The organism is Angustibacter speluncae (assembly GCF_054777815.1).
On sequence record NZ_BAAHAF010000056.1, the window covers coordinates 1 to 49,756 of the forward strand.

Consider the following 49,756-nt stretch of genomic DNA (forward strand, 5'->3'; position numbering starts at 1 on the left):
CTCCGGGCGCGACCAGGTGGCCGGGACGCTGCCGGTGCTCGTCGTCCTGCTCGCGATCTGCACCTGCGTCCTCGGGGTCGTGGTGTCGGGCACCGCCCAGCGCGGGCTGCGCGACGCGTCCTGGGAGGAGGTCGGCGCGCAGGCGCGCATCACCTCGCTCGGCCTGACGCCGGAGGAGGTCGAGGCGGCCGGCCGGGTCGAAGGCGTCGAGGACGTCGCGGCGGTGTCGGTCTCGCGGGGCGACGCCGAGTCGGCCACCCGCGAGGGCGACGTCGACGTCGTGGCCGTCGACCCGGCGCGGCTCGCCGCGGTGCAGCGCGACGTCCCCGGGGCCCACGCCCCGCCCGACGACCTCGCCGCCCTCGACGGCGGTCGCGTCCCGCTCGTCGTCTCGCCGGCCGTCGGCGCGGTCGGCGAGGAGGTCACGGTGACCTTCGGCGGCTTCACCCTGGACGGCGTCGTCGTCGCCACCGCCGACCGCCTGGTCTCGCTGACCGCCGGCTCGGACTGGGTGCTCGCCGACCCGCGCGCGCTCGACGAGGTCGGCTACCCCTACCCGCTGCCGCGGATCGCCCTGGTCGACCTGGCACCCGCGCTCGCCGACGCCCGGGCCGCCGACGTCGAGCAGGTGCAGCGCGACCTGCGCGCCGCGCTCGGCACCGGTTCGCCCCTGCTGACCCGCGCCGAGGCCGAGCAGCGCATCGCCGACCGCCCGCTGGTGCGCGGGACGCTCGGGTCGTTCGGGTGGGCCGCCGCGCTGTCCGCGGTGCTCTGCGCCGCGGCGCTGCTGCTCACGCTCGTGGCCGCGGCCGCCGAGCGGGTGCGGCTGCTGTCGCGGCTGCGCACCCTCGGGCTGGACGGACGGCAGTCCGGCTCCCTGGTCGCGTGGGAGGCGGCCCCCGTCGTCGTCCCCGGCGTCCTGGTCGGCGTGCTCGTCGGGTTCGGCGTCACGCTGGCGATCTACCCCGCGCTCGACCTGCGCGCCTTCACCGGCGGCTCCGAGCGCCCCACCCTGGCCCTCGACCTCGGGCTGCTGGCGTGGAGCGTCGGCGGCGTCGTCGCGGCCAGCGCCCTGGCGGTCGTCCTGGCCGTCCTCACCGGTTCGCGCGCCCGCCTGGGCGCGGTGCTTCGAGTAGGAGACGAGACATGAGCGCAGCGACCCTGCAGCAGGTCGGGCCGGCGGACGCACCCGCCGTGCACTGCGAGAACCTCGTGCGCATCTTCAGCGTCGACGGCGGCAAGGGGGAGGGGCGCGTCGAGGTGGTGGCGCTGCAGGGCCTCGACCTGCACGTCGACCCGGGCGAGCTGGTCGCGATCGTCGGCGCGTCCGGGTCGGGCAAGTCGACGCTGCTCACCATCCTGTCCGGGCTCGACACCCCGAGCGCCGGGACGGCCCGCGTCGCCGGCCACGACCTGCTGTCGATGGGACACGGCGAGCGGGTGCGGTACCAGCGGCACACCGTCGGCTTCGTGTGGCAGCAGACCGCGCGGAACCTGCTGCCGTACCTGACCGCCGCGCAGAACGTCGCCGTGCCGATGGCGGTGACCCGGATGCGCCGGACCGAGCGGCGGGAGCGCGTGCACCACCTGCTCGAGCTGCTGGGCGTCGACGCGCAGGCCGACCGGCGCCCCTCGCAGCTGTCGGGCGGCCAGCAGCAGCGGGTCGCGATCGCGGTCGCCCTGGCGAACTCGCCGCAGGTGCTGCTGGCCGACGAGCCGACCGGCGAGCTCGACTCCGCCACGTCCGACGAGGTCTTCGCCGCCTTCCGCGCCGCGAACCGCGAGCTCGGCGTCACCGTGGTGGTGGTGACGCACGACCAGGCGGTGGCCACCCAGGTGCAGCGCACGATCGCGATCCGCGACGGCCGCACGTCGTCGGAGGTGCTGCGCCGCACCGTGGTCGGCGCGGGCGGGGAGGAGGAGCACGTCGCCGAGGAGTTCGCGGTGCTCGACGGCGCCGGGCGGCTGCAGCTGCCGCGCGAGTTCGTCACCGCGCTGCACCTGGAACGGCGGGTGCGGCTCGCGCTGGAGCCGGACCACATCCAGGTGCGGCCCGAGCACGAGCGACCGACCGAGCCGGAGGAGGGGGACGACCGTGGCTGAGAACGGCAGGCACCGGGCCGGGCGCGAGACCCGTGCTCCCGCAGGGGTGCTCGACGGCACCGCGATCGTCGAGGCGCGCGAGGTCGACAAGACGTTCGGCACCGGCGAGGCGGCGGTGCACGCGCTGCGCGGGGTGTCGCTCGCCGTGGCGCCCGGGCAGCTCGTGGTGGTGAAGGGACGCTCCGGCTCGGGCAAGACCACCCTGCTGAACTGCCTCGGCGGCCTGGAGACCCCCGACGCCGGCACGGTGCTCGTCGACGGCACCGACCTGGCGTCGGCGTCCGCGGCCGGGCTGGTCGAGCTGCGGCGGCACCGCATCGGCTACGTGTTCCAGTCCTTCGGGCTGCTGCCGATCCTGTCGGCGGCCGAGAACGTCGGCGTCCCGATGCGCCTGGCTGGACGCGACCCGCGCGAGCGCGACGCCCGGGTGCTCGAGCTGCTCGGCCTCGTCGGGCTCGACGGGCACGCCCACCAGCGCCCGTACGAGCTGTCGGGCGGCCAGCAGCAGCGCGTCGCGATCGCCCGGGCGCTCGCGAACGACCCCGCGCTGCTCATCGCCGACGAGCCGACCGGCCAGCTCGACACCGCCACCGGCCGCGCCGTCATGGACCTGCTCAAGGACCTCGTCCGCACCCGCGGGCTCAGCGCCGTCGTCGCGACGCACGACCCCGTGATGGTCGGCCTCGCCGACCGCGTCGTCGAGCTCGCCGACGGCCGCGTGGTCTCCGACTCCGGCTCCTGACCCCTGCTCGTTCACCACGTTCAGTTGGCCATCGGCTACCGAACGTGGCGTGCGAGCCCAGTGAAGTGGTCGCTCACCTCGCCAGGACGCCGTGGGACCCGTCCGCCCAGGAAGCCCGCGCGCACGAAGCCTCCACAGGTCGGCACCGAACGTGCACCGAACCGCCCCGCTGAACGGCTGCGTCCCTGGGAGGAGGCTGAATACCGTTCTCCCATGACCGAACAGGGGAACCCGCCGAGCACGCCGCTGCACCCGCACCCGCCGATGGCGCCGGCGGTCGCCGGCCCGGGGGTCCCGACCGGGACGGTCGTCACCGGACCGCTGCCCGTGCCGCCGCCCCAGCCGTCGCGGCTCGAGCTGGCGCTCTCGGGGTTCTGGAAGGGCCGGACGGTCACCGCGTCCCCCGTCCTGCTCGGCGGCTGCCTCGCGGTCGGGATCGCGAGCGGCGTGCTCGTCGCCGGCAACCGGCCGGGCCTCGGCCTCGCCGTCGCGGCGCTCCTGGTCTGGTTGCCCGCCGTCCCCCTCATGGTCCGTCGCCGGTCGTTCGCCGACCTCGCGCTCGCCGCGCTGTCGGTCGCGCTGGTCGCCGTGGTGGCCGTCCGCGACGCCGAGTGGGTCGTCGGGCTGAGCGTCGTGGTGGCGCTGTGCGTGGGCGCGGTCGCCGCCACCGCGAGCCGCACCACCCCCGCCGTGCTGCTGAGCGGGCTGACCGTCGCGACCGCCGTGCTGCGCTCGCTGCCCTGGCTCACGTCGAGCACCGGCGCGGCCGTGGGCGGGCGCCGGGGCCAGCTCGTCGTCGTGCTGCGCACGGTCGCGGTGACGGTGGTGCTGCTGCTCGTCTTCGGCCTCCTGTTCGCCGGCGCCGACGGCGTGTTCGCCAGCCTGCTGCCGACCTTCGAGCTCGGCCGCCTCCCCGGCCAGGTCGTGCTCGCCGCCCTCGCCCTGGTCGGTGCCGCGACCCTGGCCCACCTCGCGCTCGCGCCGCCGTCGTGGACCGCCGCCTCGCTGAAGCCGGCCCGCCGGGCCCGCCGGGCCGAGTGGCTCGCCCCGCTGCTGGCGCTCGACGCGCTGTTCGTCGCGTTCCTCGTCGTCCAGCTGGTCGCGGTGGTCGGCGGCGCCGACTACGTCCGGCGCACCTCGGGGCTCACCTACGCCGAGTACGCGCGGCAGGGCTTCGGGCAGCTGCTGGTGGCGACCCTGCTCACGCTGCTCGTCGTGGCCGTCGCCGCCCGCAAGGCGCCGTGGGAGACGCCGCGCGACCGGCTCGTCGCCCGGGTCGTCCTCGGCCTGCTCTGCGTCGCGACCCTCGGCGTCGTCGTCGCGGCCCTGTCGCGGATGTCGCTCTACGTCGACGCGTTCGGGCTGACCCGGCTGCGGCTGCTCGCCACCGCCGGCGAGATCGCCCTCGGCGTGGTGGTGCTGCTCGTCGTCGTGGCCGGCGTGCGGTGGCGGGCCGCCTGGTTCCCGCGGGCGGTCACGGCCGTCGTCGGCCTCGCGATGCTGGGCCTGGCGGCGGTGAACCCGGACGCGCAGATCGTCCGCTACAACGTCGCGGCGGCCGAGCAGTCGCAGCAGGACCTCGACGTCTTCTACCTGACCGGCCTGTCGCAGGACGCGCTCGCGGTCGCCGACGAGCTCGAGCCGGACGTGCGCGAGTGCGTCGTCGGCTCGATCGGCTCCACGCCCGCCGCGAACCTCGCCGAGTGGAACCTGGGCCGCGAGCGCGCGACGCGGGTCACCGACGTGCGGCCGCAGGAGAGCCTGTTCGGCGAGCTGCCGGGCGCGTGCGCGGACGCCTACCGCACGTCCCCCTGACCTGAGGCGGGACGTGACGCAGACCACACCCTGAGACGAGACGTCCACCAGTTGGGCACCGCCGAGGCCGCGTGGAAGGATCCTGGCGCCAGACCCTGACGCCCGAGGAGCCCCCATGCCCATCGCCACCCCCGAGGTCTACGCCGAGATGCTGGACCGGGCGAAGGAGCGGTCCTTCGCCTACCCCGCGATCAACGTGACCAGCTCGCAGACCCTCAACGCCGCCATCCGCGGCTTCGCCGACGCCGGCAGCGACGGCATCGTGCAGGTCTCGACCGGCGGCGGCGAGTACCTGTCCGGCCCGACGATCAAGGACATGGTCACCGGCTCGGTCGCGCTCGCTGCGTACGCGCACGAGGTCGCCAAGAACTACGACGTCAACATCGCGCTGCACACCGACCACTGCCCGAAGGACAAGCTCGACGGCTTCGTCCGCCCGCTGCTCGACCTCTCGCTGGAGCGGGTCAAGGCGGGTGGCACCCCGTGGTTCCAGTCGCACATGTGGGACGGCTCGGCCGTGCCGCTCGACGAGAACCTGGTCATCGCCGCCGAGCTGCTCGAGAAGTGCGCGGCCGCGAACGTCGTGCTCGAGATCGAGGTCGGCGTCGTCGGCGGCGAGGAGGACGGCGTCGCCAACGAGATCAACGACCAGCTCTACACCACGCCCGAGGACGCCATCGCGACCGTCCGGGCACTCGGCGCCGGCGAGAAGGGCAAGTACCTGACGGCGCTGACGTTCGGCAACGTGCACGGCGTCTACAAGCCGGGCAACGTCAGGCTGCGGCCCGAGATCCTGCAGCAGGCCCAGGCCGCCGCGGCCGCCGAGCTCGGTCAGCCCGAGGGGTCCAAGCCGTTCTCGCTGGTCTTCCACGGCGGGTCGGGCTCGACCGCGGAGGAGATCGCCGCGGCGGTCGACTACGGCGTGGTGAAGATGAACATCGACACCGACACCCAGTACGCCTTCACGCGCCCGGTGGTCGAGCACATGTTCAAGAACTACGACGGCGTGCTCAAGGTCGAGGGCGAGGTCGGCAACAAGAAGGCGTACGACCCGCGCGCGTGGGGCAAGGCCGCCGAGGCGGGCCTGGCGGCCCGCGTCGTCGAGGCCTGCGAGCACCTGCGGTCGGCGGGGACGACCGTCTCGGCCTGATCGACCCGCTCGCGTCCCCTCGGCCCACCGGGTCGGGGGGACGCGGCGCGTCCGGGGTCTGCGCCGCGGGAGTCGGCGCCGCGGTGGGTCGGGCCGGCCGTCAGGCCGCGTCGTCGGGCGTGCCGCCGGTGGAGCCGTCGTCGCCGGGGCCGCGCAGGTCGAGCATCTTGCCGATCGCGGTGATCTCGAGCAGGAACTGCACGTGGTCGGGCGGGTCGAGCACGACCGGCGGCGTCTTCGAGCCGCCGGCGAGGCGGGCCAGGAAGGCCACGCCGCTGGAGTCCATGAAGGTGACGTTGCGGGTGTCGACCTGCACGGGGAGCTCGGCGGCGACGACCTCGGCGGCCGCCTCGAGCAGCTCGGGGGCCAGGGCGGCGTCGACGTCGCCGGCCAGGACGACGCGGACGTGGTCGTCGGTCGTCAGCACGTGCACGCCGCCGGGTTCGCGGCGCCGCGCGGACGCCGGGTCGACCGCGCGGTCGGTGCCGCCGGTCTGGCTGCCCGTGCGGGCATCGGTGCTGTTAGCGTCGCTCACGCGTGGTGCTCCGGGGGAGTCGGTACATGGGCGGTGGTCTCGGCCCGACCACTTTCTACCGCACGAGCGCCCTCGGGTGCGGCGATGGGGTCTCTACAGGAGGATGGGCGCGTGACGGAGCGTGAGCTGGAGCAGGCCGCGCCGGCGGTCGCGGCCGCCGCGGAGGCGCTCACCGGATCGGGCACGGACGCGATCCCGCAGGCGGCCGAGGCCGCGACGGAGGCCGCCGAGAGCGGTGGCGGCGGCCGGCTGCCGGTCGTGAGCGGCGAGGTCGTCGCCGCCGTCCTGCTCGTCGACCTCGACACGATGGAGGTCGTGCACGCGGGCGGCACCACCACGGTCGTCGCCGACGCCCGTCTGCCCATGCACCTGCGGGAGTGGAGCGACCGCGCGGGCCTCACCACCCTCGACGGCACCTCGCTGGGAGGCACCACCACCGACCTCGAGGCGGTCGCGCGCGGCGAGGCCAGGCGCGGTGTCATGGTGCAGCGGCGCGAGCCCGGCGCCGAGCCCCCGGGCGGGGGCGGCGAGACCGAGCCCACCGCCGCGGAGGTCGAGGCCGCGCGTCTGCAGGGCATCGCCGACCGCGCGTCCGACTCGATGCAGTCCGCGCAGGTGCTGTGGGTGACCGGCCTGCCGCTCGCTCCGGCCGAGCCCGGCGCCCCCGAGGAGGCCTCCACCCGTCCCGACCTGGCGAACCGCGCGCTGCTGGTGCTGCTCGAGGTGAGCGCCGCGTCCGCCGACGTGGGCGACACCGCCCGCATGCACAACCGCGCCGTCGTCGCCACCGACCTGTCGTTCACGATCAGCGACCCGCTCTCGCACGACGACCCGCTCGTCTGGGTGAACCCGGCCTTCGAGCGCACCACCGGCTACCGCTCCAGCGAGGTGCTCGGCCGCAACTGCCGGTTCCTGCAGGGCCCCGACACCGACCGCGCCGCCGTCAGCCGCATCCGCGAGGCGCTGCGGTCGGCTGAGCCCGTCCGCGAGACGCTGCTGAACTACCGCGCCGACGGGTCGCCGTTCTGGAACCAGGTGTCGATCTCGCCGGTGCTCGACGGCGAGGGCAACCTGGTGAACTTCGTCGGGGTGCAGTCCGACGTCACCGCCCGGGTCGACGCCGAGCACGCCCGCGAGCTGGCCCTCGCCAGCGAGCGCCGGGCCCGCGCGCGGCTGGCGCTGCTCGCCGACGTGGGCGACGCCGTCACCCAGATGGACCCCCAGCACGCGCTGCGGCGGCTCACCGAGGTGATGACGAAGGGCTCGGCCACGTGGTGCGTCGCGCTCGAGGTCGACGACGAGGTGCGGGTGGTCGCGGCGTCCGGCGTCGCGCCGTCCCGGCTGGGCCGGTTCCGCCTGCCCGCGCCGGGCAACGGCCCGGATCCTCTCGCCGAGCTCGCCACCGGAGGCAGCCGCGAGCGATACGAGCGCGACGCCGACGCGCCGCCGCCCGCCACGGGGACGCTGACCGCCTGGCTGCAGGCCCAGCTCGACGCGGACGAGGTCGCCGGCCCGTGGGTTGCGCTGGCGATGCCCGGACGGCGCGAGGTGCGTGGCCTGCTGGTCCTCGGCGTCCCCCACCTCCCGCTCGACCGGGAGGAGGCCGACCTGCTCTTCCAGATCGCGCGGCGCACCGGCCTCTCGCTCGACAACGCCTGGCTCTACGCCCGCGAGCACCTGGTGGCCGAGACCCTGCAGCGCAGCATGCTGCCCGAGGTCGTCGACGTGCCGGGTCTCGACGTGTGGTCGTTCTACGCGCCCGGCGTCGAGCACGCGCAGGTCGGCGGCGACTGGTATGACGTGCTCCGCGTCGACGAGGACACCGTCGGCCTGGTCATCGGCGACGTCGTGGGCCACGACATCGAGGCGGCGTCGGCGATGGGCCAGCTGCGCTCGGTCGTGCGCGCGTACTCGGCCGACGGCGACGACCCCGGCGCGGTGCTGATGCGCGTCGACCAGCTCGTCGGCGGCATGCGCATCACGCGCAACGCCAGCCTGGTCTACGCCACGCTGAGCCAGCTCGGCGGCTCGCAGTGGGAGATGTCGTGGTCGCGCGCGGGTCACCTGCCGCCGATCCTCGTCCGCGACGGCCGAGCCGAGGCGCTCATGGACGGCGGCGGCCCGATGATCGGCCTGAGCTCGGAGGCCCGCAGCCACGAGGAGCGCGACGTCGGCCCCGGCGACGTGCTGGTGCTCTACACCGACGGCCTGATCGAGCGCCGGTCGCGGCCGCTGCGGCAGGGCCTGCAGCGCCTGCTCGAGGTGTGCCAGGAGCTCGACGTCACCGACGCCGCGGGCATCGGCGAGCGGCTGCTGGCCGACCTCGGCGACCAGCCTGAGGACGACATCGCGATCGTGGTCCTCCGCGTCCCCGTCCCGGGCGAGCGCGTGCCGCGGTCGGGGCAGCGCTCACGCCGGTGGCAGCTGCCGGGCGAGACCTCCTCGATCCCGCGCGCCCGCGAGCTGGTGCGGCAGATGTGCGGCATGTGGGACCTGCCGCAGAGCCGGCAGGCCGAGCTCGTGGTGTCCGAGCTGGTCGCCAACGCCGTGCTGCACGGTCGCGGCACGGTCGGGCTGTACCTGCGCGAGGACGAGGAGCACACCCTGCGCATCGAGGTCTCCGACGCCAACCCCTCGCCTCCCCGGCAGGTCGACGGCCACCCGGACACCACCGGCGGCTTCGGGCTCACGGTCGTGTCGCGGGTCGCGCGGTGGGGCTGGCGGGCCGAGCACGGGGGCAAGGTCGTGTGGGCCGCGGTGCCGTCGGACATCGTCACCGACGAGCAGGGCTGACTCGGCCGCAGGGCCCGGACCGGTTGCCGGGGTCGGGCTCAGGCCGGCAGCGGCTCGTCCTGCTCGCAGGCGTGGTCGGCGTCGACCCGGAACAGCGGCAGCACGCCGCACACCTCGAGGACGAACTGCGCGTGCTCGTCGGCGCCGCGTAGCAGCGCCACCCCGCCGCCGCGCCGGGTCTGCTCGCCGCAGACGGCCACGAACGCGGCACCGGTGGAGTCCATGAACTCCATGCGGCACAGGTCGAGCACCAGCAGCTGCCGGCCGAGACCGCTGACGCGAGCGGTCATCTCGGGGAACTGGTCGCGGGCGGTGACGTCAAGGTCGCCGACGACGGTGATCGTCGTCGAACCGGACGACGTCGAGATCTCGAGCACGCGGTGTGCACCTCCCCATCCCCGCGAACCTAACGCCCGCGACCGCACGGCGCCCGTCGAGGGCGGTGCGCGCGGCCGTCGGTCGTGGACGAGGATGGGGGCATGAGCCACGACAACCTGCTCGGCGGGCCCGCGCCCACCCGACTCCCGGACGGCCCGGAGGCCGCCGTCACCGCGCAGCTGGCGGGGGGTGCCGACGCCGCGGAGGCGGCCGCCACCCACCCCGCGGCGAGCCTGGCCTGGGCCGAGCTCGCCGACGCCGCCTGGGACCGCGGCGACGTCGTCGAGTCGTACGCCTACGCCCGGGTGGGCTACCACCGGGGCCTCGACGCGCTGCGGCGCGCGGGCTGGCGCGGGCACGGCCCGGTGCCGTGGGAGCACGTCCCGAACCGCGGGTTCCTGCGCTCGCTGCACGCGCTCGGCCGCGCCGCCGCGCAGATCGCCGAGGTCGACGAGGCCGACCGCTGCCGGCAGTTCCTCGACGACTGCGACCCCGCGGCGCGGACGGCCATCGCGGGCTGACGGCGTGGGCCGGCGCCGCGACGACGCACCCGGCGAGCCCGCGGAGCGCACCTGCGCCTCGTGCGGGCGCCGGATCGAGTGGCGCGCGAAGTGGGCCCGTGACTGGGACTCGGTGCGCTGGTGCAGCGACGCCTGCCGCCGGCGCGGCGTGACGGCGGGGGCCGCCGAGCTCGAGCGGGTGCTGCTGGCGCTCGTCGACGGCCGGCTCGCCGGCGCCACGGCCTGCCCGTCGGAGGCCGCGCGGGCCGTCGGCACCGACGACGGCTGGCGCGAGCTGATGGAGCCGGCGCGGCGCGCGGCCCGGCGGCTCGTGGCCGCGGGCGAGGTCGAGATCACCCAGGGGGGACGGGTGGTCGACCCGTCGACCGCGAAGGGCCCGATCCGCGTCCGCCGGGTGCGCTGACCGGGTGCGCGGGCGCGGTCAGTCGGCCTCGGCGCCGGCGGCGTCGACGATCGTCGGCGGGACGACGAGCTGCCACGCGCGCTCGACCATGTGCCACTCGCGGCGCACCAGCGGCCCGCTGATCTCGCCGTCGGCGTTGGCGCGGAACGGCTCGCCGTCGGCCGACTCGACGAGCAGGGTCCGGCCGCGGGCGGTGAGGGTGTCGTCGCGGTCGAGGTGGGTGCCGGTGCTGACCGACGCGGCGTAGCCGAACCGGGTCAGCGGCCCTGCCGCGGTCGACACCGTGACGTCCATGACCCCGTCGAACGGGTTGGCCTGCGGCGACAGCGGGGTGCCGCCGCCGACGCTCGTGCCGATGCCGACCGCGACGAGCAGCGTGGGGCCCTCGTGCAGCAGCTCGCCGTCGACGGTGACCCGCAGCTCGTCCGGGTCGGCGGTGAGCCCGGCCGCGAGCGCGCCCGCGGGGTAGGCGACCTTGCCGAGCCGCACCTTGCGCAGGTGCACCTTCGCCTTGGCGGCGAGCGCGCCGGCCTCGGCGCCGATGCCGACGTGCACCGCGTTGACGACGACGCCGCCGGCGTCGTCGACGATCATCTCGACGTCGCGCGCCTCGCCGGCGAGCGCGAGCGCGACCGACCGCTCGACGTCGTCGAGCGGCAGGCCGAGGGTGCGGGCGAGGTCGTTGCCGGTGCCGGCCGGCACCAGGGCCACCGGCCCCACCTCGCGCAGCAGGTCGAGCCGGCGCAGCACGCGCGCGACCGCGTGCACCGTGCCGTCCCCGCCGACGACGACCACCCGGCGGCCGCCGGCGCGCACCAGGGCCGCGGCCAGGTCGTCGTCGCCGTCCGGGTGCACCTCCTCGACGTCGGCGTGCCGGCGCATCTCCTCCAGGGCGCGCTCGGCGGTGCCGGTGCCACCCGCGCGCGGGTTGGCGACGGCGAGGACACGGCGGCGCGGGGTCACGTCCCCAGTGTGGTGGTCGGTGGCACGATCGCGGGCATGGAGGTCGTCGCGGAGCGTGCGGACGTGCTCGTGGTGGGTGCCGGCGTGGTGGGCTCGTCGGTCGCGCTCGCGGCGGCTCGGCGCGGTCTGCGCGTCGTGGTCGTCGACAAGGCGGCAGGGCCGGGGCACGGGTCGACCAGCGCCTCGAGCGCGATCGTGCGGTTCAACTACTCGACCGTCGAGGGCGTGGCGCTGGCCTGGGCCTCGCGCGCCGCGTGGGACGACTGGGAGGGGTTCCTCGGCCACCGCGACCCGGACGGGCTCGCCTCGTTCACCCGCACCGGCCTGGCGATGCTCGACGTCGACGACCTGCCGTGGCGGCGCAGCGCCGACCTGTTCGACCGCGTGGGGGTGCCGTGGGAGCACTGGGACGCCGACGAGCTCGCGTCGCGCGTCCCCGGCCTCGACGCGGGCCGGTTCTTCCCGCCGGCGCCTGTCGACTCCGACGACTTCCTCGCCGACGCGCGCGGCCGGCTCGGCGCCGTCTGGACGCCCGACGCCGGCTACGTCGACGACCCGCGGCTCGCGGCGGCGAACCTGCTGTCGGCGGCGCGGGCGCACGGTGCGTCGGCCCGGTTCCGGGTCGCGGTCACCTCGCTCGGGCGTGAGAGCGGCTCGTGGCGAACGGATCTCGACGACGGGACGGTGGTCGAGTCGTCCGTCGTCGTCAACGCGGCCGGACCGTGGTCGTCCCGACTGAACGAGATCGCCGGTGCGGGAGGGGACTTCGCCGTGACGGTGCGTCCGCTGCGGCAGGAGGTGCACCAGGTGCCGCTGCCGCCGTCGCTGGCCGGACGCGCGCCCGTGCTGGCGGATCTCGACCTCGGCACCTACGCCCGGCCGGTGGGCGACCACGGGCTGCTGGTCGGCGGCACCGAGCCCGAGTGCGACCCGCTGGAGTGGGTCGACGACCCCGACGCGGTCGCGCCGACCGTGACCCGCGAGCGGTACGAGGCGCACACGCTGCGGGTCGCGCGACGGCTCACCGACCTGCGCGTGCCCGGGCGCCCGACCGGGGTGGTCGGGGTCTACGACGTCGCCTCCGACTGGACGCCGGTCTACGACCGCACCGACCTGCCCGGCTACTACGTGGCGATGGGCACCAGCGGCAACCAGTTCAAGAACGCGCCGCTGGTGGGCGAGGTGGTGCTGGCGGTCGTCGACGCCGTCGAGGGCGGCCACGACCACGACGCCGACCCGGTGCGGTTCACGCTGCCGTACACCGGCCACGAGCTCGACCTCGGCGCGTTCTCCCGCCTGCGCGAGCCGAACTCGGCGTCGTCCGGCACCGTGATGGGCTGAGGCATCTCCCGAGGCGGTGCGTCAGCAGCCGTCCGCGGTGAAGACGCAGAGCTCGGGCGCCAGCTGGTCGAGCGGCTCGCGGTACGCCGCGACGGCGGACGGGTCGGGGTCGGGGTAGCCCGGCGCCCACTCGCCGTAGCCCGCGCTGACCGCGATCGCCGTGCCCCGCTGCACGACCAGCGTGTACTCGCCGCCCGGGCCGTAGCCGCCCTCGCCGGGGTAGGACAGGACCACCATGAACGAGGCGTCCCAGTCGCCCTCGAGCGGGTGGAGCTGCACGGCGGCGTCGCCCGTGCCCGGGTCGCCCGGGCCCTGGCACGCCTCGGCGGCGGCGCGCAGCGTCCCGAGGTAGGCCGTGGCGGCGTCCGGGCTGGGGAACACCAGCAGCGCCTGCGACCGGGTGTCCTCGGGCTGCTCGGAGACGACCCGGCGGAAGTCGCTCGCCCCCGACGCCGAGACCGGCTGGCCGCAGGGCTGGTAGGCCCAGCCCTGCGGGAAGTAGCCGCCGGCGTCCTCGCCGGGCAGCCGCAGGTCGGCCGGGATCGCCGTGGCCGGGCCGGCCGGCGCCGCCGTGGTGGTCGGCGGGGCGCTCGTGGTGGCGGTCTCCGTCGGCGTCGTGGTGGCCGACGTGGTCGCCGGCTCGCTCGTCGTGGGCGACGACGTCGTCGGCGACGGGCTGGTCACGGTCGTGGGCTCCTCGTCGTCGCGGGCGGCCCACCACCAGCCGAGGCCGCCGAGCAGCAGGGCCGCGACCACGACGCCGACGACCACGAGGGTGCGGCGGTTCCCCGCACCCGGCTCGTCCGGGCCCTCGGGACCGCCAGGGCCACCTGGTCCCGGCGCGCCGTCGACCGGACCGGACGGTGGCCCCGGGTCGGCGGGGACGCGGGCGATCGGGACGGTCGGGTCCTGGTCGTCGGTGCTCACCCCGCCACCGTACGGCGGTGCGGGGCGGGCACCGACCGACCCCGACCACGGCGCGTCGCCCTCAGCAGCCGGCCTCGGTGTACCGGCACAGCTCGGCGGCGATCGGCTCCACCTGCTCGACCAGGGACGCCACCACGCCCGGGTCGGGCACCTGCGGGCTCGCGTACTCGGCGGCGGAGCCGACGACGGCGACACCCGTGCCGGTGCGCACGAGCAGCCAGTAGGTGGCGGCCGGGGGGGTCCCGGGCTCGTCCGGGGTCGCGACCACGACCACCACGCCTTCGCCCCACGGACCCTCGACCGGCTCCGCCGCGATCCTGGCGTCGCCGTCGACGCACGCGCCGAGGTCGCGGGCGTCCTGCAGCGTGGCGAGCGAGTCCTCGAGGTCGCCGAAGACGTAGAGCGCCTCGTGGCGGCTGTACTCCGGCCCCACCTGCTCGAGCACGCGGCGGTCGGTCGCCGCCGACAGGTCGACCTGGTCCGGTCCGCACGTGACGGTGAGGTCGTCGACGAGCTGCCACGGGTCGTCGGCGTCAGCACCCTCGCTCGGCAGCCGGTAGTCGGCCGGGACGGTCGTCGGCACCTGCCGGGCCGGGGCGGACGTGGGCGGCGCGACGGTGGTCGTGGTGCTCGGCGGCGACGTGGCGCTCCCGGTCGGCGCCAGGGTGGACGTCGAGGGCGCCGGCGCGGCCGTCGTGGTCGGCGCGGCCGGTGGAGCGGCGTCGGTGCCGCCCAGGGCGAGCACGGTGCCGCCCGTCACCACGACGGCGGCGACGGCAGCGACCGCGGCGAGCGCCCCGCGCCGTCGGGCGTGCGTGCGGCGGGCGGCGTCCGGTCCGGGCAGCCCGCCGCCCGGCTCGCCGGCCTGGAGGCGGTGCAGCCCGTCACGCAGGCGTCCCTCCCAGGCCTCGTCGGTCTGCGGTGCGCGGTCGTCAGCCACGGCGGGCTCCTTCGGCGTGAGAGGTGTCCGCGAGCAGGGCCGCGAGGGCCTTGCGTCCGCGGAACAGCCGGGTCTTGACGGTGGAGGCGGGAACGCCCGTCTCCGAGGTGATCTGGTCGACCGAGAGGTCGCACAGGTAGTGCAGGACGACGACCTGGCGCTGCGGGGCGCTCAGCTGCCTGAGCGCCGCGACCACGGCGTCGCGGTCGCGCCCCGGTTCGTCCGCGCCGGGCAGGTCCGCGGGGGCCCCGTGCCGGTGGTGCGCACGCAGCGCGGACGTCGCGCGCCGCCACCGGCTCACCGAGATGCGGTACGCCGTGGTGCGCACCCAGGCCTCCGGGTTCTGGTCCGGGTCGAGCCGCCGCCGGCGCGCCCACGCGCGCACGAAGGCCTCCTGCACGCAGTCCTGCGCCTCGGCGCGGTCCCCCGTCATCGCATGCAGCTGGCCCACCAGGCGTGCGGCCGTGCCCGCGTAGAACCGGTCGAACTCCTCGTCGTCCACCGGGTCCCCCTCTCTGTCGTCGACGGTACGCAGCCGGGGCTCTCCGAGGTTCCGCCCTTGACAAACAGCAAGCAGATGTCAAACATAAGGACGCCGGGGGTCGATGATGTCGACGGAGGTGCCGAGATGGCGACCGAGGTGGGGACGAGCAGCGAGGCGGGGCCGCAGGCGCCGCCGTGGCGCGACCCGAAGCGGCACCTGTGGGTGCTCGGCATGATCATCCCGCTGCTCGGCGTCGGGTCGTGGGGCCTCGTCGAGCTCACCGGCTGGCGCGGGTTCTGGTGGTTCGGGCCGATCTTCGTCTTCGGGATCATCCCCGTCATCGACCTGGTCGCCGGGCGCGACGCCGACAACCCGCCCGAGGACGCGCTCGCCTGGCTCGAGGAGGACCGCTACTACCGCTGGGTGACCTACCTGTTCCTGCCCGTGCAGTACGCGACCCTGCTGTGGGGGGCGTGGGCGCTGACCACGTTCGACCTCGCCGTCGTCGACCGGGTCGGACTGGCCGTCACCCTCGGCTGCGTCGGCGGCATCGCGATCAACACCGCCCACGAGCTCGGCCACAAGCGCGAGCAGCACGAGAAGTGGTTCGCGAAGGTCGCTCTGGCGCAGACCTTCTACGGCCACTTCTTCGTCGAGCACAACCGCGGCCACCACACGCGGGTCGCAACGCCGGAGGACCCGGCGAGCGCCCGGCTCGGCGAGGTCGTCTACGAGTTCTGGGTGCGCAGCGTCGTCGGCAGCCTGCGGAACGCGTGGCGGCTCGAGCGCGTCCGGCTCACCCGCCGCGGCGGCTCGGTCTGGACGCCGCGCAACGACGTCCTCAACGCCTGGGCGTTCTCGATCGTGCTGTGGGGCGGGCTGTGCGTCGCGTTCGGCCCCGGTCTGCTGCCGTACCTGGTGGTGCAGGCCGTCGTCGGCGTCCTGCTGCTCGAGACGGTGAACTACCTGGAGCACTACGGGATGCGGCGCGTGCGCACGCCGGCCGGCCGGTACGAGAAGGTCGACCCGTCGCACTCGTGGAACAGCAACAACATCGCGACCAACGTGCTGCTGTACCACCTGCAGCGGCACAGCGACCACCACGCGAACCCGGTGCGGCGCTACCAGGCGCTGCGCGACTTCCCGGAGTCGCCGGTGCTGCCGACGGGCTACGCGGGGATGATCGTGCTGGCCCTCGTGCCCTGGGCGTGGCGCCGCGTCATGGACCACCGCGTCGTCGCCCACTTCGACGGCGACGTCTCCCGGGCGAACCTGCACCCGCGCAACCGCGAGCGCGTCCTGGCGCGGTACGGGCGGCCCGCCGCGGCCGACGACCTGCGGGCGGCCGCGTGAGGTGGGCGTGCCCGGGCTGCGGGTACGTCTACGACGAGGCGCAGGGGAACCCGCGGGAGGGCTTCGCCCCCGGGACGCCGTGGGACGACGTCCCGGACGACTGGTGGTGCCCCGACTGCGCCGTGCGCGACAAGACCGACTTCGAGGTCGTGGCAGAGTCGGGGGCGTGAGCGCGGGCCGGTTCGTGCAGGAGACGCGCACCCGGCTGCGCGAGGGCGTGCTTGACGCCACCGAGCAGCTCGTCCTCGCCGGCGGGTGGTCGTCGGTCACGATGGCCGCGGTCGCCGCGCGCGTGGGCGTGAGCCGGCAGACGGTCTACAACGACGTCGGTGGCAAGGACGCGCTCGGGGAGGCGCTCGTGCTGCGCGAGCTGGAGGGCTTCCTCGAGGTCGTGGGCGGCGAGCTGTCGGGCGGCGACGACCTGGTCGAGGCGGTCAAGCGCACGGTCGAGGCGGTGCTGGCCAAGGCCCTCGACAACCCGCTGCTCAAGGACGTGCTGGTGAGCGCGCACGGCGGCGAGCCGTCGCTGCTGCCGTTCCTCACCACCGGCTCCGACCAGCTGCTCGCGCGCGCGACCGCGGTGCTCGTGCTCGTGATCGGCGACCGTCCCGACGCGCCGGACGTGCCCGACGCCGACCTCGAGCGGGTCTGCGAGACCGTCGTGCGCCTCGTCCTCAGCCACGTCGTGCACCCCGGCGCCGCCCCCGAGGCCGTCGCCGCCGACGTCGGCTGGCTCGTCCGCCACGTCCTGGCGTCCGCCACCCCCTGACCCCTGTCCGTTCACCACGTTCAGTTGGCGATCGCCCACCGAACGTGGCGTGCGGGCCTCGTGAAGAGGGTGCTCGCCTCGCGGAGTGGGCTAGGACCCTCGCCGTGGCCGGGACGGCGTCGATGGGAGGGTGATCCGGTGAGCACCGTCGTCGACCGGCTGCGCCAGGGGCGCGGCGACTTCCTGCTGTTCGGCATCACGCCGCCCAAGGCGTCGGCCGGGCCGGACGACCTCGCCCGCATCGCCGAGGCGACGCTCGGCCGGCTCGACGTCGTGCGTCCCGACGGGTTGGCGCTCTACGACATCGCCGACGAGCAGGACCGCAACCCGGACGAGCGGCCGTTCCCGTTCCAGGCCACCCACGACCCGGCGGCGTACCTGCGCGACCACCTGGGCGGCTGGGGTGAGGACGCGGTCGTGTACCGCGCGGTGGGCAAGTACACCGAGGACGAGCTGGCGGCGTGGGCGCGCGACCAGCCGGTCGACCGGGTCGCCGCCGTCCTCGTCGGGGCGTCCTCGAGCGGGCAGCCGGCCGCCACCAGCCTGGCGCGCGCGTACGAGCTGCGCAGCGACGTGCGGCCCGACCTGCTGACCGGTGCCGTCGTGATCCCGGAGCGGCACGTGCGCCGCGGTGACGAGCACCTGCGGATGCTGCGCAAGCAGGAGTCCGGCGTCTCGTTCTTCGTCAGCCAGATCCTGTTCGACACCAACGCCGCCAAGGACCTCGTCGCCGACTACCGCGACGAGTGCGACGCCCGCGGCGTCGAGCCGGTGCCGCTCGTCCTGACGCACTCGATCTGCGGGTCGGTGCGCACGCTGGAGTTCCTGCAGTGGCTCGGTGTGCAGGTGCCGCGCTGGGCGCAGCGCGACCTGCGCCGCGCCGAGGACACCCTCGAGGCGTCCGCCGAGCAGGCGCGGGCGTTCGCCGGCGACCTGGTGCGGTACTGCCGCAAGGTCGGCGTGCCGGTCGGTCTGAACGTCGAGAGCGTGTCGACCCGCAGGGTCGAGATCGAGGCGGCCGTCGAGCTCGCCCGCGACCTGCGCGCGGTGCTGGACGCCTGACCGCCCGGGACGCCGGAGCGGCGACCGGTAGTCTGCTGCCGCCGTCCGCCGTCGTCCCCTGGAAGCAGGTCCGCCGTGCCCTCGATCGTCGTCGTCGGGTCGCAGTGGGGTGACGAGGGGAAGGGCAAGGCCACCGACGCCCTCGGCGCCCGCGTCGACTACGTCGTCAAGTACAACGGCGGCAACAACGCCGGCCACACCGTCGTCGTCGACGACCAGAAGTACGCGCTGCACCTGCTGCCGTCCGGCATCCTGACGCCCGGCTGCACGCCGGTCATCGGCAACGGCGTCGTCATCGACCTCACCGTGCTGTTCCACGAGCTCGACGGCCTCACCGAGCGGGGCGTCGACGTCTCGCGGCTGCTGGTGTCGGGCAGCGCGCACGTCATCGCGCCGTACCACCGCACGATCGACAAGGTCACCGAGCGCTTCCTCGGCAAGCGCCGCATCGGCACCACAGGCCGCGGCATCGGCCCCACCTACGCCGACAAGATCAACCGCGTCGGCGTCCGCATCCAGGACCTGTTCGACGAGAGCATCCTGCGCGCCAAGGTCGAGGGGGCGCTCGACCAGAAGAACCACCTGCTGGTGAAGGTCTACAACCGGCGCGCGATCACGGTCGACGAGGTGGTCGAGGAGCTGCTGGCGCACCGCGAGCGGCTCGAGCCGATGGTCGCCGACACCGGGCTGGTGCTGAACCAGGCGCTCGACCGCGGCGAGACCGTGCTCTTCGAGGGCGGGCAGGCCACGCTGCTCGACGTCGACCACGGCACCTACCCGTTCGTCACCTCGTCCAACGCGACGGCGGCGGGCGCGTGCACCGGGTCCGGCGTCCCGCCGACCCGGATCGACCGCGTGGTCGGCATCCTCAAGGCGTACACGACCCGCGTCGGCGAGGGCCCGTTCCCGACCGAGCTGCACGACGACGCCGGCGAGCACCTGCGCAAGACCGGTCACGAGTACGGCACCACGACCGGACGTCCGCGCCGCTGCGGCTGGTTCGACGCCGTGATCGGCCGCTACTCGCAGCGCGTCAACGGACTCACCGACACCGTGCTCACCAAGCTCGACGTGCTGAGCGGGCTCGAGCAGGTGCCCGTCTGCGTCGCGTACGAGGTCGACGGCAAGCGCTTCGACGAAATGCCGTTGTCGCAGAGCGACTTCCACCACGCCAAGCCGGTGCTCGAGTACCTGCCCGGCTGGTGGGAGGACATCTCGTCGGCCCGGACGTTCGACGACCTGCCGAAGAACGCGCAGGACTACGTGACGACGCTCGAGCAGATGATCGGCGGCCGCATCTCGGCCGTCGGCGTCGGCCCCGACCGCGCCGACACGATCGTCCGGCACGACCTGCTCGGCTGAGCGCTCGCGGCCGGAACACCCGTCCGCCGGCGGTGGTTGCCCCAGGCATGAGCACCGACACCCTGCCGCTGGCCGTCCTCGACTTCGTCGGCATCGAGCACGGCGAGACCGCGTCGCAGTCGATCGCCGGCGCCGGCGAGGTCGCGAAGGCGGTCGAGGCGGTCGGCTACCGGCGGTACTGGGTGTCCGAGCACCACAACATGACGAGCCTGGCGTGCAGCGCCCCCGAGATCCTGATCGCGCACCTGCTCGGGACGACGAGCACGATCCGCGTCGGGGCGGCCGGGATCATGCTGCCGAACCACGCGCCGTTCAAGGTCGCCGAGACGTTCCGCACCCTGCTCGCGATCGGTCCCGGACGGGTCGACCTCGGCCTCGGCCGCGCCCCCGGCACCGATCCGCTCACCGCGCACGTGCTGCGCCGGGGCCAGCAGGTCGACGTCGCCGCCGAGTTCCCCGGCCAGGTCGCCGAGCTGCTCGCGTTCCTCGAGGCGGGCTTCCCGGAGGGCCACCCGTACGAGCGGCTCGTCGCCGCGCCCGTCGTCGACGACCAGCCCGACCTGTTCGTGCTCGGGTCGTCCGGCTACGGCGCGCAGTTCGCCGCGGTGAACGGCATGGGGACCGCGTTCGCCCACCACATGAGCCCCGAGCTCGCCGTCGACACGCTGCGGCAGTACCGCCGTGAGTTCCGTCCCGGAGTGGAGCAGGAGCCGTGGTCGGCGATCTCGGTGCTGGCGTTCGCCAGCGACGACCAGCGCCAGCGCAACCGGTTCGAGGCGGGCTGGCGGCTCACCATGGCGAACCTGCGGCGCGGCGTCCGCGAGCCCCTGCGGCCCGAGGAGGTCGACGCGCTCGCCGACTCCCCGCAGTTCCAGGACCTCCCGCGCGACGACGGCCGGATGCTCGTGGGCTCGGCCGACGACGTGGTGAAGGGCCTGCGGACGCTGCAGGAGCAGAGCCAGGCCGACGAGGTCGTGGTGGTCACGCCGTCGATCGACCGGGCCAGCCGGATCGCCAGCTTCGAGGCGATCGCCGGCGCCTGGCGCTAGTCGTCCGCCGCCGCCCGCTCCGCCGCACGCTTGCGGCGCTTGCCCTCGTGCATGGCGGCGACGCGCGACACCGGGATCTCGTGGCCCTCGGCGACCAGGTCGTCGGGCAGCCGCTGCGGCGCCGGCATCGCCTCGGCCCACGGGTCGGCGTCGCCGAGCCGCTCCAGGGCCGTGCGGATCGTGAAGTCGCCGGGCACGACCTCGAGCAGGTCGTCCCAGCCCAGCGGGTACGAGACCGGGACGCCCGGGCGCGCCCGCGGGCTGTAGGCGCAGATCACCGTGGCCCCGCCCGAGCGGGTCGAGTCGACGAACACCCGGCCGCCGCGGTCGGCCTTGATGTACGCGGTGGTCGCCAGGTCGGGGTCGAGCGCCGCCGCGCGGGCCGCCAGCGCGCGGGTCGCTCCGGCGACGTCCTCCCACCCCTGCGTCCCGTCGACGGGGACGAACACGTGCACGCCCTTGGCCCCGCTGGTCTTCACCGCCGCACCCAGGCCGCAGCCGTCGAGCGCCTCGCGCACGAGCAGGGCGATGCGCGCGGCCATCCGGTAGCCCTCGACCGGGTCGAGGTCGCCCGGCGGGTCCAGGTCGATGACGAGGTGGTCGGCGTGGTCGGCGCCGTCGCGCACCATCGCCGGGTGGTACTCGACCGCCCGCTGGTTGGCGAGCCACACCAGCGTCCGCCGGCTGTCGACGACGGGGTAGCGCACCTGCCGGTGCGAGGCCTGCGACCACGACTCGCTGGTGGTGATCCAGTCCGGCGCGTACGTCGGCAGGTTCTTCTGCATGAACGGCTCCGAGCCCGGCCGCACCCGCACCACCGACAGCGCCCGGTCGGCCAGCACCGGCAGCAGCCGGTCGCGCACGCCGTCGAGGTAGGTGACCAGCTCGCGCTTGGTCACGCCGGCGCCGTCGAACAGCTCGGCGTCCAGGCTCGACAGCGGGACCCCGGCGAGCTCCTCCTTGGCGGCGGCCATGCGGCCAGTCTGTCGGCTCCCGGCGTGAGCACAAGCGTCGGAGTCGAGGCCCGGATCGCCGTCCACGGGCACCGGGACGCCCCCGACCCCGACGCGTCGGTACCCAGGGACGGGCCGGGGTCGTCACCGATGGGACGAGAACCGCTGTCTCCCTAGCGTGGACGGCATGTCTCGGACCGCCCGCCGCGTGCTGCTCACCCTCGCCTGCCTCGCGCTCGTGCCCGTGCTCGCGCTCGGCGGCCTGCTGCTGTGGTCGTGGAACGCCTCGGCGTCGGACCTGCGCGGCACGGTCGACTTCCGGCACCCGCTGCCCGTCCCGCCGCTCGCGGTCTCACGGGTCGAGGACGGCGCCCGCGTGTTCGACCTGACGATGCAGCGCGGCCGGACCGACTTCGGCACCGGCACCGCGTACGAGACCCTCGGCGTCGACGGCGACTACCTCGGTCCGACCCTGCGCGCGCGGCGCGGGGAGCGGGTGCGCGTCGACGTCACGAACGAGATCGGCGAGCGCAGCACGCTGCACTGGCACGGCATGCACCTGCCGGCGGCGATGGACGGGGGACCGCACCAGATGGTCGACCCCGGCCAGACCTGGTCCCCCGCCTGGGAGGTCGACCAGCCGGCGGCGACCCTCTGGTACCACCCGCACCTGCACGGCGAGACCGCCGACCACGTCTACCGCGGCCTCGCGGGCCTGTTCCTGCTGGACGACGACGCGGCCGACCGGCTCGACCTGCCGCGCGAGTACGGCGTCGACGACGTGCCGCTCGTGGTGCAGGACAAGGTGCTCGACGACGGCCGCCTTGGGCAGGGCACCGGTCTGTTCAACCCGGTCGGGACGCTGGGCGACACCCTCGTGGTGAACGGCTCGGTCGCGCCCTACCTCGACGTCGCGACCGAGCGGGTGCGGCTGCGGCTGCTGAACGCGTCCAGCTCGCGGGTGTACGACTTCGCCCTCGACGACGGCAGGCGGTTCGACCTGGTCGCCACCGACGGCGGGCTGCTCGAGGCGCCCGAGCGGCTGACCCACGTGCAGCTGTCCCCGGGCGAGCGGGCCGAGGTCGTCGTGTCGCTGGAGCCGAGGGAGCAGGTGCGGCTGGTGTCGCTGCCGTCGACGATCGCCGGCGACTTCTTCCAGCAGCGCTACTCCGGCGGCGACGACGCCTTCGACGTCGTGCAGCTGCGCGCCGCCGACCGGCTGCGTCCCTCGCCCGAGGTGCCTGCCGTCCTCGCGCCGCTGCCCGACCTCGGCGACGACGTCGTGACCACCCGCGAGTTCCGGCTCAGCACACCGCGGATCAACGGCATGCCGATGGACATGGGGCGCATCGACGAGACCGTCGAGGTCGGCACGACCGAGCGCTGGGTGGTGCGCAACACCGACGGGACGCCGCACAGCTTCCACGTGCACGACGTGCAGTTCGAGGTCGTGCGCTACGACGGCGGGCCGCCCCCGCCGCACCTGCGGGGGCGCAAGGACACCGTGTTCCTGCCCGGCCCCGTCGAGGTCGAGCTGCTGCTGCGGTTCGAGGACCACACCGACCCGGACGTGCCGTACATGTTCCACTGCCACGTCCTGCAGCACGAGGACCAGGGGATGATGGGCCAGTTCGTCGTGGTCGCGCCGGGGGAGCGCGCGGGGACGCCCCCGCCGCTCGCTCCCGTCTCCACGCCGCGGGGCGAGGACCACGACCACTGACGTGTGCACAGCCGGGGGAGACCACGGCCCGACGACGCCGTCCGGAGGCCCGATCGGGCTGTTCTCCCCTCGCCGTGCCCGCGCGTAGGGTGCGGCCATGAGCCACCACCTCACCCCGCCGGCCGACGCGCCGACCCTCGAGGTCGACCTCGACGCCGCCCGCCGCGCCTACGACCTGGACCGCGCGCACGTCTTCCACTCGTGGTCGGCCCAGGGCTCGCTGTCGCCGATGGTGCTCGCCGGGGCGAAGGGCTCCTGGGTGTGGGACGGCGACGGCAACCGGCTGCTCGACTTCTCGTCCCAGCTGGTGTTCACCAACATCGGGCACGGGCACCCGGACGTCGTCCGCGCGATCGCCGAGCAGGCCGCGGCGCTCGTGACGAGCGCGCCGCAGCACGCGGTGGGCGTGCGGTCCGAGGCCGCGCGGCTCGTCACCGAGGCGCTGCCCGGCGAGCGGCTGACCAAGGTGTTCTTCACCAACGGCGGCACCGAGGCGATCGAGAACGCGGTGCGGATGGCCCGGCTGCACACCGGGAAGCACAAGGTGCTCAGCGCCTACCGCAGCTACCACGGCCACACCGCCACCTCGATGGCGCTGACGGGTGAGCCGCGCCGCTGGGCCACCGACCTGGGCACCGCCGGCGTCTCGCGCTTCTTCGGCCCCTACCTGTACCGGTCGCCGTTCAACGCCACGACGCAGGAGGAGGAGTGCGAGCGGGCGCTCGCCCACCTCGACCAGGTGATCCGGCTCGAGGGGCCGTCGACGCTGGCGGCCGTCGTCCTGGAGTCGGTCGTCGGGTCGGCCGGCGTGCTGCCCCCGCCGCCCGGCTACCTCGCGGGCGTGCGGCGGCTGTGCACCGAGCACGGGCTGCTGCTCGTCCTCGACGAGGTGATGGCCGGGTTCGGTCGCACGGGCCGCTGGTTCGGCTACGAGCACGACGGGCAGGACGGCCTCGCGGCCGACCCCGACCTGGTCACGTTCGCCAAGGGCGTGAACTCCGGTTACGTGCCGCTCGGCGGCGTCGCCATCTCGGACGAGGTGGCGGCCACGTTCGACGACCGCCCCTACCCGGGCGGGCTCACCTACTCCGGCCACCCGCTCGGCGCCGCGGCCGCGGTCGCCACGATCGAGCTGATGCGCCGCGACGGCGTCGTCGAGCACGCCGCGCGCATCGGGGACGACGTGCTCGGCCCCGCGCTGCACGCCCTCGCCGACGAGCACGAGGTGGTCGGCGAGGTGCGCGGCGTCGGCGTCTTCTGGGCGCTCGAGCTCGTCCGCGACCGCGCGACCCGCGAGCCCGTCGTGCCCTACGCGGCCGCCGGCGCGGCGAACAAGCCGATCACCGACCTGATGGGCGCCTGCAAGCGGCGCGGCCTGCTGCCCTTCGTCGCCGGCAACCGCGTGCACGTCGTCCCGCCCTGCACGGTGAGCGAGGACGAGGCCCGCCACGGCGTGGCCCTGCTCGGCGAGGCCCTGGGCGAGGTCTTCGGCTAGGGAGAACTCAGCGAGGCGAGCACACCCTTCGCGAGGCCCGCACGCCACGTTCAGGTGGCGATGACCTACCGAACGTGGCGTGCGCGCCTCGCGAAGTGGGTGTTGGCCTCGCCAAGACGGCCGACCTCTAGGCTGATCGCCCGTGAAGGTCCTGGTGATCGGCTCCGGCGCCCGTGAGCACGCCCTCGTCCGCGCGCTGTCGCTCGACCCGTCGGTCGACGCCGTCGTGTGCGCCCCCGGCAACCCGGGCACCGGCGCCTCGGCCCTGCGCGTGCCGGTCGAGGCCACCGACGGGGCTGCCGTCGCCGACCTGGCGCAGGAGGTGGGCGCCGACCTCGTCGTCGTGGGCCCCGAGGCACCCCTGGTCGCCGGCGTGGCCGACGCCGTGCGCGAGCGGGGCATCGCCTGCTTCGGGCCGTCGCAGGAGGCGGCGCACCTCGAGGGCAGCAAGGCCTTCGCCAAGGAGGTGATGGCCGCGGCCGAGGTGCCCACCGCGATGGCCCACGTCTGCACGACCCTCGACGAGGTCGCCGCCGCGCTCGACGCCTTCGGCGCCCCCCACGTGGTCAAGGACGACGGCCTGGCCGCGGGCAAGGGCGTCGTCGTCACCGACGACCGCGACGCCGCGCTCGCCCACGCGCAGGCGTGCCTGGCACGCGACGGCGGCACCGTCGTCGTCGAGGAGTTCCTCGACGGCCCCGAGGTGTCGCTGTTCTGCGTCACCGACGGCACCGAGGTCGTCCCGCTCGCCCCCGCGCAGGACTACAAGCGGCTCGCGGACGGCGACGAGGGCCCGAACACCGGTGGCATGGGCGCGTACTCGCCGCTGCCGTGGGCGCCGGACGGTCTGGTCACCGAGGTCGTCGAGCGCGTCGCCACGCCCGTGGTGCGCGAGATGGAGCGCCGCGGCACCCCGTTCGCCGGGCTGCTCTACTGCGGCCTCGCCCTGACCTCGCGCGGCCTGCGGGTCATCGAGTTCAACGCCCGCTTCGGCGACCCCGAGACCCAGGTGGTGCTGGCCCGGCTCGCCAGCCCGCTCGGCGTCCTGCTGCACGCCGCCGCCACCGGCACGCTGGCCGAGCTCGGGCCGCTGCGCTGGCACGACCACGCCGCGGTGACCGTGGTGGTCGCCGCGCATGGCTACCCGGGTGAGGTGCGCTCGGGCGACGCGATCACCGGCGTCGACGCCGCGGACGCCCTCGACGACGTGCACGTGCTGCACGCCGGCACCGCCGAGGACGCCGACGGGCTGCTCGTCTCGTCCGGCGGGCGCGTGCTCTCGGTGGTCGGGACGGGCGCCGACCTCGACGCCGCCCGCGCCGCCGCGTACCGCGGCGTCGAGCAGATCGCGCTGGACGGGGCGCAGCACCGCACCGACGTCGCCGCCGGCCTGCAGGACTGAACCTCGCACCACCCTCGTCCCGTCTCCGGGGTGACAGGGTGGACGGTGAGGGGAGGCGGACGTGCGACGCAGCGACGAGGAGGCGTTCGTCGAGTTCGCGACGGCCCACCACGACTGGCTGGTGCGCACGGGGTCCGCGCTCGCCGGCGACCCGCACGCCGGGCAGGACCTCGCCCAGGACTCGCTGGTCAAGGCGTACGCCCGGTGGCGGCGGGTGCGGTCGGCCGACAACCCCCGCGCGTACCTGCGGCAGATCCTGGTGCGCCGCGCGATCGACGCCTCCCGCCGTCCGAGCCGCCGCGAGCACGCCACGGACGACCCCGGGCCGCGGCACGCGTCCCCGCGCGACCTCGCGTCCGAGCACGCCGAGCGCGACCGCGTCGGCTCCGCGGTCGACGCACTCCCCGCCCGCCAACGGCAGGTGGTGGTGCTGCGCTTCGTCGAGGACCTCGACGTCGCCACCACCGCCGAGCTGCTGCGGGTGCGCGAGGGCACCGTGAAGAGCGCGACCCACGCGGCGCTGGCGGCGCTGCGCACGTCGCTGACCGAGCACCAGGAGGTGGACCGATGACGTACACCGACGAGCACGTGACGACCCTGGTGCGCGACCAGGTCGCCCACCGGCCGGGTGCCCCGGCCGATCTCGACCGGGTGCTCGGACGCGGACGGCGCCGCGTCGCGGTCCGCCGCAGCGCCACCGCGCTCGTGGCCGCCGCCGTGCTCGCCGGGGGGACGGCGCTCGCGCTCGGGCAGGGGCTGCCGCTGCTGTCGTCCGCCCCGCCTGCGGGTCCGTCGGTGACGCTGACGCCCGATCCGCGGCGCACCGAGGCGCTACGACCCGTGACCGACATGTACGAGATCGGTGACGCCGCAGCCCGCACGGCCGGGCTCCAGCCGGGAGGCGGGTGGGGCGTCGCGCGCGACGCCACCTACTTCGGTGCGCTGGTCTACGACGGAGCGGTCGAGGTCTCGACCACCGGTGTCGGTTACGGGCTCAGCACTGCCCACGTCCCGTCGCTCGACGACCCGGGCGCGACGTCGTGCGCGGACGCGAGCCCACCTCCCTCCGCCACGGCGCCGGGGTTCGAGTGCGTGCGGGAGCCCCAGCCCGACGGGTCGGTGCTGTTCACCCAGCTCGTCGGCGGCGAGCTGCTGCAGTACCAGCTGCTGCACACGACGGGCACCGTGACGACGATCCCGATGGTCGTGGGCGAGGGCGGGACGACGGTCGAACCCGCCGACGCCGAGCGGCTGCGCGCGCTCGTGCTCGACCCCACCCTGCGCTGGTGAGGAGTCAGAACCCCAGGCGCGCCAACGGTTCCACGAGCTCGCGCTCCTCGTACGACAGGTGCGACAGCAGGGTGTCGGTGAGCAGGTCGACCGCCTCGCGGACGGGGGTCAGGTCGCCGTCCTGCTGCACCATCGCCACCAGCGCCGCGTCGACCCGCTCGAGCACGTCGTGGATCACGTGGTGCTCGGCCTCCAGCCGGTCGAGCACCGGTGCCAGCCGCTCGTCGCGCGAGCGCAGGTTGGGGAAGACCGAGGCGTCCTCGAGCGAGTGGTGCCCGGCGACGACGCGGCAGTACGACTGGCAGTAGGTGCCGAGCGTCCACGAGTTCTGCCGCATCGTCATCGCGTTCACCTGCGAGCGGGCGGCGCCCGCGTCGAGCTGCCCCGCGGCGACCTGGTCGACCAGCCCGCGCACCTGCGCGAGCTCGCGCCGCAGCATGTCGTGCACGTCGACCAGGTGCTTGCCGGTCGCGCGCTCGTGGTCGGTGTAGGTGCGGTCCGGGTCGGGGGCCGGACCGGTCGGTCGCGCCGACTCGTCCCAGAGCCGCTCGCCGCTGAGCCGGGTGCCGTCGTCCGGTGTCGTCACCACGCCGAGGGCGGACACCGCGACGCGAGGCGTCGCGACCAACGGCTCGGTCGAGGTCGGCACCTCGACGTCGGACGGCACCGTGCCCGATGGCATCTCGCGCGACGCGGCCACCGTCTCGCGGACCTCCTCGGCGAGCTCGGCGAAGTCGCGGATGGTGGCCGGGTCGTCGGATGCCAGGACGAACCCGCTGATGCCCTCTTCGAGCGCGAGCGCCGCCACCTGGTCGGCGTCGAACGACGGGTCGATGTTGTAGAGCCGGCGGACGTCGGACGGGTCGCGGCCGGCGTCCCGTGCGGCCTCGTCGATGGTGAGGTTCATCGTCCCGAGCACGTCCGGCGCGGCGTACCCGGCGCTCGGCAACCAGCCGTCGGCGAGCCGGCCGACCAGGCGCAGCATCCGCGGCTTGTACGCGCCGACCCAGATGCCGATGTCGTGCGCCGGCGCCGGGCCGGCCTTGGCGCCGGTCAGCCGGTAGTGGTCACCGCCTACCCGCGCCCCGCCGGACGGCGCCCATAGCGCCCTGATCACACCGATCGCCTCCTCGAGCGCCTCGACGGCCTCGCCGGGGGAGCGGCGCGGTCCGCCGTTGGCCTCGATGGCGTCCCAGAACGCACCGGCGCCCAGCCCGAGCTCCACCCGCCCGCCCGAGAGCAGGTCGAGGCTCGCCGCGCTCCGCGCGAGCACCGCCGGCGGGCGCAGCGGCAGGTTCGCGACGTCCAGCGACAACGAGACCCGCTCGGTCGAGGCCGCGATCCAGGTGAGCAGCGTCCAGGCGTCGAGGAACCGCGGCTGGTACGGGTGGTCCTGCAGCGTCACCAGGTCGAGCCCGGCGGCCTCGCTCAGCCGGGCGAGCTCCACCACCCGGCGCGGCTGCTCCGCCGTGGGTGTGAGGAACGTTCCGAACAGCAGGTCGTGACCGTAGTCGGGCATGTCGCGCACAACGTCCCGTCCCTCGCCAGGCTTCCCGCCCGCGTGACCTGCGCCGTGCTCGCCCGTTGACCCTGCACCACCGGAACCGAGGGAGCACCGGATGAGCCGTCGCAGCGTCGCCACCGCCGCCCTGCTGGTCACCGCGGGCCTGCTGGTCCCGGCCGCCGCCCAGGGTGCGCCCGCCCGCCCGGCGCAGCCGCCGCCGCGCCCGACCGCGCTCGTGACGCTCGGTGACTCTTACATCTCGGGCGAGGCCGGGCGGTGGAACGGCAACAGCGCCGTGCCGCTCGGCAGCCGGGCGGGCACCGACCGCGCCTGGCGCAGCGACGGTCTCGGCTCGTACGACCCCGCGGCTGTGTACGGTCCGACGGCGAAGGGCTGCGACCGCTCGGACGTCGCCCCGGCCGTCAGCAACGACGTGCCGGTGCAGGTGCGGCTCAACCTCGCGTGCTCGGGTGCGCAGACCGGCAACGTCGTGCGGACCGCGAACGGCGGCACCGGACAGCACGGCGAGGCGCCGCAGACCGACCAGCTGGCGAGGGTGGCCGCCACCCACGACGTCGAGCTCGTGGTGCTGTCGATCGGCGGGAACGACCTCGGCTTCGCCGACATCATCACCGCGTGCGTGGTGGCGCACGCCACCCTCACGCGCTGCGCCGACACCCAGCAGGCCCTCGTGGACCAGCGCATGCCCACCGCGATGGCCGGTGTGTCGCAAGCGATCCGCGACGTCCGCGCGGTGCTGGCCGAGCAGGGTCAGCAGGCCGGCTCGTACCGGCTGGTCGTGCAGTCCTACCCGTCGCCGGTGCCGCGCGGCGCCGACAACCGCTACGCGGAGCTCGCCGGGGGCCGGATCGGCATCGGTGGGTGCCCGATCGGCAACGCCGACTCCGACTGGGCGCGTGACCGCCTCGTCCCGCAGATCAGCGAGAACCTGGCTGCTGTCGCGTCCGCCGAGGGTGCGGACTTCCTCGACCTCTCGGACGCCTTCAGCGGCCGCGAGGTCTGCGCCCGCACCGCCACCCAGTCGACGGGGACGCCGACGGCGCAGACGGCCGAGTGGGCGCGGTTCCTCGACACCGACGTGCAGGGGTACACCCAGGAGTCGATGCACCCCAACGCCTACGGGCAGCGCGCGATGGGGCGCTGCTACACCCTGCTCGCCGCGACCACCGGGTCGGCGCGCTGCCTGAACACCCCGGGGCAGGGGCCGGAGGGCATGTACCTGGTGCCCGCGGCGGCGCCGTGAGGCACGAGCTGCTCGGCGGGCTCTACCTGCCGGTGCCGGACGAGGTCCCGGCGCCGGTCGAGGAGCTCGCCGACGGGTCCGAGGTGGTCAGGCCACCTGCACCGAGCGCTTCGACAGGCCCATCCAGAAGCCGTCGATGGTGGTGAGCGCCGGGTCGTCGGGCCGGTCGGCGGTGCCGAGGGTGACGAACAGCGGCGAGTAGTGCTCGACGGTCGGGTGCGCGTAGGGCATGCCCGGGGCCTGCGAGGTGTACCGCGACAGCGTGTCGACGTCACCACGCTCGAGTGCCTCGCCGGCCCACGCGTCGAACTCCAGCGACCAGCCCGGGGCGGCGGCGTCGGGGTTCGTCCAGTGCTCGCGCGACAGGAACGGCAGTCCGTGGGTGAGGAAGCCGGACCCGATCACCAGCACGCCCTGCTCGCGCAGGGGCCGCAGCCGCCGCCCGAGGGCGAGCAGCTTCTCGGGGTCGTGCGTCGGCAGCGACATCTGCAGCACGGGCACGTCCGCGTCCGGGTACATCGCCTTCATCGGCACCCAGGCTCCGTGGTCGAGCCCGCGCGAGACGTGCTCGTGCACCGGCTCGGTGTCCGGCAGCAGCGACGCGACCGAGCTCGCGAGCCCGGAGGCGTCCGGCGACACGTAGGTCATCTCGTAGAAGCGCTGCTCGAACCCGCCGAAGTCGTAGACGAGCGGCGTGCCCTTCGCGGTGCCCGACAGCGACAGTGGCGCGTTCTCCCAGTGGGCGCTGACCATCAGGACGGCGCGCGGCTTGGGCAGCGACAGCGCCCAGTCGAGCTGCTGGCCGAGCCAGAGGGCGTCGTCGAGCAGCGGCGGCGCGCCGTGCCCGAGGTAGAGCGCGGGCAGCGGGTCGTCGCCCTCCGCCCAGCGGCGCTGCGCGCGGGTCAGCGGCAGGGCGCGCTCGAGGTGCGCGTCGTAGGCGTGGCGGTCGAAGCGGGTCATGGCGGTCCCTCTCTGCGGATCCGGTCTACCATCTCATAAGTTTGAGAGTTCAAACAATGTTCCCGGGATGTGGTGAGTCCCGTCACGACGGGCCGCGAGCGGTCGCGGTGCCGCCGCGGCGCGGGGTTCCATGGGGCATGAGCACCGACCACGCCGTGCGCCCCGACGAGCAGGCCGCCCCGGTGGCCGAGCAGCACCCGGACCGGTCCGCCCGCGAGTCCGGCCGCGACGTGCTGGCCGGCCACGAGGCCCTCGACGCGACGCAGCGGGCCGCACTGCAGGCCGTCCTCGACGGCCGCTGGGCGCACGTGCGCGAGGCCGCGCGGCGGCGGATGGCCGAGGCGGCCGTCCCCCCGGTCACCGACCTGCCCACCCGCGAGCACCGCGAGACGACCCTGCAGCAGCTGCGTGACCTGGCCGCGGGCGGCCCGTTCGCCGCCGGGTTCCCGACCTCGGTCGGCGGCGACGGCGACATCGGCGGGTCCGTGACCGCCATCGAGGTGCTCGGTCACGCCGACCTGTCGGTGATGGTCAAGGCCGGTGTGCAGTGGGGCCTGTTCGGCGGCGCGATCACCGCGCTCGGCTCCGACCGGCACCACCAGCGCTACCTCCCGGGCGCGATGGACCTCAGCCTGCTCGGCTGCTTCGCCATGACCGAGTCGGGCCACGGGTCCGACGTCGAGTCGCTCGGCACGACCGCCACCTACGACCCGGACACCGACGAGCTCGTCGTCCACACGCCCACGCCGGCCGACCGCAAGGACTACATCGGCAACGCCGCCCTGCACGGCCGGCTCGCCGTCGTGTTCGCCCAGCTGGTCGTCGGCGACGAGCGGCACGGGGTGCACGCCGTGGTCGTGCCGATCCGCGACGAGGACGGCGCTCCCGCAGCGGGTGTCACGATCGGCGACGACGGGCGCAAGGGTGGCCTCAACGGCGTCGACAACGGACGGCTGTCGTTCGACCACGTCCGCGTCCCGCGGGCCGACCTGCTCGACCGGTACGGCGCGATCGACGACGAGGGCCGCTACTCCAGCCCGATCGAGAACCCCAAGAAGCGGTTCTTCACGATGCTCGGCACGCTCGTGCGCGGCCGCGTCTCGGTGGCCGGTGCCGCCGGTGCGGCCACCCGGTCGGCGCTCACCATCGCGACTCGGTACGCGTTGCAGCGCAGGCAGTTCGAGCGTACGGAGGGTGGTGAGGAGGTGCTGCTCCTCGACTACCAGGCGCACCAGCGCCGGCTGCTGCCCGCGCTCGCCACCACCTACGCGCTGCAGCTCGCCCAGCTCGCGCTCACCGAGGACCTGCACGAGATCCAGACCTCCGGCGCCCTCGGCGGCGACGGCGGCCACGAGGCGGCCCAGCGCGAGATCGAGACCCGTGCCGCCGGGCTCAAGGCGGTCACCACCACCCACGCCAACGCGACCCTGCAGATGTGCCGGGAGGCCTGCGGCGGAGCGGGTTTCCTGGCCGGGAACCTGCTGGTGCAGCTACGAGCCGACGTCGACGTCTTCTCGACGTTCGAGGGCGACAACACCGTGCTGCTCCAGCTCGTCGGCAAGGGGCTGCTGACGGGCTACAAGCACCACGTCGGCGAGCTCGACTCGTTCGGCGTCGCCCGGTTCGTGGCGGAACAGATGGTGACGTCCGTCATCGAGCGGGCAGCCGTCGCGCCGCTCGTCGCGAGGCTCCTCGGCACCGCACCGGGCCGCGACGGCGAGCGCGGCGTCTACGACCGCGCCTGGCACCTCACCCTGTTCACCGAGCGCGAGAAGCACCTGCTCGACACGCTCGCGGCGCGCCTGCGGGGCCGGTCCGGCGACCAGGACGCCTTCGCGGTGTTCAACGCCTGCCAGGAGCACCTGCTCGCGACGGCCCGCGCCCACGTCCACCGCACCGTGCTCGAGTCGTTCGCCGAGGCGATCGACCGGTGCGAGGACGACGGGGTGGCCCGGCTGCTGGACGCCGTCTGCGACCTCTACGTGCTCTCGCAGGTCGAGGCCGACCGCGGCTGGTTCCTCGAGCACGGACGGATGTCGCCGGCCCGGTCGAAGGAGGTCTCGGCCGCCGTCGACGCGCTCTGCGCGGGCCTGCGGCCGTATGCCGGCGAGCTCGTCGACGCCTTCGCCATCCCCGACCACCTGGTCGCCGCCGCCGTCCTCACCGCCGACCCGGCGGCGTGACGCGGGACGCGTTGTCGCCCGGGGTCCGGCGCACCTACGCTTCCGTAGCATGAGCGCCCCGCAGCAGGACGGCCCCCTGAAGGACCGCCTCTACCCGGTGGTGATCCGCGCCGCCCTGGTGATGTTCCGGGCGCTGCGGATGACGCTGAAGGTCGAGGGGGCCGAGAAGGTGCCGGCGACCGGTGGCGTGGTGCTCGCCTCGAACCACATCAGCTACCTCGACTTCATCTTCGCCGGGTTCGCCCCGTGGAAGGGCCGCCGCCGGCTCACCCGGTTCATGGCCAAGGACGGCGTCTTCCGCGACAAGGTCGGCGGGCCGCTGATGCGCGGCATGCACCACATCCCGGTCGACCGGGAGTCGGGCACGGCCTCGTTCCGCACCGCGCTGAAGTACCTCAAGGCGGGCGAGGTCGTCGGCGTCTTCCCCGAGGCGACGATCAGCCAGTCGTTCACGGTCAAGGAGCTGAAGTCGGGCGCGGTGCGGATGGCGGCGGCCGCGAAGGCGCCCATCGTCCCCGTCGCGCTGTGGGGCACCCAGCGGCTGTGGACCAAGGGCCACCCCCGCAGGTTCCTGCGCGGCCAGACGATCACGATCCTGGTCGGCGACCCCATCCACGTCAGCACCCGCGACGACATGGACGCCCGCACCGAGGAGCTGCGCGCCGCCCTGCAGGCCCTGCTCGACCGGGCGCAGTCGGGCCACCCCTCGCTGTCGGACGCCGGGCCGCACGCCTGGTGGCTGCCGGCGCACCTCGGCGGGTCGGCCCCCACCCCCGAGGAGGCCGCGGCGCTCGACGCGGCCGAGTCGCAGGCCCGCCGCGACAAGCGCGACGCCGCCGCCGTCCCGGACCCGACGCCCGAGGCGTGACCGCGCGCCGCCCCGCCCGTTAGGGGGGCATGACGCGCAAGGAGGAACGTCGGCACCAGCGCGACGTCGGCGGGGCGCTGCTCATCGGCGCCGTCGTGCTCGCCGTGCTGCTCGCCGTGACCGTGCTCGGCGCCGGCGGCCCCACCGCCCCGTGAGGACGCTCAGTCGTCCTCGATGGTGATGGTGTCGTAGGCGCCGTCGTCGTCGGGGTCGATGCCGGCGGCCTGCAGGTGCTGCGCCACCTGCGGCGGCACCTTGCTGCGCCGGGGGTCGGGCCCGAAGATCTCGGTGCAGATGCGGCGGTACAGCTCGTCCGGGTTCGGCAGCCACTTCACGTCGCGCATCGCCTGGTCCTGGCCGGCCGACTCGAGGACGAACTCGCCGTAGCCGAGCATCCGCCCGAGCACCGAGCGGTTGTACGACATGTCGGTGACCTTGCGCAGCGGCATCATCGCGACCTTGCGGGTGAGCAGGCCGTAGGTCAGCAGCAGGCGGGTGTCGGTCGCGACGAACCACTCCGCCTGCCACTCCAGCAGCCGCCACACCGCGCGTCCGAGCACGATCAGCCAGGCGACCCAGAGCACGTCCGGGACGACGCGCACGTCCGGCGAGAGGTTGCTCGTGATCCACAGCACCAGGACGAGCGCGAGGACGGCCGAGGTCACGGGCTCGATCACCTGCGCCGGGTGGCGGCGGACGGCGACCACGACGTGCTCGGTGTCGAGCAGGTAGCGGTCGAGGTGGGGTGGGGTGTCGGCGCTGATGCGGCGGACGACGAGCCGTCCCACGCTCCGCACGCGCGACACCGTCTCGCCCCGGTCAGGCACCGAGGAGGGCGTCGAAGAAGCGACCCACGGCGCCGAACGCGGACACGATGCCGTCGACCGCGCTGCCGACGATGCCGGCGGCCTGGTCGGGGCTCTTGAAGATCGCGTAGACCGCGAAGGCGATCAGGAACCAGATCAGCACCTTCTTGGCGCGGGACACCTCGTGCTCCTCACGTCGCGGGCGCGCGGTCGGGGAAGGGCACGCCTCTGCGCGCCCAGCATGCCGCAGGTCGGCCCGTGCGGGCGCAGGCGCGCCGGGGGTCGGACGACGCCGTGGGCCAGACGACGCCGTGGGTCAGACGACGCCGTACAGGCGGTCGCCCGCGTCGCCCAGCCCCGGGACGATGTAGCCGTGCTCGTTGAGCCGCTCGTCGAGCGAGGCGGTGACGACGGTGACCTTGGGGTGGTCGGCGAAGCGCTGCTCGACCGTGCGGACGCCCTCGGGGGCCGCCAGCAGGCAGATCGCCGTGACGTCCTCGGCGCCCCGCTCGAACAGGAAGTCGAACGCCGCGACCAGGGTGCCGCCCGTGGCGAGCATCGGGTCGAGCACGTAGACCTGGCGGCCGGACAGGTCGTCCGGGAGCCGGTTCGCGTACGTGCTCGCCTGCAGCGTCTCCTCGTCGCGGATCATCCCGAGGAAGCCGACCTCGGCCGTGGGCAGCAGCCGCACCATGCCGTCGAGCATGCCGAGGCCGGCGCGCAGGATCGGCACCACCAGCGGCTTCGGCGAGCTGAGCTTCACCCCGGTGGTCGGACCGACGGGGGTGCGGATGTCGACCGCCTCGGTGCGCACCTCGCGGGTGGCCTCGTAGGCCAGCAGGGTCACCAGCTCGTCGGCCAGCCGCCGGAACGTGGGCGAGTCGGTGTGCTCGTCGCGCAGGGCGGTGAGCTTGTGGGAGACCAGCGGGTGGTCGGCGACGTGCAGGCGCATGGGGGCGAACCTACCGGGGACGGGGGTGGTCCGGGCCGGGCGGCTTTGCCAGGATGGCGCCGTGTCGTTCTTCACCGCGGTGATGGCCTCCGACGGGTCCTCCTGGCGCGCCCGCGACGTCGACGTCGAGGACTGCGCCGACCTCGACGACCTGGCCGACCTGATGCGCGGCGTCGCCCTCGGCGACGACCCCGTCCTGTGCGTGATCGAGCGCGAGGACGGCTGGTTCGCGCTCGTCCGCGTCGACGGCGAGGACGACCCCCGCCTGTTCGTCTCCGACTACGCCGCCGCGATGGCCGGGCACTACGAGCCGGTGCTGTCGGCGGCGGGCGACGTCGACGCCGAGGTGCCGGCCGGCACGCACGCGTACGAGCGGCCCGCGGCCGACGGGGACGCCGACGACGACGAGCCCACCGACGAGGAGGCCGAGCACGACGCCCAGGCCGAGGCCGACATGGCCGAGGCGCTCGGCGGCAGCTCGTTCGTCCAGCCCGACCCCGACCCCGAGCCGGTCGACCTGTGGGCGGGCGACCCGGGACTGCTGTCCGACCTCGGCGTCAGCGCGACCCGCCTGGTCGAGCTCGTCGACGACAACCAGGACGACCCGGCCGCCGTGCTCGCCGCCGTCGGCGAGGTCTGCGGCTTCGACGACCTGGTCGAGGCGCTGCGCTGAGCCTGCCCGTGGCGCCCCACCCCGCGCGTCCCGACGAGGAGCGCTGGATGGGGCTGGCCCTCGACCAGGCCCGGGCCGCGCTCGCGACCTCGGACGTCCCCGTGGGAGCCGTGGTCGTGGACGCGTCCGGCGAGGTGGTCGGGACGGGCCGCAACGCGCGGGAGGCGACCGGCGACCCCACCGCCCACGCCGAGGTGCTCGCGCTGCGCGCCGCCGCGGCCGCCCGGGGCGGCTGGCGCCTCGACGGCTGCACCCTCGTCGTCACGCTCGAGCCCTGCACGATGTGCGCCGGCGCCGCGGTGCTGGCGCGCGTCGACCGGCTCGTGCTCGGCGCCTGGGACCCCAAGGCCGGCGCCGTGTCGTCGCTGTGGGACCTCGTCCGCGACCGCCGGCTCAACCACCGCCTCGACGTCCTCGGCGGCGTCCGCGAGACCGAGTGCGCCGCCCTCCTCGAGGACTTCTTCCGCTCTCGCCGCTGACCGGGGAAGGTCCGGAACCGTGGCGGTGCCGGATCTTCCCCGGTGCGTCGTCCACAGCCCTTCTGGTCGTCCACAGATCGTCGGTCGGCGGTGTCGCGACCGGACGCACGTCGGCAGGCTCGCGGGCGTGGACGAGCTGCTGCGGGACGAGCGGCGTCGGGTCGGCGTCGTCACCAGGTCGGACGTGCTGGATGCGGGCCGCTCGCCGCGGTGGTTCGCCGCCCGGGTGCGCAGCGGCCACTGGCAGCGCGTCCACCCCGGCGTCTATGTGCGGCACGGCGGCCCGCTGCCGTGGCGTGTGCGCGCCGCCGCGGCCGTCGCCTACGCCGGACCCGGCGCAGCCCTCGGTCTGCGGTCGGCGGGGTTCGTCTGCGGTGTGGTGCGGCGCCCGCCGCGCACGATCGAGGTGCTCGTGCCCTGGGAGCGTCGGGTGGTCACCCAGCCCGGCCTGGTGGTCCTCCGACGCCGGTACCTCGACGGCGACGTGGTCCGCGACCCGCTGCCGCGCACCCGCACCGACCGCACGGTGGCAGAGCTCACCGGGGTTGCCCGCACAGCCGACGAGCTGATCGGCGTGCTGACCGACGGGCTGCGGGCCGGCGCCGATCTGCTGTGCGTGGAGCAGTCGCTCGCGGCCATGAGCCGGCACCCGTGGCGTGCCGTGCTGGCCGAGCTCCTCGCGGAGGTCGACGAGGGCGTCGAGTCCGCGCTGGAGCACCGGTACCACCGCGTCGAGCAGCGCCACGGGCTGCCGGCCGCGCGCCTGCAGGTGCGGACGAAGGTCGGTGGCCGCTGGATCCGCTCCGACCGCCGGTACGAGGAGCACGCCCTGCGGGTCGAGCTCGACGGTCGCCTGGCGCACCCGGAGGGGGCGACCGACGACGACACCTGGCGCGACAACGACGTCGCGATCGACTGCGGTGAGCTGACCCTGCGCTACCGGTGGCGCCACGTCGTCGCCGCGCCGTGCGCCACCGCCGGCCAGGTCGCGCGGGCGCTCCGGGCGCGGGGCTGGACGGGGGCGCTGCTCCGGTGCGGACCGAACTGTCGCGTCGTGAGCTGACCGGAGAAGTTCCGGCTACCGCAGCGGATCCGCATCTTCCCCGGCCGCGTCCGGAGGAGGTCGTTTGGACGCCACCGACGGCGTCGGTATCCTCGTCGGCGGTGGCGTGTCCGAGCGGCCAAAGGAGCACGCCTCGAAAGCGTGTGTGGGGGCAACTCCACCGTGGGTTCAAATCCCACCGCCACCGCCAGACGCGACGAGGGGCCCGGCAGACGCCGGGCCCCTCGCAGCATCCGGTCGATCGCACGGGGGGAGCATGACCGACGTCCTGGTCGTCCCGGCGTCGACGTCGGCCACCGTCCGGGCCCTGGGCGAGGAGGCCGTCGGCCGGGGGCTGCGGGTCGTGCCGGTACGCCGGGGCGACGACCTGCGTGCGGCCCTCTCGCCAGCACATCGGACGCACTTCTTCGGCGGTCCCCTCCTCGCCGAGCACGTCCGTCGAGCCGTGCCCCTGGCGCTGCTCGAACCTGCGGACGGCTGGCAAGGAGCTCGAGCCCGGGGTCTACCGCGGATTCGAGCTGCCGACCCTGCCGGACGGCGAGCCGTTGCTGGTGAGCGAGCTCGTGACGATGACGTCCGAGTGGCGCTGCTGGATCCTGGACGGCGAGGTGCGAGCGGCGTCGACCTACCGTCGCCGCGGCCAGCCGCACGCCGAGCCCCTCGACGTGGTGCTGCGCTCCGCGGGTCCCCCCGAGCTGGTGGCCGAGGGCTACACGAGGTTCTGCACCTGAGTCGCCGCCGCGCCCGGGTGAGGCGCGTGGTGGCGGGTAGGGCGCGCCCATGGCCACCGCGCAGACCGACCGGCACGTCAGCACCGCCGCACCGTCCCGGGCGCCCGGGCTGCTGCTGGGCATCGGGTTGGGCGGGTTCGTCGACGGCATCGTGATCCACCAGCTGCTGCAGTGGCACCACATGGTCAGCCACGTCGAGGGCTCGCCGATGACGACGCTCGAGGGGCTCGAGCTGAACACGCTCGCGGACGGGCTGTTCCACCTGCTCGCGTGGGCGTGCGTGCTGGCCGGGTCGCTGCTGACGGTCGCGCAGTGGCGGCGGGGACGGCTGGCGCCGAGCTGGTCGTTCCACGTCGGGCTGCTCGTCGCCGGGTGGGGGCTGTTCAACCTGGTGGAGGGCGTGATCGACCACCACGTGCTGCAGCTGCACCACGTCCGCGACGACCTGGGCGGTCCGCTCGCGTGGGACCTGGGGTTCCTCGCGGTGTCGGTGCTGCTCCTGGCGGCCGGGTGGGCGCTGCAGGCGCGCGGTCGTCGCGCCCTGGTGCAGCGCTAGGCCGGGCTCAGTCGTCGTCCTTGTCGGCCCGGCGGCGCAGCAGGCCCATGCCGGGGAGCGCCTCGATGCGCTCGGCGAGGTCCTGCACGGTCTCGAGGATCGCGTGGACGTCGGGGCCGACGGCGTCGAGCTGCTGCAGCAGCGGGAGCACGTCGTCCTGCACGTGGCGCAGCAGCGTCGGCACGGTGTCGATGATCGACACGATGGCGTCGACCTCGGCCGGCGAGATGCTGTCGACGATCTTCTCGGCGATCGGGACGCCCTGTCGCGCAACGGGTTCGACGCTCGACAGCAGCGAGTCCGCACGGTCGACCAGACCGGTGGCGCCGCCCATCGTCCGGTCGGCCTTGGTGGTCACCACGTTGACGCGCTCGACGGTGGCGTCCGACTCGGTCACGACCTCGTCGATGCGGCTGATCACGAGCTGGGCGTGGTCGGCGAGCGCGTCGGCGCGGTCGAGCAGGGCGGACGCCCGCGCCAGCAGGGCGGTGGCCGCGGGGACCAGCGCGAGCGCGCCGGACGCGCTCTCGGCCACCTGGTCGACGGTGCCGGTCACGACCTGCTTGACGCCGGCGGCGGCGCCGAGCAGCTCGGCGGGGGTGGGGAGCAGTCCCACGGTGGTCCTCCTGGACGGGGTGGTCGAGCGGCTCAGCCGGTGGGCGGAGGCGTGGTGGCGGCCGGGTCGGTCGCCGGCGGGGTGGTGGGTGGGGGCGTGGTCGGCGGCGGCGTGCAGCCGGCCGGGGACGAGGTCGGCGCCACCGGTGCGAGGGCGGCCGCGACCTCCTCGGGCGTCGCCAGCGCCGCGAAGCCCTCGCCGAGGGCGAGCTCGACCTGGTTGCCCGGACGCCCGTCGTCGACGAGCACGGCGCCCGGGATGTTGATCGCGACGGTCTGCGCCTGCAGGACGCCCTCGGGGCCGTGCCGCACCTGCGCCGGCTCGGCCACGGCCACGCCGCTGTCGTCGTTGCCGATGCCGGCGACCGCGTAGCCGCGCTGGCCCAGCTGCGCGGCGACGTCGGCCGCCAGCCCCCGGCGCTGGGTGGCGTTCAGCACCTGCACCTGCGTGGCCCCCGGGGCGGCCAGCGTCGACGACGGCGTGGGGCACGTGTTCGAGCCCTCGCCGGCCTGCCCGTCGCCGCCCTGGCCGAAGGGCCACGCCCACCACCCCTGGACGACGCCCGCGCCACCCAGGCCGAGCAGCCCGACGATCAGCACCAGCACGGTGAACGACCACGCCTGCCGCCGCCGGAGGTGCTTGCGCCGCCGTTCGGCGGCGACCCGCGCCTGGTAGCGGTCCTCGTCCTCGTCGGTCCACTCCGGCTCGTCGTCGTAGCCGTCGCCGTCGTCCCACGCGCCGTCGTCGTCGCGGTACGGGTCGTCGCGGGACATCCCGTCGTCCTGGGACCTGTCGCGGTCGCTCCCCCCGGGGCCGGCCACGGCTCAGTCGTCCAGCACCAGGACGCGGGCGTGCAGGACGGGCCGCTGCTGCAGGGCGGCGCGCACGGCGCGGTGCAGGCCGTCCTCGAGGTACAGCCGGCCCTGCCACTCGACCACGTGCGCGAACAGGTCGCCGTAGAACGTGGAGTCCTCCGCGAGCAGCGCGTCGAGGTCGAGCGTGCGCTTGGTGGTGACCAGGTCGGTGAGCCGCACCTGGCGCGGCGGCACCTCCGCCCACTGCTTGGGCGTGATGAGGCCGTGGTCGGGGTACGGACGCCCCTCACCCACCGCCTTGAAGATCACGGGTCCGATCCTAGGCACGGGAGGGCTCCCCGGGCGCGGTTCGCGCCAGTAGCCTGCCGCCGTGACCGAGCCCAGCGGTGCCACGTCCGACCTCGTCCGCACCGTCACCGAGGGGTACGCGACCGACGGCGCCGCCCTCGAGCTCGGCGCGCTCGTGGTCGACGACCGGGGCGTGCCCGAGGCGCAGGTGCGCATCCCGTTGTCGGTGCTGAACCGGCACGGCCTCGTCGCCGGCGCGACCGGCACGGGCAAGACCAAGACGCTGCAGCTGATGGCCGAGCAGCTCTCGGCGCACGGCGTGCCCGTCTTCGTCGCCGACGTGAAGGGCGACCTGTCCGGGCTGGCCGCGCCGGGCGAGGCGAGCGACCGGGTCACCTCCCGCGCCGCCGACGTGGGGCAGACCTGGACGGCCACCGCGTGCCCGGTCGAGTTGTTCTCGTTGGGCGGCAAGGGGTCGGGCGTCCCGGTGCGCGCCACGATCACCTCGTTCGGACCGACGCTGCTCGCGAAGGTGCTCGGGCTCGGCGAGGTGCAGACCTCGTCCCTGGCGCTGGTGTTCCACTTCGCCGACAAGGCGGGGCTGCCCCTGCTCGACCTCAAGGACCTGCGGGCGGTCGTGCAGTACCTCACCTCGGACGAGGGCAAGGGCGACCTCGAGGGGCTCGGCGGCCTCAGCAAGGCGACCGCCGGCGTCATCCTGCGCGAGCTGATCGCGTTCGCCGACGGCGGCGCGGACGAGTTCTTCGGCGAGCCCGAGCTCGACACCGCCGACCTGCTGCGCACCGCCTCCGACGGCCGCGGCATCGTCAGCTGCCTCGAGCTGCCGTCGGTGCAGGACCAGCCGGTGCTGTTCTCGACCTTCCTGATGTGGCTGCTCGCCGACCTGTTCGAGACGCTCCCCGAGGTCGGCGACGTCGACCAGCCCAAGCTGGTGTTCTTCTTCGACGAGGCGCACCTGCTGTTCGACGACGCCAGCGACGCCTTCCTCGACCAGGTCGCGCAGACCGTCCGGCTGATCCGGTCGAAGGGTGTCGGCGTCTTCTTCGTCACCCAGTCGCCCACCGACGTGCCCCGAGAGGTGCTGGCGCAGCTGGGTTCTCGCGTCCAGCACGCGCTGCGCGCGTTCACGCCCGAGGACGCCAAGGCGCTGAAGCGGACGGCCACGACCTACCCGACGTCGTCCTACGACCTCGAGGAGGTGCTGACCTCGCTCGGCACCGGCGAGGCGGTCGTCACGGTCCTGTCCGAGAAGGGTGCGCCCACCCCCGTCGCGTGGACCCGGCTGCGCGCCCCGCAGTCGCTGATGGCCCCCGCGCCGGCCGAGACGCTCGCGGCGATCGTGCAGGCGTCGCCGCTGTCGGCGGAGTACGGGCAGGCGGTCGACCGCGACAGCGCGTACGAGCGGCTCACGGCGAAGCTGGCGCCCCCGCCCGCCCCGGCCCCGCAGGCACCCGCCCCGGGGGAGCCCGCGCCGCCGCCGGAGCGGCGCCGCGAGGAGCCGCCACCGGCCGAGCCCGGCGCGGTCGAGCGGGTGCTCGGGTCGCAGGCCTTCCGCTCGTTCGCGCGCTCGGCCGGCACCGTCCTCGGCCGCGAGATCATGCGGTCGGTCTTCGGGGTCAGGAAGCGCTGATGCCGCGCTCGACGGTGCTCCGCGTGCTGCGGGTGGTCGTCGCGCTGCTCGGCCTGTCGTCCGTGGTCCTCGAGGTGGTCACCCTCGTCGGGCGCGGGACGTTCGTGCCGTCGAACTTCTTCTCGTTCTTCACCATCCAGAGCAACCTGCTCGCCGCGGTGACGCTGCTGCTCGTCGCGACCCGTCCGCCCGCGCCGTGGCTGTCGTGGCTGCGCGGCCTCGCGACGCTGTGCATGGTCGTCACCGGCCTGGTGTTCGCCGTGCTGCTGTCGGGCCTGCCGCAGGACGTGCTCACCGCGGTGCCGTGGGACAACACCGTGCTCCACTACCTCGTCCCCGTCTGGTTCGCGCTCGACTGGGCGGTCGACCCGCCCGCGCCGGCCGTCCCGCTGCGCCGCGCGCTGCTGTGGCTGCTGTACCCGCTCGCGTACGTCACCTACAGCCTCGTCCGCGGCCCGCTGGTCGGCTGGTACCCGTACCCGTTCCTCGACCCGGCGGACGGCGGGTACGGCGCGGTGGCGGTCACCTCGGTCGGCATCGCCGTGCTGGGTGTCCTGCTCGTCCTGCTGCTGACCTGGTGGGACGCCCGTCGAGCGGGCGGGGGGACGACGAAGGCCCCCGACCGGACCGGTCGGGGGCCTCGCGCTGGCGGAGGATAGGGGATTTGAACCCCTGAGAGGTTTCCCTCAACACGCTTTCCAAGCGTGCGCCCTAGGCCACTAGGCGAATCCTCCGCCGACGAGGGTACCGGAGCGGGACGGGTGCTCCGCACCTCGTTCGACTGGCTACACTTGCCCCCGACCCCTCGTGCGGCGTCACCCCGCTGAACTCCCCCAGGGCCGGAAGGCAGCAAGGGTAGGTGGGCTCTGTCGGGTGCACGGGGGGTCCTCGCGTCCCCGCCGCGCGGGTGCCAGGCTGGCCCCATGACCGCGGCCACCACCGTCGTGCTGTTCGGCGCCACCGGCGACCTGTCCAAGCGCAAGCTGCTCCCGGGCCTGCTGCACCTGCACCAGTCCGGCCTCCTCGACGACCTGCGCGTCGTCGCCACCTCGCTCGACGACCTCACCCACGACGAGTTCCTCGAGGTCGCCGAGCAGGCCATCCGCGAGCACAGCAGCCACGACTACGACGAGAACGACTGGCGCGAGCTCGCCAAGCGCACCCAGTGGGTGCCGGGGTCGGCCGGGCCCCGGGCGATCCGCGAGGCCGTCGACCGGGCCGAGGCCGAGCTGGGTGAGGGCGCCCGGCGCCTGCACTACCTGAGCGTGCCCCCCAAGGCCGCCCTGAGCGTGGTGCAGCAGCTGGCCGAGGCCGGCCTGGTCGAGCGCAGCCGCATCATCATGGAGAAGCCGTTCGGCACCGACCTGGCGAGCGCTCGGAACCTGAACGCGAAGCTGCACGCCGTCTTCGACGAGGACCAGATCTTCCGCATCGACCACTTCCTCGGCAAGGAGGCGGCCCAGAACATCCTCGCCTTCCGCTTCGCGAACGGGCTCTTCGAGCCGATCTGGCACCGCAACCACATCGACCACGTGCAGATCGACGTGCCCGAGACGCTCGGCCTCGAGCAGCGTGCCGACTTCTACGAGGCCACCGGCGCCTACCGCGACATGGTCGTCACGCACCTGTTCCAGGTGCTCGCGTTCACCGCGATGGAACCGCCGACAGCGCTGGAGCCGCGGGCGATCAGCGAGGAGAAGAACAAGGTCTTCCGCTCGATGCTGCCGATCCAGCCCACCGACGTCGTGCGCGGGCAGTTCGACGGCTACAAGGACATCCCGGGGGTCGCCCGCGAGTCCGAGACCGAGACCTTCATCGCGCTGAAGTGCTACGTCGACAACTGGCGCTGGGCCGGCGTCCCGTTCTTCCTGCGGACGGGCAAGCAGCTGGCCGAGGGCGCCCGCGTCATCTCGATCGCGTTCAAGGAGCCGCCGCTGTCGATGTTCCCGCCGGGCTCCGGCGTCGGCGACCACGGCCCCGACCACCTGACCTTCGACCTCGCCGACAAGTCGCGGATGTCGTTGTCGTTCTACGGCAAGCGTCCGGGCCCGGGCATGCGGCTCGACAAGCTGAGCATGCAGTTCTCGGTGCAGGAGACCGACTGGGCCGGCTCGGTGCTCGAGGCGTACGAGCGCCTCATCTACGACGCCGCCCGCGGCGACCGGACGCTGTTCACCTCGGCCGAGGGCATCGAGCGGCTCTGGGAGATCTCGCAGCCGCTGCTCGACCAGCCGCCCGTCCCACGCCCGTACAAGCCGGGCAGCTGGGGGCCGAACCAGATCCACCAGCTCGTCGCGCCGTGGGCCTGGCGGCTGCCGTTCGAGCGCCCCTGGCGGGAGAAGAAGCTCTAGAGCGCCAGCGTCATGAACGTGCTGTGCGGGTCCTCCCGGTAGGACCCGAACGGCCCGCACACCTCGAACCCGTGCCGCGCGTAGAGCCGTCGCGCGGGAGCGAAGAAGTCCTGGCTGCCCGTCTCCAGGCTCACCCGCGCGTACCCGCGCTCGCGGGCGGTCTCGAGCAGGTGCTCCAGCAGCGCGGCCGCCACCCCCCGTCCCCGGGACGCGGGTGCGGTGCGCATCGACTTCACCTCGCCCTCACCACCGCCCAGGTCGGCCAGCGCCGCGCAGCCGAGCAGGAGCCCGTCGTCCCGCGCCGTCCAGAAGCTCATGCGGGACGCCGTCAGGGCCTGCGGGTCGAGGGCGTGCACGCTCTCGGGCGGCGACGTCGCGCGCATGTCGGCGAGGTGGCCCTCGAGCAGGGCCAGGACGTCGGGACGCAGCGGGTCGTCGGGCGCGATGAGCACCGGCGCATGGTGCCCGACCGCTGTTACGTGGACGTGTCGTCGCCGCGCAGGAACGCGACCGCCCGTGCCACCTGCTCCTCGGGCGACAGGTCGAGGCCGACGACGACGCCGTCCTCGTCCGGGGCCAGCGGCTCGAGCGTCTCGAGCTGGGTGTCGAGCAGCCGGGCCGGGAAGAAGTGCCCGGCCCGGGTCGACAGCCGCTCCTCGAGGATCGCGCGGTCGCCGTGCAGGTGCACGAAGCGCACGTGCGGCGCGCCGGACCGCAGCAGGTCGCGGTACGACCGCTTCAGCGCCGAGCAGGACAGGACGGACGACCGTCCCCCGGCCTCCTGCTCGCCGACCCAGGACGCCAGCCGCTCCAGCCACGGCCGGCGGTCCTCGTCGGTGAGCGGCGTCCCCGACGCCATCTTGTCGACGTTCGCGCGCGGGTGGTACGCGTCGCCCTCGGCGAACCGCCACCCAGTGACCTCGGCGATCCCCTCGCCGACCGTGGTCTTGCCGCAGCCCGAGACGCCCATGACGACCACGTGGGACGTCGCGCCGTCGGCGCTCACAGCAGCAGGCTCCCGATCAGCGCCAGCACGAAGCCGACGGTGCCGAGCAGGGTCTCCATCACGGTCCAGGTCTTCAGGGTCGTCTTCTCGTCCATCTCCAGGAACCGGCCGACGAGCCAGAACCCCGAGTCGTTCACGTGGGACAGGACGGTCGAGCCGCACGCGATCGCGATGACGATGAAGCACAGGTCGAAGGCGCTGAGCCCGCTGGTCGCCTCGACGGTCGGCGCGATGAGCCCGGCGGTGGTGGTGAGCGCGACGGTCGCGGAGCCCTGTGCGACGCGCAGCGCCGTCGCCACCACGAACGCGGCGACGATGACGGGCAGGCCGGTCGACTCGAGGCTGCCCGCGAGCGCCTCGCCGATGCCGCTGGTGCGCAGCACGCCGCCGAACATGCCGCCGGCGCCGGTGATGAGGATGATCGCGCAGACCGGGCCGAGGGCGCCGTTGACGATCTCCTCGATGCCGGCCTTGTCGTGCCGGCCGCGGCCGAGCACGACCATCGCGACCAGCACCGTGATGAGCAGCGCGACCGGGGTCTGCCCGACCATCTTCAGGACGTTCACCCACGTCGCGTCGCCGTCGACGGCGCCGGCGGTGGCCAGCGTGGAGACGCCGGTGTTGAGGAAGATGAGCACGAGCGGCAGCAGCAGCACGAGCAGCACCGTGCCGAACCGCGGCGGTGCGACCGTGCGCTTGCGCAGGTCGGTGCCGCCGGTGGTGGTGCCCGGCGACGTCCCCTCGACGTCGCGGTCCTGGCCGTCGGCGACGTCGTCGGTGGCGGCGTCGCGACCGCCCAGCCCGGCCGGGACGGGCAGCTCGAGCCGCCGCCCGGTGAAGGTGCCGAACAGGTACGCGCCGACGTACCAGGTGGGCAGGGCCAGCACGAGGCCGACGATCACGAGGAGCCCGATGTCGGCGCCGAGCAGGTCGCCGGCCGCGACCGGGCCGGGGTGCGGCGGGACGAAGGCGTGCATGACGGCGAACGCGCCCGCGGCAGGCAGGGCGTAGGTGAGCACCGACCCGCCGAACCGGCGCGCGACGCTGAAGATGATCGGCAGCATCACGACCAGGCCGGCGTCGAAGAAGATCGGGAAGCCGAACAGCAGCGACGCGACGCCGAGCGCGAACGGTGCCCGCTTCTCGCCGAACCTGTTGATGAGCGTGTCGGCCAGCACCTGGGCGCCGCCGGTGATTTCGAGCAGCCGACCGATCATCGCGCCGAAGCCCACCAGCAGCGCGACGGTCGCCAGCGTGGTGCCGAAGCCGCCGAGCAGGGTCGGCACGATGTCGGCGAACGGGATCCGCGTCGCGAGCGCCGTCAGCAGGCTGACGAGCACGAGCGCGACGAACGCGTGCAGCTTGAACCGCAGGATCAGGGTGAGCAGCACCAGGACGGCGGCCAGCGCGATGAGCAGCAGCGGCACCGTCCCGTAGGCCGGTTCGATGGCTTCCACGGGTCCTCCCGGGGTCGGTGTCCGCCCACGGCGGCGGCGTCGCCCCACCCTGGCACCGCGGGCACCCGCAGGCACCCCCACGCGCCGGACGACGGCCTGCCGCTGCGTCGGACCCGGCGGTTAGGGTCGGGGCCGTGACGCAGGCCCTGTACCGCCGCTACCGCCCCGAGTCGTTCGCGGACGTGATCGGGCAGGAGCACGTCACCGCGCCGCTGCTCGCCGCGCTCGGGGCCGGCAAGGTCAACCACGCGTACCTGTTCTCCGGCCCGCGCGGCTGCGGCAAGACCACCTCGGCCCGCATCCTCGCCCGCTGCCTGAACTGCGCCGAGGGCCCGACGCCCACGCCGTGCGGCACCTGCGCGTCCTGCGTCGAGCTCGCCCGCGGGGGCTCCGGCAGCCTCGACGTCGTCGAGATCGACGCCGCGAGCCACGGCGGCGTCGACGACGCCCGCGAGCTGCGCGAGCGGGCCACCATCGGCCCCGCCCGCGACCGGTTCAAGGTCTACATCATCGACGAGGCGCACATGGTGACGCCGGCAGGCTTCAACGCCCTGCTGAAGCTGGTCGAGGAGCCGCCCGACTACGTGAAGTTCGTCTTCGCCACCACCGAGCCCGACAAGGTGCTGCAGACCATCCGGTCCCGCACCCACCACTACTCGTTCCGGCTGGTGCCGCCCGACACGCTCTCCTCCTACCTCGAGCAGCTGTGCGCCGACGAGGGGGTCACCGTCGCCAAGGGCGTGCTCCCGCTGGTCGTGCGCGCGGGCGCCGGGTCGGTGCGCGACTCGCTGTCGGTGCTCGACCAGCTCATCGCCGGGTCGGGCCCCGAGGGCGTCGACTACCCGCTGGCGGTCTCGCTGCTCGGCTACACCGACGCAGCCCTGCTCGACGAGGTGGTCTCCGCGCTCGGCCAGGCCGACGGCGCCGCGCTGTTCGGGGTCGTCGACCGGGTGGTGCAGTCCGGGCACGACCCCCGCCAGTTCGTCACCGACCTGCTGGAGCGGCTGCGCGACCTGATCGTGCTGCAGGCGATGGGCGAGGCGGCGCACGGCGTGCTGCGCGCCGTGCCGCAGGACCAGCTCGACCGGATGCGGACGCAGAGCACCTACCTCGGGGCCGGCGAGCTGTCCCGGGCCGCCGACGTGGTGAACGCCGCGCTCACCGAGATGGTCGGCGCCTCCAGCCCCCGCATGCACCTCGAGCTGCTGTGCGCCCGGCTGCTGCTGCCGTCGGCCGACGCGGGCGAGGGCGGCCTCGGTGCCCGCCTCGACCGGATCGAGCGTCGGCTGGGGGCGGGTGCGCCCGGCCCGGTGGCGACGCCCGCGCGGCCGACCGCCGGGACCGCACCCGCGCGGCCGGTGGCCGCGACCCCGGTGGCTGCCCCGTCGTCCGCACCGGCTGCGGCGCGGACGGAGCAGCCGGCTCCCGAGCGGTCGGCTCCCGAGCGGCCGGCCGCCGAGCGACCTGCTCCCGAACGACCCGCCGAGCAGGCACCCGCTGCCGAGCAGGCACCCGCGGCCGAGCAGGTGCCTGCGGCCGAGCGGCGTCCGACGCCGGAGCCCGACCCGGGCGCTGCGGCCGAGGCCCAGCCGGGCGCGCTCGACACCGACGCGATGCGGCGGATGTGGCCCGACCTGCTGCGCCAGGTGCAGGGCATGAAGCGCTCGACCTGGATGATCATCAGCGCCAACGCCCAGGTGCACGAGCTGTCCGGTGGCGTGCTGCGGCTGGCCTTCTCGAACCAGGGCACCGCCCGCGGCTTCGGCAACGGCCAGCACGCCGAGGTGGTCTCGGCCGCCGTCGAGCAGCTGCTCGGCGTCAAGGTGCGGGTCGAGGCGGTCGAGGGCGCGGCCTCCGCACCGCCTGCCCGGGCCGCGACCCCACCCGCGTCCGCACCTCCCGCTGCCGCGCGTCCCCCGGCCGAGCGCCCGCAGCCCGAGCGCCCGCAGGCGGCGCCCGAGCGCCGACCGGCCGAGCGCCCGC

51 protein-coding genes, 2 tRNA genes and 1 other RNA gene are annotated in these 49,756 nt (G+C 74.6%); 35 read left to right on the forward strand and 19 right to left on the reverse strand.

Annotated elements, in window-relative coordinates:
* The 5 genes from ACYVKY_RS06565 to fbaA form a co-directional block, all read left to right on the forward strand.
* On the forward strand, positions 1–1,150 hold a 1,150-nt coding region (locus ACYVKY_RS06565), incomplete at its 5' end, for an FtsX-like permease family protein (RefSeq protein ID WP_460434174.1).
* Positions 1,147–2,103 carry an ABC transporter ATP-binding protein gene (locus ACYVKY_RS06570; RefSeq protein WP_460434175.1) on the forward strand — a complete coding sequence of 319 codons (957 nt, stop codon included), beginning with the start codon at positions 1,147–1,149 and terminating at the stop codon, positions 2,101–2,103. The genes ACYVKY_RS06565 and ACYVKY_RS06570, both read left to right, overlap by 4 nt.
* A gap of 46 nt (positions 2,104–2,149) precedes the next feature.
* Positions 2,150–2,845 (forward strand): ABC transporter ATP-binding protein, encoded by a 696-nt coding sequence (locus ACYVKY_RS06575; RefSeq protein WP_460434223.1) that lies wholly within the window; start codon positions 2,150–2,152, stop codon positions 2,843–2,845.
* Between the two features lie 213 nt (positions 2,846–3,058).
* Positions 3,059–4,660: a DUF4153 domain-containing protein gene (locus ACYVKY_RS06580; RefSeq protein ID WP_460434176.1), complete on the forward strand. Its 1,602-nt coding sequence runs from the start codon at positions 3,059–3,061 to the stop codon at positions 4,658–4,660.
* Positions 4,661–4,775: 115 nt separating this feature from the next.
* Positions 4,776–5,810, forward strand: a complete 1,035-nt coding sequence (fbaA, locus tag ACYVKY_RS06585) for a class II fructose-bisphosphate aldolase (protein ID WP_460434177.1) — start codon at positions 4,776–4,778, stop codon at positions 5,808–5,810.
* Between the two features lie 100 nt (positions 5,811–5,910).
* Here fbaA and ACYVKY_RS06590 read toward each other — a convergent pair whose 3' ends face one another.
* Positions 5,911–6,345, reverse strand: a complete 435-nt coding sequence (locus tag ACYVKY_RS06590; RefSeq protein ID WP_460434178.1) for an STAS domain-containing protein — start codon at positions 6,343–6,345, stop codon at positions 5,911–5,913.
* A gap of 111 nt (positions 6,346–6,456) precedes the next feature.
* Between ACYVKY_RS06590 and ACYVKY_RS06595 the strand changes: the two genes are divergently transcribed.
* Positions 6,457–9,138 (forward strand): ATP-binding SpoIIE family protein phosphatase, encoded by a 2,682-nt coding sequence (locus ACYVKY_RS06595; RefSeq protein WP_460434179.1) that lies wholly within the window; start codon positions 6,457–6,459, stop codon positions 9,136–9,138.
* 38 nt (positions 9,139–9,176) lie between these two features.
* On the opposite strand, the gene ACYVKY_RS06600 is transcribed toward ACYVKY_RS06595, so the two are convergent.
* On the reverse strand, positions 9,177–9,515 hold the full coding sequence (locus tag ACYVKY_RS06600; protein ID WP_460434180.1) for an STAS domain-containing protein: 339 nt from the start codon (positions 9,513–9,515) through the stop codon (positions 9,177–9,179).
* Between the two features lie 102 nt (positions 9,516–9,617).
* On the opposite strand from ACYVKY_RS06600, the gene ACYVKY_RS06605 reads away from it, so the two are divergent.
* Both ACYVKY_RS06605 and ACYVKY_RS06610 read left to right on the forward strand, forming a co-directional pair.
* Complete coding sequence (locus ACYVKY_RS06605; RefSeq protein WP_460434181.1) at positions 9,618–10,037, forward strand: DUF3151 domain-containing protein; 420 nt, start codon at positions 9,618–9,620, stop codon at positions 10,035–10,037.
* Between the two features lie 4 nt (positions 10,038–10,041).
* Complete coding sequence (locus ACYVKY_RS06610) at positions 10,042–10,440, forward strand: DUF3253 domain-containing protein (protein ID WP_460434182.1); 399 nt, start codon at positions 10,042–10,044, stop codon at positions 10,438–10,440.
* Positions 10,441–10,458: 18 nt separating this feature from the next.
* On the opposite strand, the gene ACYVKY_RS06615 is transcribed toward ACYVKY_RS06610, so the two are convergent.
* On the reverse strand, positions 10,459–11,403 hold the full coding sequence (locus tag ACYVKY_RS06615; RefSeq protein ID WP_460434183.1) for a diacylglycerol/lipid kinase family protein: 945 nt from the start codon (positions 11,401–11,403) through the stop codon (positions 10,459–10,461).
* Between the two features lie 36 nt (positions 11,404–11,439).
* Here ACYVKY_RS06615 and ACYVKY_RS06620 point away from each other — a divergent pair, with 36 nt between their 5' ends.
* Positions 11,440–12,744, forward strand: coding sequence for an NAD(P)/FAD-dependent oxidoreductase (locus tag ACYVKY_RS06620; RefSeq protein WP_460434184.1), 1,305 nt, complete (start codon positions 11,440–11,442; stop codon positions 12,742–12,744).
* 21 nt (positions 12,745–12,765) lie between these two features.
* Here ACYVKY_RS06620 and ACYVKY_RS06625 read toward each other — a convergent pair whose 3' ends face one another.
* The 3 genes from ACYVKY_RS06625 to ACYVKY_RS06635 form a co-directional block, all read right to left on the reverse strand.
* Positions 12,766–13,671: a hypothetical protein gene (locus ACYVKY_RS06625; RefSeq protein ID WP_460434185.1), complete on the reverse strand. Its 906-nt coding sequence runs from the start codon at positions 13,669–13,671 to the stop codon at positions 12,766–12,768.
* Between the two features lie 61 nt (positions 13,672–13,732).
* Positions 13,733–14,611, reverse strand: coding sequence for a hypothetical protein (locus ACYVKY_RS06630; protein WP_460434186.1), 879 nt, complete (start codon positions 14,609–14,611; stop codon positions 13,733–13,735).
* The gene (locus ACYVKY_RS06635; protein ID WP_460434187.1) at positions 14,604–15,113 is read right to left on the reverse strand and encodes a SigE family RNA polymerase sigma factor; all 510 of its coding nucleotides are present in this window, start codon (positions 15,111–15,113) and stop codon (positions 14,604–14,606) included. Before ACYVKY_RS06635 ends, ACYVKY_RS06630 begins: the two co-directional genes overlap by 8 nt.
* 126 nt (positions 15,114–15,239) lie before the next feature.
* Here ACYVKY_RS06635 and ACYVKY_RS06640 point away from each other — a divergent pair, with 126 nt between their 5' ends.
* The 6 genes from ACYVKY_RS06640 to ACYVKY_RS06665 all read left to right on the forward strand — a co-directional run bounded on the left by ACYVKY_RS06640 (position 15,240) and on the right by ACYVKY_RS06665 (position 20,690).
* Positions 15,240–16,448 carry an alkane 1-monooxygenase gene (locus tag ACYVKY_RS06640; RefSeq protein ID WP_460434188.1) on the forward strand — a complete coding sequence of 403 codons (1,209 nt, stop codon included), beginning with the start codon at positions 15,240–15,242 and terminating at the stop codon, positions 16,446–16,448.
* Complete coding sequence (locus tag ACYVKY_RS06645) at positions 16,445–16,618, forward strand: rubredoxin (RefSeq protein WP_460434189.1); 174 nt, start codon at positions 16,445–16,447, stop codon at positions 16,616–16,618. The genes ACYVKY_RS06640 and ACYVKY_RS06645 overlap by 4 nt, the downstream gene beginning before the upstream one ends.
* Positions 16,615–17,217, forward strand: coding sequence for a TetR/AcrR family transcriptional regulator (locus tag ACYVKY_RS06650; RefSeq protein WP_460434190.1), 603 nt, complete (start codon positions 16,615–16,617; stop codon positions 17,215–17,217). Before ACYVKY_RS06645 ends, ACYVKY_RS06650 begins: the two co-directional genes overlap by 4 nt.
* A gap of 138 nt (positions 17,218–17,355) precedes the next feature.
* On the forward strand, positions 17,356–18,279 hold the full coding sequence (locus tag ACYVKY_RS06655; RefSeq protein WP_460434191.1) for a methylenetetrahydrofolate reductase: 924 nt from the start codon (positions 17,356–17,358) through the stop codon (positions 18,277–18,279).
* A gap of 75 nt (positions 18,280–18,354) precedes the next feature.
* Entirely contained in the window at positions 18,355–19,641 is a 1,287-nt protein-coding gene (locus ACYVKY_RS06660) for an adenylosuccinate synthetase (RefSeq protein ID WP_460434192.1), read from the forward strand.
* A gap of 47 nt (positions 19,642–19,688) precedes the next feature.
* Entirely contained in the window at positions 19,689–20,690 is a 1,002-nt protein-coding gene (locus tag ACYVKY_RS06665; protein ID WP_460434193.1) for an LLM class flavin-dependent oxidoreductase, read from the forward strand.
* Here ACYVKY_RS06665 and ACYVKY_RS06670 read toward each other — a convergent pair.
* Positions 20,687–21,664 carry a DNA polymerase domain-containing protein gene (locus ACYVKY_RS06670; protein ID WP_460434194.1) on the reverse strand — a complete coding sequence of 326 codons (978 nt, stop codon included), beginning with the start codon at positions 21,662–21,664 and terminating at the stop codon, positions 20,687–20,689. The genes ACYVKY_RS06665 and ACYVKY_RS06670 overlap by 4 nt on opposite strands.
* A 166-nt stretch (positions 21,665–21,830) precedes the next feature.
* Here ACYVKY_RS06670 and ACYVKY_RS06675 point away from each other — a divergent pair, with 166 nt between their 5' ends.
* The 5 genes from ACYVKY_RS06675 (at position 21,831) to ACYVKY_RS06695 (ending at position 27,550) form a co-directional block, all read left to right on the forward strand.
* Positions 21,831–23,363, forward strand: coding sequence for a multicopper oxidase family protein (locus ACYVKY_RS06675; RefSeq protein ID WP_460434195.1), 1,533 nt, complete (start codon positions 21,831–21,833; stop codon positions 23,361–23,363).
* A 97-nt stretch (positions 23,364–23,460) separates the two neighbouring features.
* Positions 23,461–24,858 carry an aspartate aminotransferase family protein gene (locus ACYVKY_RS06680; RefSeq protein ID WP_460434196.1) on the forward strand — a complete coding sequence of 466 codons (1,398 nt, stop codon included), beginning with the start codon at positions 23,461–23,463 and terminating at the stop codon, positions 24,856–24,858.
* A gap of 142 nt (positions 24,859–25,000) precedes the next feature.
* Complete coding sequence (gene purD / locus ACYVKY_RS06685; protein WP_460434197.1) at positions 25,001–26,260, forward strand: phosphoribosylamine--glycine ligase; 1,260 nt, start codon at positions 25,001–25,003, stop codon at positions 26,258–26,260.
* A 61-nt stretch (positions 26,261–26,321) separates the two neighbouring features.
* Complete coding sequence (locus ACYVKY_RS06690) at positions 26,322–26,831, forward strand: SigE family RNA polymerase sigma factor (RefSeq protein WP_460434198.1); 510 nt, start codon at positions 26,322–26,324, stop codon at positions 26,829–26,831.
* Positions 26,828–27,550 (forward strand): hypothetical protein, encoded by a 723-nt coding sequence (locus tag ACYVKY_RS06695; RefSeq protein WP_460434199.1) that lies wholly within the window; start codon positions 26,828–26,830, stop codon positions 27,548–27,550. Before ACYVKY_RS06690 ends, ACYVKY_RS06695 begins: the two co-directional genes overlap by 4 nt.
* A 4-nt stretch (positions 27,551–27,554) precedes the next feature.
* On the opposite strand, the gene ACYVKY_RS06700 is transcribed toward ACYVKY_RS06695, so the two are convergent.
* Positions 27,555–29,069: an LLM class flavin-dependent oxidoreductase gene (locus tag ACYVKY_RS06700; protein ID WP_460434200.1), complete on the reverse strand. Its 1,515-nt coding sequence runs from the start codon at positions 29,067–29,069 to the stop codon at positions 27,555–27,557.
* Between the two features lie 100 nt (positions 29,070–29,169).
* Between ACYVKY_RS06700 and ACYVKY_RS06705 the strand changes: the two genes are divergently transcribed.
* Entirely contained in the window at positions 29,170–30,318 is a 1,149-nt protein-coding gene (locus tag ACYVKY_RS06705; RefSeq protein ID WP_460434201.1) for an SGNH/GDSL hydrolase family protein, read from the forward strand.
* A gap of 87 nt (positions 30,319–30,405) precedes the next feature.
* On the opposite strand, the gene ACYVKY_RS06710 is transcribed toward ACYVKY_RS06705, so the two are convergent.
* Positions 30,406–31,278: a dioxygenase family protein gene (locus ACYVKY_RS06710; RefSeq protein WP_460434202.1), complete on the reverse strand. Its 873-nt coding sequence runs from the start codon at positions 31,276–31,278 to the stop codon at positions 30,406–30,408.
* 137 nt (positions 31,279–31,415) lie between these two features.
* Between ACYVKY_RS06710 and ACYVKY_RS06715 the strand changes: the two genes are divergently transcribed.
* The 3 genes from ACYVKY_RS06715 to ACYVKY_RS06725 all read left to right on the forward strand — a co-directional run bounded on the left by ACYVKY_RS06715 (position 31,416) and on the right by ACYVKY_RS06725 (position 34,484).
* Positions 31,416–33,461 carry an acyl-CoA dehydrogenase family protein gene (locus tag ACYVKY_RS06715; protein ID WP_460434203.1) on the forward strand — a complete coding sequence of 682 codons (2,046 nt, stop codon included), beginning with the start codon at positions 31,416–31,418 and terminating at the stop codon, positions 33,459–33,461.
* A gap of 76 nt (positions 33,462–33,537) precedes the next feature.
* Positions 33,538–34,329, forward strand: a complete 792-nt coding sequence (locus ACYVKY_RS06720) for a lysophospholipid acyltransferase family protein (RefSeq protein WP_460434224.1) — start codon at positions 33,538–33,540, stop codon at positions 34,327–34,329.
* A gap of 29 nt (positions 34,330–34,358) precedes the next feature.
* On the forward strand, positions 34,359–34,484 hold the full coding sequence (locus ACYVKY_RS06725; protein WP_460434204.1) for a hypothetical protein: 126 nt from the start codon (positions 34,359–34,361) through the stop codon (positions 34,482–34,484).
* Between the two features lie 6 nt (positions 34,485–34,490).
* Here ACYVKY_RS06725 and ACYVKY_RS06730 read toward each other — a convergent pair whose 3' ends face one another.
* From ACYVKY_RS06730 to upp, 3 genes are all read right to left on the reverse strand, one after another.
* Positions 34,491–35,126, reverse strand: coding sequence for a PH domain-containing protein (locus ACYVKY_RS06730; protein WP_460434205.1), 636 nt, complete (start codon positions 35,124–35,126; stop codon positions 34,491–34,493).
* Positions 35,127–35,148: 22 nt separating this feature from the next.
* Positions 35,149–35,316 carry a hypothetical protein gene (locus ACYVKY_RS06735; protein WP_460434206.1) on the reverse strand — a complete coding sequence of 56 codons (168 nt, stop codon included), beginning with the start codon at positions 35,314–35,316 and terminating at the stop codon, positions 35,149–35,151.
* 135 nt (positions 35,317–35,451) lie between these two features.
* Entirely contained in the window at positions 35,452–36,087 is a 636-nt protein-coding gene (gene upp, locus ACYVKY_RS06740; protein WP_460434207.1) for a uracil phosphoribosyltransferase, read from the reverse strand.
* A gap of 61 nt (positions 36,088–36,148) precedes the next feature.
* Between upp and ACYVKY_RS06745 the strand changes: the two genes are divergently transcribed.
* The 6 genes from ACYVKY_RS06745 to ACYVKY_RS06770 all read left to right on the forward strand — a co-directional run bounded on the left by ACYVKY_RS06745 (position 36,149) and on the right by ACYVKY_RS06770 (position 39,589).
* Positions 36,149–36,760 (forward strand): tRNA adenosine deaminase-associated protein, encoded by a 612-nt coding sequence (locus tag ACYVKY_RS06745; RefSeq protein WP_460434208.1) that lies wholly within the window; start codon positions 36,149–36,151, stop codon positions 36,758–36,760.
* 8 nt (positions 36,761–36,768) lie between these two features.
* Entirely contained in the window at positions 36,769–37,239 is a 471-nt protein-coding gene (gene tadA, locus ACYVKY_RS06750) for a tRNA adenosine(34) deaminase TadA (protein WP_460434209.1), read from the forward strand.
* 127 nt (positions 37,240–37,366) lie between these two features.
* Entirely contained in the window at positions 37,367–38,302 is a 936-nt protein-coding gene (locus tag ACYVKY_RS06755; RefSeq protein ID WP_460434210.1) for a type IV toxin-antitoxin system AbiEi family antitoxin domain-containing protein, read from the forward strand.
* A 100-nt stretch (positions 38,303–38,402) separates the two neighbouring features.
* Positions 38,403–38,492 (forward strand) — tRNA-Ser (locus ACYVKY_RS06760).
* A 181-nt stretch (positions 38,493–38,673) separates the two neighbouring features.
* The gene (locus ACYVKY_RS06765) at positions 38,674–39,033 is read left to right on the forward strand and encodes an ATP-grasp domain-containing protein (RefSeq protein ID WP_460434211.1); all 360 of its coding nucleotides are present in this window, start codon (positions 38,674–38,676) and stop codon (positions 39,031–39,033) included.
* Positions 39,034–39,082: 49 nt separating this feature from the next.
* Positions 39,083–39,589, forward strand: coding sequence for a DUF2243 domain-containing protein (locus ACYVKY_RS06770; protein ID WP_460434212.1), 507 nt, complete (start codon positions 39,083–39,085; stop codon positions 39,587–39,589).
* Positions 39,590–39,596: 7 nt separating this feature from the next.
* Here ACYVKY_RS06770 and ACYVKY_RS06775 read toward each other — a convergent pair whose 3' ends face one another.
* Genes ACYVKY_RS06775 through ACYVKY_RS06785 form a run of 3 tightly spaced genes read right to left on the reverse strand, consistent with a single transcriptional unit; the run spans position 39,597 to position 41,329 of the window.
* Positions 39,597–40,205, reverse strand: a complete 609-nt coding sequence (locus ACYVKY_RS06775; protein WP_460434213.1) for a hypothetical protein — start codon at positions 40,203–40,205, stop codon at positions 39,597–39,599.
* Between the two features lie 32 nt (positions 40,206–40,237).
* Entirely contained in the window at positions 40,238–40,978 is a 741-nt protein-coding gene (locus tag ACYVKY_RS06780; RefSeq protein WP_460434214.1) for a LytR C-terminal domain-containing protein, read from the reverse strand.
* A gap of 51 nt (positions 40,979–41,029) precedes the next feature.
* The gene (locus ACYVKY_RS06785) at positions 41,030–41,329 is read right to left on the reverse strand and encodes a type II toxin-antitoxin system VapB family antitoxin (protein WP_460434215.1); all 300 of its coding nucleotides are present in this window, start codon (positions 41,327–41,329) and stop codon (positions 41,030–41,032) included.
* A gap of 61 nt (positions 41,330–41,390) precedes the next feature.
* Here ACYVKY_RS06785 and ACYVKY_RS06790 point away from each other — a divergent pair, with 61 nt between their 5' ends.
* The gene (locus tag ACYVKY_RS06790; RefSeq protein ID WP_460434216.1) at positions 41,391–42,959 is read left to right on the forward strand and encodes a P-loop NTPase family protein; all 1,569 of its coding nucleotides are present in this window, start codon (positions 41,391–41,393) and stop codon (positions 42,957–42,959) included.
* On the forward strand, positions 42,959–43,618 hold the full coding sequence (locus ACYVKY_RS06795; RefSeq protein WP_460434217.1) for a Pr6Pr family membrane protein: 660 nt from the start codon (positions 42,959–42,961) through the stop codon (positions 43,616–43,618). The genes ACYVKY_RS06790 and ACYVKY_RS06795 overlap by 1 nt, the downstream gene beginning before the upstream one ends.
* On the opposite strand, the gene ACYVKY_RS06800 is transcribed toward ACYVKY_RS06795, so the two are convergent.
* Positions 43,606–43,693, reverse strand: a tRNA-Ser gene (locus tag ACYVKY_RS06800). The genes ACYVKY_RS06795 and ACYVKY_RS06800 overlap by 13 nt on opposite strands.
* A gap of 62 nt (positions 43,694–43,755) precedes the next feature.
* Between ACYVKY_RS06800 and ffs the strand changes: the two genes are divergently transcribed.
* Positions 43,756–43,852, forward strand: an RNA gene (gene ffs, locus ACYVKY_RS06805) — signal recognition particle sRNA small type.
* A gap of 30 nt (positions 43,853–43,882) precedes the next feature.
* Complete coding sequence (zwf, locus tag ACYVKY_RS06810) at positions 43,883–45,310, forward strand: glucose-6-phosphate dehydrogenase (protein WP_460434218.1); 1,428 nt, start codon at positions 43,883–43,885, stop codon at positions 45,308–45,310.
* On the opposite strand, the gene ACYVKY_RS06815 is transcribed toward zwf, so the two are convergent.
* Genes ACYVKY_RS06815 through ACYVKY_RS06825 form a run of 3 tightly spaced genes read right to left on the reverse strand, consistent with a single transcriptional unit; the run spans position 45,307 to position 47,773 of the window.
* Entirely contained in the window at positions 45,307–45,762 is a 456-nt protein-coding gene (locus tag ACYVKY_RS06815) for a GNAT family N-acetyltransferase (protein WP_460434219.1), read from the reverse strand. The genes zwf and ACYVKY_RS06815 overlap by 4 nt on opposite strands.
* 23 nt (positions 45,763–45,785) lie before the next feature.
* Positions 45,786–46,316 (reverse strand): gluconokinase, encoded by a 531-nt coding sequence (locus tag ACYVKY_RS06820; protein ID WP_460434220.1) that lies wholly within the window; start codon positions 46,314–46,316, stop codon positions 45,786–45,788.
* The gene (locus ACYVKY_RS06825; protein ID WP_460434221.1) at positions 46,313–47,773 is read right to left on the reverse strand and encodes a GntP family permease; all 1,461 of its coding nucleotides are present in this window, start codon (positions 47,771–47,773) and stop codon (positions 46,313–46,315) included. The genes ACYVKY_RS06820 and ACYVKY_RS06825 overlap by 4 nt, the downstream gene beginning before the upstream one ends.
* Before the next feature lie 134 nt (positions 47,774–47,907).
* Here ACYVKY_RS06825 and ACYVKY_RS06830 point away from each other — a divergent pair.
* Positions 47,908–49,756: DNA polymerase III subunit gamma and tau (locus ACYVKY_RS06830; RefSeq protein WP_460434222.1), on the forward strand; the 1,849-nt coding region annotated here is incomplete at its 3' end.

Excerpts from the sequence above, each read along its gene's own strand:
- ACYVKY_RS06710 (WP_460434202.1), bottom strand. The coding sequence starts at position 31,278 with ATGACCCGCTTCGACCGCCACGCCTACGACGCGCACCTCGAGCGCGCC.
- ACYVKY_RS06675 (WP_460434195.1), top strand. The coding sequence starts at position 21,831 with ATGTCTCGGACCGCCCGCCGCGTGCTGCTCACCCTCGCCTGCCTCGCG.
- ACYVKY_RS06705 (WP_460434201.1), top strand. The coding sequence starts at position 29,170 with ATGAGCCGTCGCAGCGTCGCCACCGCCGCCCTGCTGGTCACCGCGGGC.
- ACYVKY_RS06795 (WP_460434217.1), top strand. The coding sequence starts at position 42,959 with ATGCCGCGCTCGACGGTGCTCCGCGTGCTGCGGGTGGTCGTCGCGCTG.
- ACYVKY_RS06640 (WP_460434188.1), top strand. The coding sequence starts at position 15,240 with ATGGCGACCGAGGTGGGGACGAGCAGCGAGGCGGGGCCGCAGGCGCCG.
- ACYVKY_RS06580 (WP_460434176.1), top strand. The coding sequence starts at position 3,059 with ATGACCGAACAGGGGAACCCGCCGAGCACGCCGCTGCACCCGCACCCG.
- zwf (WP_460434218.1), top strand. The coding sequence starts at position 43,883 with ATGACCGCGGCCACCACCGTCGTGCTGTTCGGCGCCACCGGCGACCTG.
- ACYVKY_RS06680 (WP_460434196.1), top strand. The coding sequence starts at position 23,461 with ATGAGCCACCACCTCACCCCGCCGGCCGACGCGCCGACCCTCGAGGTC.
- ACYVKY_RS06780 (WP_460434214.1), bottom strand. The coding sequence starts at position 40,978 with ATGTCCCGCGACGACCCGTACCGCGACGACGACGGCGCGTGGGACGAC.
- fbaA (WP_460434177.1), top strand. The coding sequence starts at position 4,776 with ATGCCCATCGCCACCCCCGAGGTCTACGCCGAGATGCTGGACCGGGCG.
- ACYVKY_RS06700 (WP_460434200.1), bottom strand. The coding sequence starts at position 29,069 with ATGCCCGACTACGGTCACGACCTGCTGTTCGGAACGTTCCTCACACCC.
- ACYVKY_RS06725 (WP_460434204.1), top strand. The coding sequence starts at position 34,359 with ATGACGCGCAAGGAGGAACGTCGGCACCAGCGCGACGTCGGCGGGGCG.
- ACYVKY_RS06665 (WP_460434193.1), top strand. The coding sequence starts at position 19,689 with ATGAGCACCGACACCCTGCCGCTGGCCGTCCTCGACTTCGTCGGCATC.
- ACYVKY_RS06605 (WP_460434181.1), top strand. The coding sequence starts at position 9,618 with ATGAGCCACGACAACCTGCTCGGCGGGCCCGCGCCCACCCGACTCCCG.
- ACYVKY_RS06670 (WP_460434194.1), bottom strand. The coding sequence starts at position 21,664 with ATGGCCGCCGCCAAGGAGGAGCTCGCCGGGGTCCCGCTGTCGAGCCTG.
- ACYVKY_RS06715 (WP_460434203.1), top strand. The coding sequence starts at position 31,416 with ATGAGCACCGACCACGCCGTGCGCCCCGACGAGCAGGCCGCCCCGGTG.
- ACYVKY_RS06570 (WP_460434175.1), top strand. The coding sequence starts at position 1,147 with ATGAGCGCAGCGACCCTGCAGCAGGTCGGGCCGGCGGACGCACCCGCC.
- ACYVKY_RS06695 (WP_460434199.1), top strand. The coding sequence starts at position 26,828 with ATGACGTACACCGACGAGCACGTGACGACCCTGGTGCGCGACCAGGTC.
- ACYVKY_RS06770 (WP_460434212.1), top strand. The coding sequence starts at position 39,083 with ATGGCCACCGCGCAGACCGACCGGCACGTCAGCACCGCCGCACCGTCC.
- upp (WP_460434207.1), bottom strand. The coding sequence starts at position 36,087 with ATGCGCCTGCACGTCGCCGACCACCCGCTGGTCTCCCACAAGCTCACC.
- ACYVKY_RS06620 (WP_460434184.1), top strand. The coding sequence starts at position 11,440 with ATGGAGGTCGTCGCGGAGCGTGCGGACGTGCTCGTGGTGGGTGCCGGC.